This is a genomic window from Stenotrophomonas sp. TWI809, from assembly GCF_039673205.1.
In the GTDB taxonomy this organism is placed as follows: Bacteria; Pseudomonadota; Gammaproteobacteria; order Xanthomonadales; family Xanthomonadaceae; genus Stenotrophomonas.
Genome location: NZ_JBDJLE010000011.1, coordinates 1 through 56,754, shown reverse-complemented (window position 1 = coordinate 56,754; position 56,754 = coordinate 1). Strand labels below are relative to the sequence as shown.

Sequence of the window (56,754 nt, the reverse complement as noted above, 5' to 3'; positions counted from 1 at the left end):
GAAAGAATGGTGCGGATCTTGCCCCAGCGGCCGGGATCCTTGTCCAGCTGGCGCAGCGCGGTATGCCCCTGCGCGATGCTCATGGTGCCGTTGGCCACCGCATCGGTGATCTGGTCGGCGATGCTGAGTTTATGCAGGTCGTTCTCGCCCGGTGCCAGCCGGATCACGCGGGTGATGTCCGATGAACCGATCGCCTTGGTCGGGTCGCTGAAACTCAGGATCAGGCCGGTCGGGTTCGACCACGGCTCGCAATCCAGGTCCAGCCGCTGCGCCAGCGCGACCACGGCGGCTTCCAGCCGCTGCGCGGTAGTGCCATAGCTGTGCAGGCGCCCGGCCATTTCCGAAACGAAGGCCACGCGCTGTGCGTAGGTGGCCGGTGGTGCAACGATGGTGGGGGCGTCGGCAGACATGCGCCGTAGTATTACCCGAACACGCCCCGGCCTGAAGAATCCCGGTGGCATCGCATCGCGGCATGACGCCCCCGGTGTTGCCGAGCAACGCGTTCAGCCCGGTCCGGCGCATACGCGAGCCATGCACCCGGACAGGTTATGCTGCGCGCAGGACGCCTACATGACCTCAGACCAAGCCCCCCATCTCGAGCAGGATGCCCAAGACCCCGGTCTGATCCGGTTGTCTGGTCATTGGACTTTACGCACCGCGCTGGACGCGGCCGAGGTGCTGCGCGGCCTTCCTGAGAAGGTGACCGGTCTGGACGCCAGCGGGATCACCCTGCTCGACTCGGCCGGCGTGCTGCAGCTGCTGCGCGTGGCCCACCGCGCCGATCTCGGCGAGGACGCGGTGACGTTCCGCGAGGAGCATCGTGCGCTGGTCTCCACCATCGAGGAAGTCGCCGACGACCGGCCCAAGGCCAAGCGCGACTTCGGCGTGCTGGCCGCACTGGAACGGCTGGGTGTCAGCGTGCACGGCATGGGCCACAACATCGTGGCGCTGGCCAGCTTCCTCGGCGAGAACCTGGTCAAGGGCGCGCGCCTGATCAAGGAACCGCGCCGTTTCCGTCTCACCGCCACCGTCGCCCAGATGGAACAGGTCGGCCTGGATGCGGTGCCGCTGGTGGCACTGCTTTCGTATCTGGTGGGCGCGGTGATCGCCTTCCTCGGCTCCACGATCCTGCGCGACTTCGGCGCCGAGATCTACGTGGTCGAACTGGTCAGCATCGCCTTCCTGCGCGAGTTCGCCGTGCTGTTGACCGCGATCGTGCTGGCCGGCCGCACCGCCAGTGCGTTCACCGCGCAGATCGGTGCGATGAAGGCGCGCGAAGAAATCGACGCGATGAAGACGCTGGGCCTGGACCCGGTCGATCTGCTGGTGCTGCCGCGGCTGATCGCCCTGCTGATCACCCTGCCGCTGCTGACCTTCATCGCGATGGTCGCCGGCCTGGCCGGTGGCATCACCGTGGGTGCGTTCGATCTGGATATCCCGCCGCAGATGTACATCGCGCGGATGCACGACACCATGGAAGTGCGCAACATGCTGGTGGGCCTGTCCAAGGCGCCGGTGTTCGCGCTGGTGATCGGCCTGATCGGCTGCCTGGAAGGCCTGAAGGTGGAAGGCACCGCGCAGTCGGTCGGCGAGCGCACCACCTCCAGCGTGGTGCAGGCCATTTCGCTGGTGATCATCCTCGACGCGTTCGCCGCGCTGTGGTTCATGAAGATGGGCTGGTAACCGATGATCACCGACACCGCGCCGGCCCCTGACCGCGACGCTGCCGCCAGCGATGACGGCGAATTGCTGATCCGCGTGCGCGGGCTGACCAACCGTTTCGGTGCGCAGGTGGTACACGACGGGCTGGACCTGGATGTGCGTCGCGGCGAGATCCTCGGCGTGGTCGGCGGCTCGGGCACCGGCAAATCGGTGTTGATGCGCAGCATCCTCGGCCTGCGCACGCCTGACGATGGTCAGATCGAGGTGCTCGGCGTCGATGCCCGCTCCAGCGACCCGGCCAACCGCCTGCATATCGAACGCAATACCGGCGTGCTGTTCCAGGATGGTGCGCTGTTCTCCTCGCTGACCGTGGGCGAGAACGTGCAGGTGCCGTTGAAGGAACATCACGGCGAGCTGCCCGAGCGCTGGCATTACGAACTGGCCCTGCTCAAGGTGAAGCTGGCCGGCCTGCCCGCCGATGCGATCAACAAGCTGCCCTCGCAGCTGTCCGGCGGCATGCGCAAGCGCGCCGGCCTGGCCCGCGCGCTGGCGCTGGACCCGCCGCTGCTGTTCCTGGACGAGCCCACGGCCGGGCTGGACCCGATCGGCGCGGCCGCGTTCGACCGCCTGATCAAGACCCTGCAGGAAGCGCTGGGCCTGACTGTCTTCCTGATCACACATGATCTGGACACGCTGTATGCGATCTGTGACCGGGTGGCGGTGCTGGCCGACAAGAAGGTCATCGCCAATGCCCCGCTGCACGAGATCGAACAACTGGACCACCCGTGGATCCAGGAGTACTTCCACGGACCGCGCGCGCGTGCTGCGCGCGATGCAAAGCACGAGAGCGAGTAAGCCATGGAAACCAAAGCCAATTACGTCCTGATCGGCGCCTTCACCCTGGTGGTGGGACTGGCGCTGCTGGCCTTCGGCCTGTGGGCCGCCAAGTACTCCTCCGACCGCACCTGGACGGAATACCGCGTGGTGTTCCGCGAGGCCGTCACCGGCCTGTCGGTGGGCAGCCCGGTGCAGTACAACGGCATCGCGGTCGGCTCGATCACCGAGTTGAACCTGGTCCCGGACGATCCGCGCCAGGTGGTCGCGCGGATCCGGCTGAACTCCAATACGCCGGTCAAGACCGACACCCGCGCCAAACTGGCGATCACCAGCCTGACCGGTCCGTCGATCATCCAGCTCAGTGGCGGCACGCCGCAGTCCGCCGCGCTGACCGCGGTCAACAAGGACCCGGCCCCGATCATCCCGACCACGCCGTCGGCGCTGCAGAACATCACCGACGTGGCCAACCGCATCGTCGAGCGCATGGACCAGGTGCTGAGCGACCGCAACGTGGCCAGCATCAACGCGACCCTGGCCAACCTGGAAACCATCAGCGGCGGCCTGGCCGACCGTGACCAGGGCACCCAGGCGCTGCTGCTCAGCGCGCGCGATGCCGCACGCAGCCTGGACGTCACCCTCAAGAGCACCAACGGCACCATCCAGCGCCTGGACAAGAATCTGGTGCAGCAGCTGCCACCGATCCTGGACAAACTGGAAACCACGCTGAGCAAGCTGGATTCGGCCGCCGGAAACGCCGATTCGATCCTTGGCGAGAACCGTGCGGCGATCAACAGCTTCGCCAACGATGGCCTGGCCCAGCTTGGCCCGACCCTGACCGAGCTGCGCGGGCTGATCCGCGATCTGCGCCGGGTCAGCGACCGCCTGGACAACAACCCGGCACGTTATCTGCTCGGCCGCGACGCACCCAAGGAGTTCGAACCCAAATGAGCCGCCCGACCTTGTTCCGGCCTCTGCTGCCGATCGCCCTGATCGCCGCGCTTGGCGGCTGCTCGCTGCTGGGCAGCAACGAGCGCAGCGCGGTGACCATCTATTCGCCCGTGGTCCGCATCCAGGCCGACCCGAGCTGGCCGACCGTCGATTGGCAGCTGGTACTGGTCAAGCCCAGCGCCGCGCGCGTGGTCGACAGCCCGCGCATCAACGTGCGCCCGACCCCCTCCGAACTGGAGGTCTACAAGGGCGTGAGCTGGGCCCAGCCGGCCACCGACATGCTCGATGACGCGCTGGTGCGCGGTTTCGAGGATTCCGGTCGCATCAACGGGGTGGCCCGGGTCACCACCGGCATCCGGGCCGACTACAAACTGGCCATGGACGTGCGCCGCTTCGAAGCCGACTACCGCGGCCAGGCTACGCCGACCGCGCTGATCGAAGTCAACGCCAAGCTGATCCACGTGATCGACCAGCGCGTGGTCGCCGACCGCACCTTCCGCCAGGAAAACCCGGTCGGCAGCACCGACGTCGCCCAGGTCACCGCCGCGCTGGAACAGGGCCTGCAGACGCTGACCACGAACGTGGTGGGCTGGACGCTGGTGACCGGCGAGCAGGATCACGCCCGCAGCGCGGTCACCCCTGCCCGGGTGCGTTGATCCAGCGGAACGTGAGATTCAGGCGCTCGGCCAGCGGCCGGGCGCTCTTCGGCAGCGAATGCTGGTAATGGCGCTGGGTCTGCCCGCCCATCACCAGCAGATCGCCATGGTCCAGCAGGACCTCGGCCTTCTTCGCATGGTCGTCCCGGCGCCGCAGCAGGAACCGCCGCGCCGCGCCCAGACTCAATGACGCGATCACCGGTGCCGGCCCCAGTTCGGGCTCGTTGTCGCTGTGCCAGCCCATCCCATCATCGCCATCGCGGTAGCGGTTGAGCAGCACGCTGTTGAACGCATGGCCACAGCAGGCCGCCAGCTGATCGCGCAGCGGCAGCAGCGCCGGATGCCAGGGCTGCGGCACGAACTCGGTACCGGAATAGCGGTAGCGCGCGGCCGGGTCGCCCATCCAGCAGCTCAGGCGCGGGGAATCGACCTGGCGGCCGAACATCCGGATCGTGTGCACCTCCCATGGGACGTCGTCGCGGAGCGTGCGCTGGAGGGTGTCGGCGGTGTCGCGGGAGAGCCAGTGACGGTGCCAACTCACTTCAGCGTCGCGCAGATGCAGGTCCATGGCCTTCCTCAGGAGCCAGCGTGGTGCCCGTTGAACGGACACCACGGCAGCGATGGCAATCAGGCTTGGACGAAGGCCACGCCGGTCTTTTCCTTCAACTCATCCATACCCACGCCCGGAGCCGCCTCGACCAGCACCAGGCCCGTGTCAGTGACATCGAACACGGCAAGGTCGGTGATGATGCGGTCCACCACGCCGACACCGGTCAGCGGCAGATTGCACTCGGGCAGAATCTTGTGCTCGCCGCTTTTGGCGGTGTGCTCCATCAGCACCACCACGCGCTGCACGCCGGCGACCAGATCCATCGCCCCGCCCATGCCCTTGACCATCTTGCCCGGCACCATCCAGTTCGCGAGGTCGCCCTTGTCGGTGACCTGCATCGCGCCGAGGATGGCCAGGTTGATGTGGCCGCCGCGGATCATCGCGAAGCTGTCGTGGCTGCCGAAGTAGCTGGCGCCTGCGCGTGCGGTCACCGTCTGCTTGCCGGCATTGATCAGGTCGGCGTCGACCTCGGCCTCGGTCGGGAACGGGCCGATGCCGAGCAGGCCATTTTCGGACTGCAACCAGACATCCACACCGTCGGGAATGTGGTTGGCGACCAGGGTCGGCAGGCCAATACCCAGGTTCACGTAGGCGCCGTCGGTCAGTTCGCGCGCGGCGCGCTGTGCCATTTCATCGCGGGTCCAGGCCATCTCAGTTCGCCTCCTGGCGCACGGTACGCTGTTCGATACGCTTCTCGGGGTGCGGGTTGTGCACGATGCGGTGCACGTAGATGCCCGGCAGGTGCACCTGGTCCGGGTCGATGCTGCCCACCGGCACCACCTCTTCCACTTCCACGATGCACAGCTTGCCGGCCATCGCGCAGGCCGGGTTGAAGTTGCGCGCGGTCTTGCGGAACACCAGGTTGCCGGCCTCGTCGGCCTTCCACGCCTTGACCAGCGCGACGTCGGCGCGCAGCGCGGTCTCCATCACGTAGTGCTTGCCATCGAATTCGCGGGTTTCCTTGCCCTCGGCCACCACCGTGCCGTAGCCGGTTGCGGTGAAGAAGGCCGGGATGCCGGCACCGCCGGCACGCAGGCGCTCGGCCAGGGTGCCCTGCGGGTTGAACTCCAGCTCCAGCTCACCGGCCAGGTACTGGCGCTCGAATTCCTTGTTCTCGCCCACGTAGGACGAGATCATTTTCCGGATCTGGCGGGTCGCCAGCAGCTGGCCGAGGCCAAAGCCATCCACGCCCGCATTGTTGGAGATCACGGTCAGATCCTTGGCACCGGAATCGCGCAGCGCGGCGATCAGGGCCTCGGGAATACCGCACAGGCCGAACCCGCCGACCGCCAGGGTCTGGCCATCGGCGATGGCGCCTTGCAGCGCTTCAGCCGCACTGGCGTACTGCTTTCCACGTCGCCCGGCGTTGTCTGGGGACTTGCTCATCTACGCCCTCACCTCGTTGATGTAAGCGGCCATTGTAGCCATTGCCCGGGGCTTTCCCTGCCCCCGGGCTCCGGCATTGACCCGGCCCGCCCCGGTGAAAACGATTCCCATACACGGCAGCGGCTAAACTAGTGCGCTGACTGTCAGAAGGACTGAATAGATGACGCTCCCCGCATTCAAGGCGTACGACATCCGCGGCCGGGTTCCGGATGAACTGAACGAAGATCTGGCCCGTCGCATCGGCGTGGCCCTGGCGGCGCAGCTGTCGCCCGGCACGGTGGTGGTGGGCCACGATGTCCGCCTCACCAGCGGGGCCCTGCAGGATGCGCTGGCAGCCGGCCTGCGCGGCGCCGGCCGCGAGGTGCTCGACATCGGGCTGTGCGGAACCGAGGAAGTCTATTTCCAGGTGGACCACCTGAAGGCGGCCGGGGGGGTCATGGTCACCGCCAGCCATAATCCGATGGATTACAACGGCATGAAGCTGGTCAAGGAGCAGGCCCGCCCGATCAGCTCCGATACCGGCCTGTTCGCGATCTCCGATGCGGTCGAGGCCGACCAGGCCCCCGCCGCCGAGCCGAGCGCCGGCTTGCAGTCGCATCCGGACAAGAGCGCCTACATCGCGCACCTGCTGAGCTACATCGAGCCCAAGGCCCTCAAGCCCTTGAAGCTGGTCGTCAATGCCGGCAACGGCGGCGCCGGCACGATCGTGGATCTGCTCGCCCCGCACCTGCCGCTGGAGTTCATCCGCATCTGCCACGAGCCCGATGGCAGCTTCCCGAATGGCATCCCCAATCCGCTGCTGCCGGAAAACCGCGAGCTCACCGCGCAGGCCGTGCGCGAGCATGGCGCGGACTTCGGCATCGCCTGGGATGGCGACTTCGACCGCTGCTTCTTCTTCGACCATAACGGCCGCTTCATCGAAGGCTATTACCTGGTCGGTCTGCTTGCCCAGGCGATCCTCGCGCGCCAGCCCGGCGGCAAGATCGTGCACGACCCGCGCCTGACCTGGAACACGGTGGAAATGGTCGAGGAAGCCGGTGGCCAGCCGGTGCTGTGCAAGAGCGGCCACGCGTTCATCAAGGAAAAAATGCGCTCGGAAAATGCCGTCTACGGCGGCGAGATGAGTGCGCACCATTATTTCCGCGAGTTCGCCTACGCCGATTCCGGCATGATCCCGTGGCTGCTGATCGCCGCGCTGGTGTCCGAGTCCGGCCGTTCGCTGGCCGATCTGGTCGAAGCGCGCATGCAGAAGTTCCCGTGCAGCGGCGAGATCAATTTCAAGGTCGCCGATGCCAAGCGCTCCGTCGCCCGCGTGATGGAGCATTACGCCGCGCAGGCGCCGGCACTGGACCACACCGATGGCATCAGCGCCGATTTCGGCGAGTGGCGCTTCAACCTGCGCAGTTCCAACACCGAGCCGCTGCTGCGCCTGAATGTTGAAACCCGCGGCGACGCAGCGCTGCTGCGCGCACGCACCGATGAAATTTCCCAATTGCTCAAGGACGCCTGAGGCGAGTACCCCCACCATGCAGAACCTTCTTCCCGTCATCCTTTCCGGCGGCTCCGGCACCCGTCTGTGGCCACTGTCGCGCGAGTCCTACCCCAAGCAGTTCCTGGCATTGGCCGGCGAACAGACCATGCTGCAGGCCACCTGGCAGCGTGTGGCAGCGATCGCCGGCCGCGCGCCGCTGATCGTCGCCAACGAGGAGCACCGCTTCGTCGCCGCCGAGCAGCTGCAGCAGCTGGGCGTGCAGCCGCAGGCAATCCTGCTGGAGCCGATTGGCCGCAACACCGCCCCGGCGATCGCGGTGGCCGCGCTGGAAGCGACCCGCGACGGTGATGATGCGCTGCTGCTGGTGCTGCCGTCGGACCATGTAATCGCCGACGAACAGGCGTTCCGCGCTGCCGTACTGCGTGCGGTACCGGCAGCGGAGTCCGGCAAGCTGGTGACGTTCGGCATCGTGCCGACCGGCCCGGAAACGGGCTACGGCTATATCAAGGCCGCTTCCGGTGGTGATGTACGCGCCGTGGATCGGTTTGTCGAGAAGCCGGATGCGGAAACCGCCAGCGCGTACGTGCAGTCGGGCGAGTATTTCTGGAACAGCGGCATGTTCCTGTTCAAGGCCTCGCGCTTCCTGGCCGAGCTGGAGACGTTCAATCCCGCCATGCTGGCCGGCAGCCGCACCGCCTGGCAGCAGGCGCGCCGCGACAGCGATTTCACCCGCCTGGACAAAGACGCCTTCGCCGCCGTGCCGTCGGATTCCATCGACTACGCGGTGATGGAAAAGACCGCCGACGCCGTGGTCGTGCCGCTGGATGCCGGCTGGAACGATGTCGGTTCGTGGACCGCGCTGCGTGACGTGTCCGAACAGGATGGCAAGGGCAACGCGCACCACGGCGACGTGATCGCGATCGACTGCCGCAACACCTTCGCCTACGGCGAGCGCCTGATCGCGCTGGTCGGCCTGGATGACGTGATCGTGGTCGAGACCGATGATGCGGTCATGGTCGGCAAGAGCGACCGCATGCAGGAGATCAAGCAGGTGGTCGCGCGGATCAAGGCCGATGGCCGTCCCGAAGCGACCTGGCACCGCAAGGTATACCGCCCGTGGGGCGCCTACGACTCGATCGACAATGGCGCCCGCTTCCAGGTCAAGCGCATCACGGTCAAGCCGGGCGCGACGCTGAGCCTGCAGATGCACCACCACCGTGCCGAGCACTGGATCGTGGTCAGCGGTACGGCTGAGGTCACGCGGGGTGAGGAAGTGCTGCTGCTCACCGAGAACCAGAGCACCTACATCCCGCTGGGCGTGACCCATCGCCTGAAGAACCCGGGCAAGTTGCCGCTGGAGCTGATCGAAGTGCAGTCCGGCAGCTATCTGGGCGAGGACGATATCGTGCGGTTTGAGGATACGTACGGGCGTACCTGATCGACGCCAGACAGATAAACAGAAAACCCGGCCAAGGCCGGGTTTTTTTTATTGCGGGTAGAGCCACGCCATGCGTGGCTGCCCTGCCTGGAATCCTGACACCGCGTCAGCCACGCATGGCGTGGCTCTACGCCTGGGTCAACAGTCCGCGATGACCCGCTTCAGACCGTCCTGCCAGCGTGGCAGCACGACGCCGAAGTCCTGCTCCAGCTTCGCCACATCCAGGTGCGAATAGGCGGGGCGCTTGGCCGGCGTCGGGTACTCGGCCGTGGAGATCGCCTCGACGATCGGTGCCCGCGGCAGCACGCCTGTTGCTACCGCGTCCGCAAAGATCGCTTCGGCAAAGCCGTGCCAGCTGGTCTCGCCTTTGGCGGTCAGATGCCACGTGCCCGACAGTGCGCCGTCGTGCTGCAGCGCCTGCGCGGTCACATCGGCAATCAACGCTGCCGGCGTCGGCGTACCAACCTGATCCGCCACCACGCGCAGTACGTCGCGCTCCGCCCCCACCCGCAGCATCGTGCGCAGGAAGTTGGCGCTGTGGGAAGCGTATACCCACGCGGTGCGGAAGATCAGGTGGCGTCCACCGGCCGCACGGATGGCTTGCTCACCGGCCAGCTTGCTGGCGCCATACACGCCCAGCGGGGCGGTCGCATCGTCTTCCCGGTACGGGCGCGTGCCCTGCCCGTCGAACACGTAATCGGTGGAGTAATGCACCAACGGGACGCTGGCCTGCGCACACCAGTGCGCCAGTACACCGGGGGCTTCGGCGTTCGCACGGAAAGCCGCCTCCCGGTCGTCCTCGGCCCGGTCCACCGCGGTGTAGGCGGCGGCATTGACCACCAGCGCCGGCCGGACGCGGTCCAGCAGTGCGGTTAGCGAGGCGGGCTGGTCGAAGTCGGCCACTTCGCACGCGCTGCCATCGGGCAGCGCGCCACTGCGGGTGGTCGCCACGATCGTACCCAGCGGGGCCAGCGCGCGTTGCAGTTCCTGGCCAAGCTGGCCATTGGCCCCCAGCAGCAGGATCGTCACGGCTGGTAGACCGGCAGGCGGTCCTCGGCGATGTCCTTCAGGAACGGCGCAGACTCGTCCTTGGCCGACAGCGTGGGTGCGCTGATCGGCCAGTCGACGGCGATGTCGGCATCGTTCCAGCGGACGCCGGCGTCGAAGTCCTTCAGGTACACCTCGGTGCAGAGGTAGCTGAAAATCGCCCGTTCGGACAGCACGGCGAAACCATGCGCGAAGCCTTCCGGAATCCAGAACTGCTTCTTGTTCTCCGCGCTCAGCACCACGGCGGCCCACTGGCCGAAGGTCGGCGAGCCACGACGGATATCCACCGCCACGTCGTAGACTTCGCCTTCAAGCACGCTGACCAGCTTGCCCTGCGGCCGCGGCCACTGATAGTGCAGGCCGCGCAGCACGCCCTTGGACGAGCTGGAGACGTTGCTCTGTACGAATTTCGTCGGCAGTCCATGCTCACCGAAGCGGGCCGCGTTCCAGGTCTCGAAGAAGAAGCCGCGCTCGTCGCCGAACACGGCCGGCTCGATCACCACGCAACCCGGCAGCTTGGTGTCGACAATCTTCACGGCACCACTCCTCGCACAGCCAGCGTGTGCAGGTACTGGCCGTAGCCGTTCTTGATCAGCGGCGCTGCCAGCCTCTCCAGCTGCTCGGCGTTGATCCAGCCCTGGCCGAAGGCGATTTCTTCCGGGCAGCAGACCTGCAGGCCCTGGCGGGTCTGGATGGTCTCGATGAAGTTGGAGGCTTCCAGCAGCGACTGGTGGGTGCCGGTATCCAGCCACGCATAGCCACGACCCAGCGCTTCCAGATGCAGGTTGCCCTCGCGCAGGTAACGCTGGTTGAGATCGGTGATCTCCAGTTCGCCGCGCGGCGACGGCTTCAGCTCCGCGGCGTAATCGCTGGCGTTGCCGTCGTAGAAGTACAGGCCGGTGACGGCATAGTTCGAACGCGGCTTTTCGGGCTTCTCGACCAGATCGATGACCTTGCCGGCTTTGTCGAATTCGGCCACGCCGTAGCGCTCCGGATCATTGACCCAGTAACCGAACACCGTGGCACCGGTATCGCGCTGGTCGGCATTGCGCAGCACTTCACGCAGGCCATGACCGTGGAAGATGTTGTCGCCCAGCACCAGGCAGCTCGGCTTGCCGCCGATGAAGTCCTTGCCGATCAGGTAGGCCTGCGCCAGCCCGTCCGGACTCGGCTGCACGGCGTACTCGATGTTCATGCCCCACTGCGAGCCATCGCCGAGCAGGCTCTGGAACAGCGCCTGCTCGTGCGGCGTGTTGATGATCAGCACGTCGCGGATCCCGGCCAGCATCAGCACGCTGAGCGGGTAGTAGATCATCGGCTTGTCGTACACGGGCAGCAGCTGCTTGCTGACGCCCTTGGTGATCGGATACAGGCGCGTGCCCGAACCACCTGCGAGGATGATGCCCTTGCGTTGAGTCATGCGGTTGTCCTCTGTCTGGTGATCACCGCGCTCAGGCGGTGGTGCCGATGCGCTGCAGGCGGTAGCTGCCGTCGAGCACGCCGTTGACCCAGTCCTGGTTGTCCAGGTACCAGTCCACGGTGAAGCCGATGCCCTGCTCGAAGGTGTACTTCGGCTCCCAGCCCAGCTGGTCCTTGAGCTTGGAGGCATCGATCGCGTAGCGGCGGTCATGGCCGGGGCGGTCGGTCACGTAGGTGATCTGGCTGGCGCGCGGCTGGCCATCCTCACGCGGGCGGCGTGCATCGAGCAGTGCGCAGATCGCCTGCACCACTTCGATGTTCTGCTTCTCGGAGTTGCCGCCGACGTTGTAGGTCTCACCGATCTGGCCCTTGGCCAGCACGGTGCGGATCGCTTCGCAGTGGTCGCTGACGAACAGCCAGTCGCGCACCTGCTTGCCATCGCCGTAGACCGGCAGCGGTTCGCCGGCCAGGGCCTTGGCGATCACCAGCGGGATCAGCTTCTCGGGGAAGTGGTACGGGCCGTAGTTGTTGGAGCAGTTGGTGGTCAGCACCGGCAGCCCGTAGGTGTGGTGGAACGCGCGCACCAGATGGTCCGAGGCCGCCTTGGACGCCGAGTACGGCGAGTTGGGCGCATACGGGGTGGTCTCGCTGAACTTGCCGGTCTCGCCGAGGGTGCCGTAGACCTCATCGGTGGAGACGTGCAGGAAGCGGAACGCCTGGCCCTTGTCGTCCGGCAGCGCCTTCCAGTAATCGCGTACGGCTTCCAGCAGCGCCAGGGTGCCCACCACGTTGGTCTGGATGAACGCGCCCGGGCCGTCGATGGAACGGTCCACGTGGCTTTCGGCGGCGAAGTTCAGCACCGCGTCGGGCTGGTGCTCGGCCAGCAGGCGCGAGACCAGCGCCTGGTCGCCGATGTCGCCCTCGACAAACACGTGGTCCGGGTTGCCGTCCAGCGAGGCCAGCGTCTTGAGGTTGCCCGCGTAGGTCAGCGCATCGAGATTGATGACGCGCACGCCTTTGGCGACCGCTTCGAGGACAAAGTTACCGCCAATGAATCCGGCTCCGCCGGTGACAAGCCATGTGGGCACTACCCGTTCTCCTGTTCGATGTGCGTGCAGGGGGCCTGGTGGCGCCCCGACTCAGCGCCACAGGATACATGGCGGCCGTCTTCACGACTGCCCGTGCAGCGTGAACAGTCGGCGTTTTCCGTCGATTTCATGACGCGCTGCAGCATAACCATACGCATTCGCATGGTGCCCTTGCGCCAGTTAGAATCGCTGTCCCACCCCCGAACCGGTTGCTAGTCAAAGAACCGGACGTTCTCCCGTTATTGAAGGATCCAGCACCAGATGAAAATCCTCGTCGCGTACAAGCGCGTGGTGGACTACAACGTCCGCATTCAGGTCAAGCCGGACGGTTCCGGCGTGGTCACCGACGGCGTCAAGCTGTCCCCCAACCCGTTCGATGAAATCGCGCTGGAAGAAGCGCTGCGCCTGCGCGACAAGGGCATCGCCACCGAGGTCGTGGTCGCCACGATCGCACCGGCCGATGCCCAGGCGCACCTGCGCAACGGCCTGGCCATGGGCGCCAACCGCGCCATCCATGTCGTGACCGACCAGGCGATCCAGCCGCTGACCGCCGCCCGCACCCTGCTCAAGCTGGTCGAGAAGGAACAGCCGGACCTGGTGATCCTGGGCAAGCAGGCCATCGACGACGACGCCAACCAGACCGGCCAGATGCTGGCCACGCTGTGGGGCCGCCCGCAGGCGACCTTCGCCAGCAAGCTGGACATTGCCGACGGCAAGGCCACGGTCACCCGTGAAGTCGACGCCGGCCTGGAAACGCTGGAAGTCGACCTGCCGGCCGTGGTCACCACCGACCTGCGCCTGAACGAGCCGCGCTTCATCAAGCTGCCCGACATCATGAAGGCCAAGGCCAAGCCGCTGGAGACCCTGCAGCTGGCCGACCTCGGCGTTGAAGCCGCCGATACCTTCAAGACCACCCAGTACGCCGCGCCGGTCAAGCGCAGCAAGGGTGTGATGGTCAAGGATGCGGCCGAACTGGTCGCTGCACTCAAGCAGAAGGGGTTGCTGTAATGACCAAGATCCTCGTTGTCGCTGAACACCACGACGGCAAGCTCAACGCCGCCACCGCCAAGACCGTCAGTGCGGCCGCCGCGATCAGCGGCGCCAGCATCGACGTGCTGGTGCTGGCCGCGGATCCGGCCGCCGTGGCCGCCGAGGCCGCGCAGCTGGCGGGCGTGGCCAAGGTGCTGACCGTGGCCAACGCCGCCAACGCGCAGGCGCTGGCCCAGGTGCTGGCCCCGCAGATCGCGAAGCTGGCCACCGGCTACACCCACGTGTTCGGCCCCTCGACCACCTTCGGCAAGGACCTGATGCCGTGCGTGGCCGCCCTGCTGGGCGTCAACCAGGTCTCGGACCTGATGACCGTCGAAGGCAGCCACAGCTTCAAGCGCCCGATCTACGCCGGCAACGCGATCATCACCGTGGAGGTCCCGGCCGACCAGATCGTCGTGGCCACCGTGCGTGCCGCCTCGTGGCCGGAAGCAGCCAAGGGCGGCAGCGCCAGCGTGGAAGCGGCCAGCGTCGATGCGACCCTGCCGAGCCACACCCGCTTCATCGGCCTCGCCGCCGGTGCCACCGACCGCCCGGACCTGCAGAGCGCCAAGCGCGTGGTCTCCGGCGGCCGTGGCGTGGGTTCGGAAGAGAACTTCAAGGTGATCTTCCAGCTGGCCGACAAGCTCGGTGCCGCGGTCGGTGCCTCCCGCGCCGCCGTGGACGCCGGCTATGTGCCGAGCGACCTGCAGGTCGGCCAGACCGGCAAGATCATCTCGCCGGAGCTGTACGTGGCCGTCGGCATCAGCGGTGCCATCCAGCACCTGACCGGCATCAAGGACGCGGGCACCATCGTGGCGATCAACAAGGATCCGGATTCGCCGATCTTCGAGATCGCCGATATCGGCCTGGTGGGGGATCTGTTCACCCTGCTGCCGGAGCTGGAAGCGGCGCTGGGCTGAGCCCGACCCGCAGGGCGTGATGGCCTTGGCCCTCACGCCCTGCCTCTTTCCGCGGGCCGTCCAGGCCGCGTAAGGTAAGCCCCCCGGGTGGCCGCAGCGCTGCCACCGGCCGCCCAGCATGGACGTGATTCGATATGCCCGTACCTTTCCGCCACTGCCTACCGAACGGGGACCTGCGATGATCGTCGGTTCGGGACTGGTGGCGCGTGCATTCGCGCCCCTGTTCGCAGACGACGCCAGAACCGTCATTTTCGCCTCCGGGGTGTCCAACTCCAGCGAAACAGACCCGGCCGCCTTCGCACGCGAGCGTGCAATGCTGGCGCAGTACCTGGCCGGCGACATCACCCGGCTGGTCTATTTCGGCAGCTGCAATGTGGTCAACCCGCTGCAGGACTCGCCCTATTTCCGGCACAAACGTGCCATGGAAGCACTGGTCGCCGCGCATCCGGCCGGTATCGTGCTGCGGCTTCCACAGGTGGTCGGGCATACCCGCAATCCGAACACGCTCACCAACTTCCTGCGAGACCGCATCCTGGCTGGCGATCCGCTGACCGTCTGGACACGCGCCTGCCGCAATCTGATCGATATCGACGACGTCGTCCGCATCGCCGCGCAGCTGCTCTCCGGCGCTGGGCCGGTGCCCAAGGTGGCCTCGATCGCTTCCCCATGGTCGCTGCCGATGACGGAGATCGTCGGCCTGTTCGAATCCGTGCTTGGACGCCGCGCGCAGATCATCGCGGTGGACCGGGGCGAGGAGATGCTGATTGATACCGCGCTGGCCGAGCGCACGGCGCGCGACATCGGGCTGGATTTTGGTCCAGACTACCCTCTCCGCGTGATCCACAAGTACTACGGCCAGCCCCATGAATCCTGAAATCTCCGTCGTCATACCTGTCTATGGCAGCGCCGGCATCCTGCCCGCCCTAGCGGACCGGCTCCAGGCAGCGCTGTCGGCAACAACGCGCGCGGGTGGTTTCGAGGTGGTGCTGGTGCATGACCATGGCCCGGACGATGCCTGGCAGGTGATCCAGGAGCTGGCACGTACGCGCCCATGGCTGAAGGGCGTGAACCTTCGCCGCAACGCCGGCCAGCACAACGCAGTGATGGCAGGGTTCGCGCACGCCAAGGGTGAATTCGTGATCACGATGGACGATGACCTCCAGCATGATCCGGATGATATTCCACGCATCATCGAGACCCTGCGCAACGGCGCGGACCTGTGCTACGTGCAGTTCGAGTCGCGCCGACATGCGCTGTGGAAGCGTGCCGGCAGTGCGTTCAACGACATGGTCGCCAGCATCCTGTTGAACAAGCCCCGAGACCTTTACCTCTCCCCCTTCCGCGGAATGCGGCGGGAAATCTGCGAAGCCGCGCTGACTTACCAGGGGCCCTTCGTCTACGTTGATGGCCTGCTGCTGCAGAGTACCTCGAACTACACGATGATCACCGCGCGTCATCATGACCGCCAGGATGGTCAGTCCGGCTACAGCCTGCGCAAGTCCATCTCGCTGTGGCTGCAGATGGCCACCAGCTTCTCGATCGTTCCGCTTCGCCTGGTGTCGCTGGCGGGACTGATCGCCTCGGCCTTCGCCTTCCTGTTCGCGCTCGGCGTGATCATCCGGAAATTCGCCGTGCCGGACATGGCGGTGGGCTGGCCCTCATTGATCGTGGCGATCCTGTTCATGGGTGGCCTTCAGCTGCTGGCCCTCGGCGCCATTGGTGAATACGTCGGTCGGATCCTGCTCAACGTCAACAACCGCCCGCAGTATGTGGTCGGCGCCACCGTCAATTTGAAGGCCGACGCGCCCACGGACGGTTGACAGGTTTACATCCGGCGTCGCAGCCACATGTACGCCAGGCGCCGGGCGTAGGCCATCCATTTCGCACGGCGGTTGCCACGGCGCAACTCGGCTGCCGAGAGCAGGCCCGGATGCGCGGCGAAGAAATCTTCGTGGAACGCGATCGCCTGGCTGGACTGCTGCTGGGCCAGGCGCACACTCCACTGCGTGGCGCTGATGCGGAAGCTCGCCTGTACGGCGTCGATCGCAACCATCCCGCCCTGCATCATCACCCGGCTGTAACTGGCCTGATCGATCAGGTACGGGAAACGCTCATCCCACCCACCGACCTGCTCGAACACATCACGGCGCATCATCACGCAGCCGGGCTCACCAAAAATGTTGGTGCCCGACAGGATCGAAGCGCGCACCGCGTGCGGACCGGGTACATAGCCGCGCAGTCCGGCCAGGCCACGGGCCGCCATGAGCTGCTTGCCTGCGGCATCCACAAGGTTGCGCCGACACGCCACCAGCACTGCCTGCGGATGGGCATCGAACGCCGCCACCTGCAGCCGCAGGGCATCGGGTGTGATCAGATCGTCGCCACAGAGAAGCTTGAGAAACTCGCCACGCGCATTCTCTGACACCCGCGTCCAGTTCGCTTTGGCACCACCGCCTACCGGCGTCGGGGTCAGGATCCGGACACGCGGATCCTGCGAGAACCGGGCGATGACGTCAGCGGTACCGTCGGTGGAGGAATGGTCGGCGATGACAACCTCGAAATCGTCGTAGTCCTGCCGGAGCACCGAGTGCAGCGTAGCCTCGATGTCACGCGCATTGTTGTAGGCAGGTATGACAACGGAAACGCGTGGCGAGGCCGGAAGAGGCGTGCTCATCACTCTTTTTTCCTTCGAAACGAAAAGTACTTGTGGCCGAAGTAGTTGAAGACAACCACCGCGAACGTGATCGCGATCTGCGTCGGGATCGCGGGGAAACCAGCAACCTCCACCAGCAGCGTCAGCGCCCCCGCGTTGAGCAGGAAAGAGAGCAGGTTGACGCCGGTGAAGCGGGCGAAGTCCCTGAGTGCGTGTCCCGTCACCCTGAAGACCAGATGGCGGTAAACGTTGAACACGAGGACCAACGAAACCAGCCATGCGATGGACAGGCTGACCGCCGAGGGCACCGAGGGGCCCAGCTTCCAGCTCAGCAACGCGAACAGCGCGGTACTGAATGCGGTATTGGCGCCACCCACGAGCAGGAAAAGAACGCGCTGATCACGGATCAGTCGCTGGAGTGGACCCGGTTTTCCTTCAAAAAGAGGCGTCCCGCCCTGCATTTCGCTGCCCATCCTCAATGCGCTCCGCAACTGACCGAGAAGCCGGTAACCAGCACGCCGAGCTCACGGCTGTCGGTCGCACCCGGCAGGTCCCTGCTGGGCACCGTGATCGGATCGGCGGTCAGCTTCACCCTGCCCTGGCCAAGAAGCGCGCGCACCGACTCTCCCGGGCTCACCGACAGCTGCTGCATCACCCCATCAGTGCCGCCTACCGTGACCTGTCGTGGGGCCATGCCTGCGGGCAGATACAGGTCAGCGCTGTAATCACACCCACACGGCGGCAACTCCAGTACAGCATCGTCCGTCGACCAACGTACTGCGCCTTCTGCCTGGTTCCAACCAGGACCATAGGCTATCGCCGTCGTGGAACACGCATCCGCCGGGGAGGCGTTGAACACCGCCAGGCTGCGCGTCCGCATTACCTCCGAGCCTTGCCTGGCGTGGATCAGTGGGGACTGCAGCATCGCCGCGGCCGAGTCATCCGGCACCGCCCGCAGCGTGACACGGTTCATCTCGGCGAACAGCAGGGCGCGATAGGGACTGATCATCCATTCGTGTCGATAGGTCTGCGCATGGGTGGCCATGACGCCCAGCACCAGCAACCAGACGGCCAACGCCGCGATCGACACCGGTGCCCGCAGACGAACCTCACGCGCGGCAAGCCAAAGCACCCCGATCAAGCCAAGCACGATATCCATGTAATAGCGCGACGCCATCACCGCCAGCGGACCATCGGCACCACGCGCCAGCGTCACCGAGACGGCGACCAGCGCGCCGTACAGCACAAGGTAGAGAGGAACGCGGGAGCCTGGTGCGCCTCGACGCAACCAGCTTGCCGTGGCCGCAAGGCCCACAAGCAGCATCACCAGCCCGGCCCCGGCGATGAGGAGCAACGGGAAGCGACCGACAAGCACGGCCTCTGGATATCCGACGGTCGAGCCCAGCGCATACAGCGCCAACAGCGGCGCGTCCGCATCGATGTTGAGACCTCCGCCCTTCACCGCACCATCGGTGAGGCTGCCCGCGTTGACATAGACGATCATCGAGACGACGAGCAGCAGGGAGGGAAGAACACCGCGGCGCACGCCGCTCGCTCGCCAGGGCGGCAGGAACGCGAGCGCCTGCATGGCCAGCACAGCGGCGACGAACGCGTAGTTCCAGCCCATGCCCACCAGCAGCACGATCACCGGCCCAGCCAGCGACAACCCGATGATCAAGGCCAGCGGGTGCCGTGAACGACCTCCCAGGAGACCGGCATGGGCACAGATGTAGAGCACGAAGCTGAGGTTCTTCGTCCACAGGGGCAGCCCAAGGTCCAGCGTCAAAAGCTCGAAACCTGCCCAGCTGAAGCACAGGACCGCGAAGGCGATGGAGACCGTCAGCTGCAGCAGGACGTTGGTCCTGCCTTCCTGCCGGGCTGCGTCCCGGCACCACGCGACCACCAGGACCGCTGCCACGAGCCCGATGACGATGCCGGTCAGCCTGTTGGCAAGCAGAACATCCAGATCGAACAGAGTGACATTGGCCAGAAGGAACAGCTGGTTGACGAAACCGCGATGCGATGACCCCTGACCCCAGAAGTCGAGGGTGGACATGTGTCCCGCCTGCCACTGGTCCAGCTGGAACAGCAGTCGCAGCGAGTCCATGTACAACGCGTCAGGGTGGGCGCGCGTGACGAATACCTGATGCACCACGCCGAGCAGCAGAACGGCGCAGAGGCCCAGCGAAACCTGGACCGGCAGGCGCTGCAACTGCAGTGAGACACGTTGGCGAAGAGAAGGCTGCAAGCAATGAACTCCAAAGGTGACGGAACGCAGCAAGGCCACCGGTCCGTAATGGGTGGCCCGCCGTTTCAAACGCCGGCGCGTGCCCACCGGAACGCACACCCGGCAGCACGAACGCCGCAATGGCATGCCCAACCCGTGGCCCATGCGCACCCGCTACACGCGACGATGCTCAGGATGAGAGCGGGCGCGTGCCGATGGCTGCGGAAAGTACACCCCACAACGCATCGTGCGAATAGTACCGCCGGATGAATGCCCTCTCGGCGGAAGACACCTGCGACCAATGAGCGTCGTCGCGCAGCAACGCCAGGATCCGTGCTGCCATCGGCTCCGGCGCATCGGCCACCTGCATGAACGAGGACGCGTCGGCAAGTCCCTGCATTCCGACGGAAGTGGTCACGCACGGCAGGCCATACTGCAGGCTTTCCAGCACCTTCCCCTTCACACCGCCACCGAATCGCAGGGGTGCCACGGCGACCCGCGCGCGTCGGTACCGTTCCTCCAGGGCCGCATCGTTGACGTAGCCGGTGACCTCGATGTCCTCCGACGCCAATGCCAGCACTTCCGGACGTGGATTGGAACCGACCAGACTCAGCCGCACGCCCGGCGCTTCACTGCGAACGAGCGGAAACACCTCGCGGACGAACCAGAGGGCAGCATCGACATTCGGAGCATGCGCGAAACCTGCCACGAAAATGATGTCCTGCCGCTGCTCAGGCCCGAGCATGGCGGCGTCGGGGACGGGTTCGTAGGCATACAGCGGGATGGTCTCCGCGCGGATGTCGACGCCACGCACGTGCGTGTCCAGCCAATGGCGTACATGAGCGGTTTCATCCGCCGAGGGATAGAGGATCACGTCGGCCTGCTTCCACAGCGAATGCTCGAAATCCTGATAGCGCTGGGTTTCCTTCTCGAGCTCATCGTCCGGGTGCAGCGCGAGCTGCTGCTGCATGCGCAGGTGGTGGATGTCATGTCCGTAATAGACCAGCGTGGCACGGCTGTGCCGGCGTACGCTGCCCACCAGGTCGGCCGAGATATGCGGCCGGTTCAGCACCACCGCATCAAGGTAGTTGCCGTGTTCGGTCAGCCATGCGTCGAAGCGACCGACGTACTCCGAGCCGCACAGCACCTCAACGCCGAGCTGTTGCAGCGGCGGGGTATAGATCGGGTCCTGGTACGCATTGGCGGGCCAGAACGACACCTGGCACCCCTGGCGGACGAGGGTCTCGATCACCTGCCAGGTCGCCCGTGATCCCGCATCGCGGTCCGGCTGCGGTACGTAATGGTCCACGACCAGCACGTGTCGGCGGTTGCGGGAGCGGTCGCGCGCCAGGAACACATCCTGGGCGTTCGGGAACTGTTCGTCGCGCAGCGTGTTTTCCCAGCGTGCCAGGAACTTCTCGCGGTTGATCGCCTGGAACGCCTTCACGCCGGTCGTTTCATCGGTGCCGCTGGACAGACCTTCGTAATGGACGACAACCGATGCAGGCTGGAGATAGACCTTCAACCCCTGTTCGCGGATCCGGAAGGCAAGATCGGTATCTTCATAGTAGGCCGGTACATAGCGCTCATCGAAGCCACCCAGCGTCCGGAACAAGGTCGCCGGCAGCATGATCGACGCACCCGAGACGTAGTCGACTTCCTTCAGATAGCAATAAGCCGATCTGCCGGGAACATCCAGACGGCCAAAATTCCAGGCACTGCCGTCGGCCCAGACAATGCCACCGGCCTCCTGCAGCCGCCCGTCCGGATAGACGAGTTTGGAGCCGACCATGCCGGCGTCCGGATGGGTCCGGAAGACCTGCACCAGTGCGTCCAGCCAGCCAGGCGTCACTTCGGTGTCGTTGTTGAGAAGGTAAATGAACTCGCCCTTGGCCAGGGTCAAGGACTGATTGCATGACAGCAGGAAGCCGAGGTTCGTCGGGTTATCGTGGAACCGCAGGCCCGGAATCCGGGCGAGCTTCTTGATGTCCTGATCGCCGGAAGCATCCTCCAGGACCAGCACCTCGAAGGAAACATCCGCACCGGCACGGGCGATCGATGCGATGCAGGCCAGGCTCTGTTCGTAGTTGCCGTAGGTGGGGATGACGATGCTGACCACCGGCGCCTCGACTGACTCGAAGCGGAGGTCCTGCAGCGCCTGGTCGGGATTCTGGAGAATCTGATCCAGCTTGAGCCCCTCCACCGGAACCACGACAGCGTCCCGGCGACGCATCAAGAACCGCTTGATCGTCGGCACCAAGGGCGCGAGCAGGCGATGCCGTGCCAGGCCAGTGGCACGCAGCGAATTCAACACGGCATCGCTGTCACCCCGCACGACACGGGACAGGAACCGCAGCGGCCGTGTGACTTTCCACGATTTCGACTGCAACAACGTGCTGGTGAATGCCTGCAGCGACGACAACTCACCACGATAGCGCTGCACGACGTCGGCCAGTTCCTGTTCGCGCCGACGATCGGCCGCCAGGTCCGCGGCGGGTGATTCACTGGACACTCCCCCCGCCGAGGCCATCAACAGCCCGATATCAAGGTGATGCTTGTGGAGGTCATCCCGTGCGCTGCCCAAGAGATTGGACAGATCGACTTCCAGCTGGATTTTCGCTTCCCACAACGCCGCGATGGCGCCTTCGAGCCGGCGGGCATGATCGCGCTCGACGCTCAGCACATTCTGCGCGTGCGCCAGGTTACGCTCGAGGACTTCGGCATGATGCTGCTTTTGCTGAAGCTCAATCCCCCGTGAGTTCATCAATTGACGCTGATGTTCGAGCTCGCCTGCGAGGCTCTCGACAGTCTGTCGCTGCTGCTCGAATTCTCCTGCGAGCTTCTCCAACGCGTTCTGCTGCTGTGACAGGTGCCCGTGCAACGACCCGACCTCGGCCTGCTCGCGCTGCACGTGACCGCGCAACGACGCGATCTCCGCATCCTGCGCCTTCGCCCACCGGGCCACTTCATGATGATGGTTGTAAAGATCTTCGCCTTCGGCATACAGCACCGAGGCAGGCAGCACCGGGATCAGCCCACGGTCTGCCGCGGCGATGGCCACGAAGTAGACCGCCGCCGGCATGTGCGCCACGCGCTGCTCCACGCGTTCGCCGGTATCGGCCAACGCCTGGAACACCTGCTGTTCCGGCGCGCCATCCAGGGGCGTGATGGTCGAGCAGACCGCCATGCGGTGACCGGACAGTTCCACCGCCGGGAAGTACTTCTCCAGCAGGGCCTGGAACTCATTGAGATAGAGTTCCTTGACGTGATAATCGTTGTGGTAACCGGCCTGGTCGGAGTAGACCTCCTTGTTCGGCGAGGACATGACCAGAATGCCGTCCGGGCGCAGCACGCGCCGGATCTCGGCCATCATTTCATCCTGCTCCAGCAGGTGCTCGATGGTCTCGAAGGACACCACGACATCCACGCTGTCATCGGCAAGCGGAATGGCCGCTGCCGAACCCTGCAGATACTGCAGGTTGCCAAGCGCGGCATACCGTTCGGCGGCATGATTCACTGCATCGTGGGAAATATCCACGCCGCGCACCGAGCGCGCTTTGGAGGCCAGCATGGCGCTGCCATAGCCTTCGCCACTGGCGACATCGAGCACGTCCTTGCCTTCCACCAGCGGCAGGCACCACGCATAGCGATGCAGGTGCTCCTGCCTGATCACGCCGTGCTCAGTGGGCACAAAGCGCTCGCCGGTAAACTCGATCATCGCGACTCCTTGGAAACTTCAATGGACAGCATCGGCAACCCGATCAGGCCGAACCGCATGGTTTCATCCAGCGCGCGGAACTCCAGCGCGTCGTGGATCCAATGCTGCTGTGTATGGTCGTGCTGGTCGCCGGAGGCCACGGCAACATCGACCATGTAGGAACCGGACGGCATGATCGGCATCCGGAAGACGAATGCCCCTACCACGGTCTCGCCTGCCTCGCCGGACACGGGCGCGTCCTTGCAGGCGAAGTAACTGTTGTCACCGAACAGGCGCTGGCCCAGTCGGTCCTTCACGTAGAAGCCGACGATCAGGTTGTCCAGGGTTTCGCGCAGGGCGACCCGCACCTCCAGGCGCACCAGCTCGCCTCCTTCCAGGATCGACAGCGGCGTGCCTTCGGCATCTGTCATGCGCACATCGACAATGCGCGCACCGTCCGCGCCGAACTCCTGCCCGACATTGTCCGGATCGAACTCGAACAACGCGATGCGATTCTGCACGCCCGCTTCATTGAAGGCGTCCTGGCGGAAATCGGCATGATCGGTCGACAACCGGCGGGGCTTCTTCTTCGCCGCCACGACGATGTCTTCGGACCCTGCCTCGCGCCGGCCGACGACGTGCTGTTCGGTCATGTAGGCCTCGACCACCTCCTGCGAGGTCCCGGCCAGGCGCATCTTGCCGTTCTCCAGCCATACCGCGTTCTCGCAGAGGTTGGTGACGGCCGCGGCATCGTGGCTCACGAACAGCAGGGTGCCGTGTTTCTGGAACTCGCGCAGGAAGCGCATGCACTTCTGCGAGAAGAACGCATCACCGACCGCAAGCGCCTCATCGATGATCAGGATGTCCGCATCCACGTGGGCGATCACCGCGAACGCCAGGCGCACGGACATGCCACTGGAGTAACTGCGCACCGGCTGATCGATGAACTCGCCGATGTCGGCGAACGCCAGGATGCTCTGCATCCGCTGCTCGATCTGATCGCGTCGCAGCCCAAGGATGGTCGCGTTGAGCAGCACGTTCTCACGCCCGGTGAATTCCGGGTTGAAGCCGCTGCCCAGTTCCAGCAGGGCGGCGACCCGTCCCTTCACCGAAATATGGCCTTCGGTGGGGTTCAAGGTGCCGGCGATCATCTGCAGCAGGGTCGACTTGCCCGACCCGTTGCGGCCAACGATACCCACGGTCTGGCCGCGGCGGATCGAGAAGCTGACGCCGCGCAGCGCCCAGAAGTCCTTGTAGAACGACTTGCGCTTGCCGGCCAGCGCCTGCCACAGGCGATGCGAGGGCCGCTCGTACATGTGGTACGCCTTGCCGACGCCCTGGACCTCGATGACGGTTTCTGCCGCAGTGACTTCAGAGGACATCGGCAAACCCCACGCGCAGCTTGGTGAAAATGCGATGTCCGATGAATGCGACCACGCACGCGATCACCGTGTAGATCGCCAGTCCTGTCCAATCCGGCAGGCGGCCCCAGATCACCACTTCACGCACCTGGTTGATGATGAAGGTCAGTGGATTCAGTTCAAACACGATGCGATAACTCTCCGGCACCGATTCCACCGGAATGATCGCCGAGGAAAGGAACAACATGGCGGTTGCGACGACGCCGGCAATCTGCCCGATGTCGCGCAGGTACACGCCCAGCGCTGATACCGCCCAGCCGACGCCAACGGTCAGGATCACCAAGGGCGCCAGCACCAGCGGCAACAGCAGCGCAGTGGCGTGGATATTGCCTTTCAGGCACAGATACAGAATCAGCAATACCACCATGTTCATGGCGAGGTGGAACAGCGCGGAGAACGTCATGCTCCACACCAGGATATCCAGCGGGAACACCACGCGTTTCACATAACCGGTATTGCCGACGATCAACTGCGGCGCGCGGATGAAGCACTCGGCAAAAAACCCATGGACGGTCAAGCCGGCAAACAGGATCAGCGCGAAATCAGTCGTCGAACCACTCGAGCCTGGCCAGCGCCCCTTCATCACGAAGCCGAACGCCAGCGTGTAGACCAGCAACATCAGGAACGGACTGATCAACGACCACAACAGGCCGAAGCTCGCGCCACGATACCGGCCCAGCACTTCACGCTGGGTCAGTTCGTAGGCAAGCGAGCGGTTTTTTCCGAATACCGACAGGATGCCCATCTCAAGCGGCCTCGGTACCCAGCGCCCGCTCCAGATCCACCTGTAGATCCCCCAACTCCTCCACCCCCACGCTCAGCCGCACCAGCGCATCGCTGATGCCCAGCTTCTCGCGGCGCTCGACCGGGATCGAGGCATGCGTCATCACCGCAGGATGGTTGACCAGGCTTTCCACGCCCCCCAGCGACTCGGCCAGGGTGAACAGTTCGGTCTTCTCGCAGAAACGCTTGGCCGCCTCGAAACCGCCCTTGAGCACGATCGAAACAATGCCGCCGTAGCCATTCATCTGGCGGGTCGCCAGTTCATGCTGCGGGTGCGAGGTCAGGCCGGGGTAGATGACCTTCTCCACGGCCGGGTGCTTTTCCAGCCACTGGGCCAGGGCCAGCGCGTTGGCGCAGTGTGCCTTCATGCGCAGCGGCAGGGTCTTCAGGCCGCGCAGGGCCAGGAAGCTGTCGAACGGCCCCTGCACGGCGCCGATGGAGTTCTGCAGGAAGGCCATCTGCTCGGCCAGTTCGGCGTTGTCACCGACCACCACCATGCCGCCGACCATGTCCGAGTGCCCGTTGAGGTACTTGGTGGCCGAGTGCAGGACCAGGTCCGCGCCCTGCTCCAGCGGGCGCTGCAGCATCGGCGAGGCGAAGGTGTTGTCGACCACCACCAGCAGGTTGTGGCGCTTGGCGATCGCAGCGACTGCGGCGATGTCCACGATCTTCAGCATCGGGTTGGTCGGGGTCTCGATCCAGACCATCTTCGTCTGCGGGGTGATCGAGGCCTCGAACGCGGCCAGGTCGGTCAGGTCGACGAAGCTGAACTGCAGGCCGGCGGTGCGCTTACGCACGCGCTCGAACAGGCGGAAGGTGCCGCCATAGATATCGTCCATCGCCACCACGTGGCTGCCGGCATCCAGCAGCTCCATCACCGTGGAGCTGGCGGCCATGCCCGAGGCGAACGCGTAACCGCGGCTACCGCCTTCCAGGGAGGCCACGCAACGTTCGTAGGCGAAGCGGGTGGGATTGTGGGTACGCGAGTACTCGAAGCCCTGGTGCTCGCCGGGGCTGGACTGGGCGTAGGTGGAGGTCGCATAGATCGGCGGCATCACCGCGCCGGTGCTCGGATCCGGCGATTGGCCGCCGTGGATGGCCAGGGTAGCCAGGGCGAGCGAGCGGTCGCCGTGCCCGGAAGAAGCGTGATCGGACATGTTGTTTCCCAGCAAGAGGAGCCCCCATGGGGGGCCCCGCAAAAGGAGCGGAAGTCTATCAGCGGTGGCTTAATCGGCCGTTGACGCGGATAAACATGGGTTCATTGCGACACAGACGCTTACTGTACGCGCCGGCGCAGGTAGTTCAGCAGGTCGATGCGGGTGATCAGGCCGAGGAAGTTGGCGCCATCCATGACGATGGCGACCTGGCCACGGTCGAACACCGGCAGCAGGGCCTCGATCGGGGATTTCACGTCCAGGCGGTCCAGCTTGCTGACCATCGCGGTGGCGACCGGGTCGCGGAAGCGGGCTTCGTCGCCGTACACATGCAGCAGGACGTCGCTTTCATCCACGATGCCGACCAGCTGGTCGCCGTCCATCACCGGCAGCTGCGACACGTCGTACAGCTTCATGCGCTGGTAGGCGGTGGTGAGCAGGTCGTTCGGGCCGATCACGACAGTATCGCGCTGGCCGTACGGGCGCAGGATCAGGTCGCGCAGGTCGCCGCTCTGCGGGCGCTCCAGGAAGCCGTTGTCCAGCATCCAGTAGTCGTTGTACATCTTGGACAGGTACTTGTTGCCGGTGTCGCAGACCAGCACCAGCACCTTCTTCGGGGTGGTCTGCTCTTTGCAGTACTTCAGCGCCGCGGCCAGCAGGGTACCGGTGGACGAGCCGCCGAGGATGCCTTCCTTGCCCAGCAGCTCGCGCGCGGTATGGAAGCTCTCGGCATCGCTGATCGCGTAGGCCTTGGTGACGCGGCTGAAATCGGCGATAGAGGGCAGGAAGTCCTCGCCGATGCCTTCCACCAGCCAGCTGCCCGACTTGTCGTTGAGCACGCCGTCATTGATGTACTCGGCGAGGATCGAGCCGACCGGGTCGGCCAGGACCAGTTCGGTCTTCGGCGAGAGGGTGGAGAAGGCGCGCGACAGGCCGGTCATGGTGCCGGAGCTGCCACAGCCGAACACGATCGCGTCCAGGTCGCCGTCCATCTGCGCCAGGATTTCCGGGCCGGTGCCGAACTCATGCGCGGCCGGGTTGTCCGGATTGCCGAACTGGTTGATGAAGTACGCGCCGGGGGTTTCCTCGGCCACGCGCTTGGCCATGTCCTGGTAGTACTCGGGGTGCCCCTTGGCCACATCCGAACGGGTCAGGCGCACTTCGGCGCCCATCGCCTTGAGGTTGAAGATCTTCTCGCGGCTCATCTTGTCCGGCACGACCAGGATCAGCTTGTAGCCCTTCTGCTGGGCGACCAGCGCCAGGCCCAGGCCGGTGTTGCCGGCGGTGCCCTCGACCAGGGTCGCGCCCGGCTTGAGGTCGCCACGCTGCTCGGCGGCTTCGATCATCGACAGGCCGATGCGGTCCTTGATCGATCCTCCGGGATTGGCACTCTCGAGCTTCAGGTAAAGCTCGCAGACACCGGTATCCAGGCGCTGGGCCTTGACGATCGGGGTCTGGCCAATGAGTTCGAGTACGGAGGAGTGGATTGCCATCGGATCACATCGATTCGCGCCGCAATGCGGCCGGACCGGTGATTATCCGACGGTTGGCGGCGAAAGTCAGGTTGCCGCGTTCATCAAGCGGCGCGGACGGCACCGGTCGACGAGGAGACCGGAACCGCCCGCGACGTAGGGCAGCAAGGGGGGTCAGTGCACGGGGGAGGCGTACATCCGTTCCAGTTTCTGCTTGGCCAGCAGCTTTTCACGCTTCATCTGTCCCAGGGTGAGGCTGTCTATCGGAAGCACACCCAGCTCGGCATCCATGCACTTCTTGTTCAACTTCTGGTGCCGTTCGTAGAGCGCCTTGAACTCAGGATCCTGCTTGCGCCGTGCGTCGATATCGCTCTGGGGCTGACCTTCAAACATGATGAACCTCCTATCGCTTCTGCAGAAACAAGAACGCCCCGGCCTGACGGCACGGGGCGCTGCTTGGGGCGGAGTGCCGGACAACCCTGACCTGCGAACCCGCAGCGGCGGCCAGTAGGGACTGGACCTCGGACTGCTGTGATTCGTGGCGCTGGTGCATTGCCGGCCCTCCTATCGTCCGGGCCGCGGAAGGCGACCCGGACAACTGACCCTACGCTTGCTTCGGGGCCGGTTCAACCCTTTCAAACGATATCGTCGACCCCGCCTAAGCGGGGTTCAGGCTGAACGCGCAGAACAACGAAAATTAAACAAAAACAACCAGTTGCGTCATGACCCCTGCGCATGACGCAGCACCGGTCCGGCATCAGGGCGCGATGATGACCTCGGCCGAGCGGGCCTTGGTCGCGGCGGCCTTCTTGCCGCTGACCTGCAACCGGCTGGCACTGACACCAGCCGCCACGAGCGCATCGCGCAGGGCCTCGGCGCGCTGCTGGCCGACACCGGCCGCGGCGTCGTACGCCTCGATCCGGACCCGGCCCTTCTTGCCGATGTTCAGGTACTCGGCCAAGGCCTTGGCCTGGCCCTTGGCACCGCCGGACAAGCTGCCCTTGCCGGCCGCGAAAGCATCGCCGTTGAAGGTGAACACTTCGCCGCGGCTGTCGAACTTGGAGCCCGGCAGCTTGCTGCCCGCCACCAGCTCGGCTTCCTCACGGGCCAGCTTGGCCGCGTTCTGCTGGGCGGCGCTCAGTCGCGCGGTCTGCTTGCCAGCCACGCTGGTCAGCGCGGTTTCGGCATCCTGGCGGGCCAGCGCTTCCTGCTCGGCCGCCTGGCGCAGGCGCTCGCTTTCCTCGGCCTGGATCTGGGCCTGCACGCGCAGGCGCTCGGCTTCCTGGCGGGCACGCTGGGCATCGCGGCGGCTGGCTTCGATCAGCAGCTCGCTGCGGGTGCGTTCAAGCTGATCCACCTCACGCTGGGCCAGCGCGGCACGGACACTGGTCTCGGCGATCTCGACCCGGCGCTCGGCCAGGTAACGGGCCTGGTCCTGGTCGCGGCGCTTGGCCTTGGCCAGATCGGCCACGGCCTGCTGGGCCTGCAAGCGCTCGAAGGCGGCCAGCTGGGCCGCATCCGGGTTGGACTGGATCGCCATCAGACGCTGGGTCAGCTGGGCCACGGCCGGGTCATCGGCGGCCTGGACCATCAGCGGCAGGCTGAGGCTGGCGGCCAGCAGCAGGCAGGGCATGCGCATCTTGGTGGACATCATCAGCGGTCTTCCCCGGTGGCCAACTGGCGCTGCAGCTGGCTGACTTCATTGCGGCGCAGCTGCAGCTGCGCGGTGGCGGTGGCTTCTTCGCTGCGGGCGCGGGCCAGGTCGGCATCGACCGTGGCGCGAACGGCCAGTATCGGCGCGTTCTTGCGCTCGCGGCGGTCGCCAGCGGCACGCTGGGCCTGCTCCAGGCCCTGGCGGGCCACGGCGATCAGGTCCGGGGCGTACTGGTCGGCATCGGCCTGGGTGGCCTTGTCGACCGCCTGCTGGGCCTGCATCAGCTCCAGGGCGCCATCCTGCGCTTGTGCGGCACCAGAGAGCGCGAATGCGCACACCGTCACATACAGGGCCCGTCGTATTTGTGCGAAGCTAGGTTTCATTGGGGGTGCCGTCGCCAGAAGTTGTGTGCACGGCCATTGTCGGAAGCCTGCGGTGCGCTTGCAATGGCAAGCCGCTGATTGTTGGGGAAACATTTCGCATGGATATCGGCTATTTCCTGAAGCTGATGACCGAAAAGAACGCGTCGGACATGTTCTTGACGACCGGAGCACCGGTATACATCAAGATCGAGGGGAAACTCTATCCGCTGGGCAATACCGGGTTGCCGCCCGGGATGGTCAAGAAGATTGCCTACTCGTTGATGGATGAAGGCCAGGCCCCGCAGTTCGAGCGCGAGCTCGAGCTCAACATGGCCATTGCCCTGCCCGATGCCGGGCGCTTCCGCGTCAACGTGTTCAAGCAGCGCGGTGAGGTCGGCATGGTGATCCGTGCGATCCGCAGCAAGATCCCCAGCATCGAAGAGCTCAACCTGCCGCAGGTGCTCAAGGACGTCATCATGACGCCACGCGGGCTGGTGCTGGTGGTCGGCTCGACCGGCTCGGGCAAGTCCACCTCGCTGGCCTCGATGATCGACCACCGCAACAGCACCACGACCGGGCACATCCTCACCATCGAGGACCCGATCGAGTACCTGCACAAGCACAAGATGTCGATCGTGAACCAGCGCGAGGTCGGGCTGGACACGCACACCTTCCACGACGCGTTGAAGAACGCGATGCGCGAAGCGCCCGATGTCATCCTGATCGGCGAAATCCTGGATGCGGAAACGATGGAAGCGGCCATCGCCTTCGCCGAAACCGGGCACCTGTGCCTGGCCACCCTGCACTCCAACAACGCCGACCAGACCATCGAGCGCATCCTCAACTTCTTCCCTGAGAGCGCACATCGCAACGTGCTGATGAACCTCTCGCTGAACCTGCGCGCGGTGGTCTCCCAGCGCCTGGTCAAGGGCAAGGACGGACGCCGCCTGCCGGCCACCGAAGTGCTGATCAACACGCCGATGATCCGCGACCTGCTGCGCCGCGGCCAGGTGCACGAGATCAAGGCGGCGATGGAAGCCTCGCTGGAAGAAGGCATGGAGAGCTTCGACCAGTGCCTGTTCCGGATGGCCAAGAACGGCATCATCGAGCAGGAGGAAGCGCTGCGCGCGGCCGATTCGCGCGATGGCCTGGCGTTGAAGTTCCGGCTGTCCGAAGGCGGCAGCGGCGAGCACGATCCGTACGCGGATTTCTCGGCCAACAGCGCACCGGCGTCGATCACCCACGGGTTCTGACAGCTAAGCCCCCACCGTTGGGCGGGGGCAATGGGCCAGGCGCATCGACCAACGGTCGATGCCTACCCGTCACCCTGCGTCGATCTGATGCTCGGGCCGGGCCGCGTCGAAGGCCGGCAGCGCCAGGCACGCCGCCTCGATCCGCTGCAGGGTCGGGTACGGCGCCAGCGCCAGGCCGAACCGGTGCGCGTTGTACAGCTGCGGCACCAGGCAGGCATCGGCCAGCCCGGGCTGGTCGCCATAGCAGAACGTACCCGTCGCCAGATGATCGGCCAGCAGCGTTTCCATCGCCGCCAAGCCCTCCGCCATCCAGTGCAGCGTCCACGCCGTGCGCGCCTCGGCGCTTGCCTGCAGCGTGCGCTCCAGATACTGCATCACCCGCAGGTTGTTGAGCGGGTGGAGGTCGCAGGCCACCAGTTGGGCCAGCGCACGCACGCGCGCCCTGCCCTCGGCGTCGCTGGGCAGCAACGGCGTGGCCGGGAACACCTCGTCGAGGTACTCCAGGATCGCCATCGACTGCTGCAGGACCCGATCGCCATGGCGCAGGGTCGGCACCAGTTCCTGCGGGTTGAGCGCGGCATAGGCCGCGCTGTGCTGCTCACCGCCCTCGCGGACCAGGTGCACCGGGGTGATCCGGTGCGGAAGGCCCTTGAGGTTCAGCCCGATACGCACGCGGTAGGCCGCGCTGGACCGCCAGTAACTGAAGAGTTCGATCGGTTCCATAACAGTCTCCGCCGCGGCGCTCAGGGCTTGGCCGCCTGCTCGATGCGCTGCTCGATCGCACCGAAGATGCTGTCGCCGGCCGCATCGAACATCTCGATCCGCACCACGTCGCCGAAGGACATGAAGGGCGTGCTCGGCTTGCCGTCGCGCAGGGTTTCCACGGTGCGCTGTTCGGCGAAGCAGGAGGCGCCCTTGCTGGTGTCTTCGTTGGCGATGGTGCCCGAGCCGACGATCGCACCGGCGCCCAGCGGGCGGGTCTTGGCCGCGTGCGCGACCAGCTGGGCGAAGTTGAACTGCATGTCCACACCCGCTTCCGGCGCGCCAAACCAGGTGCCATTGATGTGGGTGACCAGCGGCAGGTGGACCTTGCTGTCCTGCCACGCCTCGCCGAGTTCATCGGGGGTGACGAACACCGGCGACAACGCCGAGCGCGGCTTGGACTGCAGGAAGCCGAAGCCCTTGGCCAGCTCGCCCGGGATCAGGTTGCGCAGCGAGACATCGTTGACCAGGCCGATCAGCTGGATATGGCCGGCGGCCTGCTCGGGCGTCACCGCCATCGGCACGTCGTCGGTGATCACCACCAGCTCGGCTTCCAGGTCGATCCCGTATTCCTCGCTGACCACCTTGACCGCATCGCGCGGGCCATAAAAGCCGGCACTGGTGGCCTGGTACATCAGTGGATCGGTGTAGAAGCTTTCCGGCACCTCGGCGCCACGGGCGCGGCGCACGCGGGCCACGTGCGGCAGGTAGGCGCTGCCGTCGACGAACTCGTAGGAACGCGGCAGCGGGGCGGCCAGCGCCTGCAGGTCGATATCGAACACGCCGTCGGCGTCGCCGTCGTTCAGCGATTCGTACAGGGCGTTCAGTCGCGGCGCCAGGTGGCTCCAGTCTTCCAGGGCCTGCTGCAGGGTCGCGGCGATGCCGGTGGCGCGCACGCCCTGGCGCAGATCGCGCGAGACCACGATCAGGGTGCCGTCGCGGCCGCCTTCCTTCAAAGAACCAAGCTTCATGGGTGGGTATCCGGGATCGCGAAAATACGTTTCAAGTGTAATCAAATGGTTGACGGGCCTACCAGCTGCACCGCCGCATCGCCTTACCGTAATGCATTGCCTACGCGCAGGAGCAGCCACGCATGGCGTGGCTCTACCGTTCCGCCCCCCTCCTCCCAAGCTGAACAGGGGGGTTTGGTATGGGTCTCAAACATCCGTTAGACTATCCGGGTCTGCAGCGGCCGTCCGTTTCCCTTCGGGATCGCCGGCGATATGGATCAAACGATCCGTCGCCCGCCCCCACTCCGACGCCATTCGTCATGCATTCCAGTCTGCGCACCGCGTCGACTGCACCCAATTCTCGCAGCGCGGTTTACGGGAACGCTCCGAGTCAGCCGATCACATTGATCTGCCTCGCGTCCGGCCATTCGGCCTGGCGTTACTTTGTCTTTGGAGCTTCCACCCGATGTCTTTTGAATCCTTGGGCCTTGCCCCGTTCCTGCTGCGCGCGTTGGCCGAGCAGGGCTACGAAACCCCCACCCCGATCCAGGAGCAGGCCATCCCGCTCGCCCTGGAAGGCCGCGACCTGCTGGCCGGCGCACAGACCGGTACCGGCAAGACCGCCGCGTTCGGCCTGCCGCTGCTGCAGCACCTGGGCACCAACCCGCAGGCCGTCGATGGCCCGCGCCGTCCGCGCGCGCTGGTGTTGACCCCGACCCGCGAGCTGGCCACCCAGGTGCATGACAGCCTGCGCGGCTACAGCAAGTACCTGCGCATCCCGAGCGCCTGCATCTACGGCGGCGTCGGCATGGGCAACCAGTTCGACGTGCTGCGCCGTGGCGTGGACCTGCTGGTCGCCTGCCCGGGCCGCCTGATCGATCACATCGAGCGCCGCAGCGTCGACCTTTCCGGCATCGAAATCCTGGTGCTGGACGAAGCCGACCGCATGCTCGACATGGGCTTCCTGCCGTCGATCAAGAAGATCCTCGCCAAGCTGCCGCGCCAGAACCGCCAGACCCTGCTGTTCTCGGCGACCTTCGAAGAGAGCATCAAGCAGCTGGCGCTGGAGTTCATGCGCAACCCGGAGCAGATCCAGGTCACGCCGAAGAACACCGTTGCCGAGAACATCAGCCACCGCGTGCACCCGGTCGATGGCCCGCGCAAGCGCGAGCTGCTGCTGCACCTGCTGGCCCAGGACAGCCGTGAGCAGACCCTGGTGTTCGGCCGAACCAAGCACGGCTGCGACAAGCTGGCCATGTTCCTGGACAAGTCCGGCATCAAGACCGCGGCGATCCACGGCAACAAGAGCCAGGGCCAGCGCCTGCGTGCGCTGGGTGATTTCAAGGCCGGCCGCGTGACCGTGCTGGTGGCCACCGATATCGCCGCGCGCGGCATCGACATCAACGAGCTGCCGAAGGTCATCAACTATGACCTGCCGATGGTGGCCGAGGATTACGTGCACCGCATCGGCCGTACCGGTCGTAACGGCTCGACCGGCCAGGCGATCTCGCTGGTGGCGCAGGACGAAGCCAAGCTGCTGCGCCAGATCGTGCGCCTGCTCGACAAGGACATGGACATCCGCGACGTGCCGGGCTTCGAGCCGCAGACCCCGATCCGCTGGGGCAACAGCGCGCCGGGCAAGGCCGAACTGCCGGGTGGCGATCGCTCGCCGCGCAAGCATGCACGTCGCCCGCACGCCGAGGCCCCGCGCCACGCCCATGCCGGCCCGAAGAAGGCCGGTGGCGGTCAGCGTGATGGCGCCGGCCGCGGTGCACCGCGCGGTGGCCAGCCGCAGGGCCAGCGCCGTGGCGGTGGCAATGCCGGCGGTGGCCGCAGCCAGGGTGGCGGTGGCGGTCGCGCCAGCTGATTCCTTCGGGCATCGCTGAAACGTAGAAAGGGCGACGCATCTGCGTCGCCCTTTTTTTGTTTGTCTGGCGCCGGCCAGCGGCCGGCACTACCGGCCCGGCCGTTGGCGCCTGTACGGCTGTGGCTCGGCGCCCCGACTCAGAAGCTGTAGGCCACCGTGATCCGTGCATTGCGGCCCGGCTCGCTGTAGCGGCCGATGCCCTCATCGTTGACGTAGCCGTACAGCGTGTTGCTGCCCTTGTTGATGTTGCGCACGCGCTGCCAGAGGTAGTACGTCTCGTTGGTCAGGTTGTAGAGGCCAGCGCTGAGCTTCCACTGCGGGGTGACGTTCCAGGTGCCGTACAGATCCAGCACGGTGTAGCCATCGGCCTTGTCGACGAAGGCCGGCGTGGTGACCTTGCCGGTGGCGTCGGTGGTGTAGGCGTCCTTGGTCTTCTTGGCCACGGCATGGGTCACGCTGGCGGTGAGGTTCCACACCGGCGAGGGGGCATAGCGCACGCCGAGCACGGCGCTGGCCGGCACGATGCTCTCCAGCGGATCGCCATTGCGCTTCTCGCCTTTGCTGTAGGACGCGGCCAGTCGCGAGGACCACGCATCACTGATCTGCAAGCGGCCCTCGAGCTCCACGCCCTTGACCGTCACTTCGCCCGCGTTGGTCGGCATCGTGTAGTTGCGCGAGTACAGCACCGGACCGGTCGCCGTCGTGCGGAAACCACCTGGTACCGACTGGACCAGGTTGGTGTACTCGATGAAGTTCTCGTAGCGGTCGCGGAACACCGACAGGCCCAGCTGCGCGCGGTCCGTGCTCCAGCGGTAGCCGAACTCGAGGTTCAGGCTCTTTTCCGCCTCCAGGTCCGGATTGGACACGGTGTCGTTGAGCAGCAGCGGCTGGCCGTTCTGCGCGTTGATCACCTGGGTGGCGCTGGTCGGCGAGTACATGTCCGCCACAGTGGGCGCACGGAAGCCACGACCCACCTGGGCCCACAGCGCGTGATCGGGCAGGAAGCGGTATTCCGCGCCCAGCTGCCAGCTCGGCGAGGCGAAGCTCACATCACGCACGGTGCCGGTGCGGTCCACGAAGGTGGCATCCACCTGCGGCGCGTAATCGTAACGGTCGTAGCGCGCTCCCGCGCTGAGGGTCAGGCGTTCGTCGAGCAGCTGCACGCTGTCGCGCAGGTACAGGTTCCAGGCGGTGACGTCGGTCTTGGGCACCTGGCGCGGATCGATCTCCACCGAGGCCACGGCACCAGCGGCATTCCAGCGCGTGTCGACGGCAGTGAAATCAATGTCGCGCTGCTGCCAGGCCAGGCCGTAGACCACGTCGTGGCGTGCGCCTGCGGTGGCAAACACCTTGCTGAAGTCGGCCGCGGCACGGTCCAGGGTCTGCTTGGTGGAGCGGTTCTCGCTGCGCAGGCACGGCGTGGCGCCGCCCGGGCAGCCGCTGCCGGCCACAATGGTGGTGATGCCACGGCTGTCGGTGACCTGCCGGTCCACCTGCGCATCCAGGGTATCGAACAGCGCGTTGTCGGCCCGCCACTGGTAGTTCACCCCGTAGCGGTCACGGTCGTTGGTGTCATGGCCTTTGCGCGACAGGTAGCCCGGTGCATAGACACGCGACAGGTTGTCCACGTCGTTGGTGGCGCGGCCACGCTCGTACAGAAAGCCCAGCGTATTGGCCTCGTCGAGCTGCAGGTCGAGCTTGCCGAGCAGGTTGTCGCGGGTGCTGTCGACCGGATCGGGGGTACGGCGACCGACCCCGATGCGATCGTTGGTGGTGTCGTACCACGACTCGGATTCATGGCCTTCGCGACGGGTGTAGACCAGCATCGACTCAACGATGCCGGTGCGGTTGGCGACGGTCAGCGTGCCCATGGTTTCGTCATTGGCGCCAGAGTACCCCGCCTTGAATCCAAGGTGGGTATCGTTGCCGCTCGCCTTGAGATAGTCGGCCGGGTCCTTGGTGGTGAACACCACCGCGCCGCCCAGTGCGCCGCTGCCGGCGCTGATCGAATCGGCGCCCTTGATCACGGCCAGGCTCTTGAGCGTATCGATGTCCACATCGCCGCGGCCACCGCGGAAGAACTCATAGGAACGTGCGGTTTCCACCGATTCGCCCAGGCTCAGGCCATCGACGGTGATCGCCACGCGGTCGCTTTCCAGACCACGGATGTTGAAGCCGTTATCGCCGAAACGGCCCATGTCCACGATGCTGACACCGGGGATGTAGCGGATCGCCTCTTCCATCGTATTGGCCATCTCGCTGTCGAGATCGGCCGAAGTGAGCACGGTGACGTTCTGGTTGGCCGAGCGCGTTTTCTTGGCGCGCTCAGCCTGCACACGCACGGTATCGAGCGTGCTGGCATCGTTGACGGTTTCAGCGTGCACGGTGACGGACAGGCCGGCGGCAACCGCCATGGCCAGCAGGGTGAGGGACGACTTCATGATCAAGCTCCGCAGGAGAGGTAGGGAATGGCGTGAACGCCGCGGTTGGCGGCGGGCCGTTCCTGGCTGCGGCGATCAGTGGATCGAGCGGGGCTGGGAGGCACAAGGACGCGCGGGGAATCGCGCGCCGGAATCATCGTTGGCTGATACGTGGGACGTGCACGGCACGTCCGGGCCGCTAGCGGTTGCCGTTGGCCGAGTGCGCGCCGGCGACCGGCTCCGGATCGCGCGCATCGACGACGCCATCACCGTTGCTGTCGGCACGGTCGAACATGCGCTTGCCCGAGAGCTGGTACTCGGCGAACGTCATGTGGCCATCGGCGTCCTTGTCCAGCGAGGCGAAGCGCACGCGGGCCTGGCGCTCGGCATCGGCACGGACACGCTGGCGCTGGTGGTCCAGGCGGCCGTCAAACTCGGCGGTGTACTCGGCCAGCGACAGCGTGCCGTCGCCGTCGGTATCGGTGGCGGCGAAGCTCGCTGCACGCACTGCATCAAACTCTGCGCGATCGACCGCGCCGTCCTTGTTGCGGTCGTACAGTTCCAGCATGCCGTTGGCGGTATGCGAGGTCGGCATCTTCAACGGATCGCGCGAAGACGCCGCGGCCGTCTCCTGCGTGGCGTTCTGGGATGTTTCATAGCTGGCCCAGGTACGTTCGCCGGCGGCATCGTACTCGGCAGGGCTGATCGCACCGTTGTTGTCGCGGTCCAACGCTTTGAAGCGGGTGTCGGTCTGGCGCAGGTGGCCGGCGCGTGCGTCGGCCAGACGCACGTCGAAGCGCTGCAGGTACTCGTCGACGTATTCCTGTTCGTCGACATGACCGTCGTGGTTGCGGTCGGTCTGGGCGTAACGCTGTTTGCGGAAGGCCTCGAACTGGGCCCAGCTGACGCTGTCGGTGCCGTTGGTGGCGAACTGTGCGAGGAAGGCGGCGGCGGTCGGCGAGGCGGTGGCGGTCTTGCTGGCCGGCTGCGCGAGGACGGCCGGGGCCAGCACCAGGGCCATCAGGGCAGCGGTGAGCGGGACGATCTTCATGGTGGTTCCCTGGAGAAAGGACGGTGACGGTTCCAGGACGCGGATGCGCAACCCGGGAGGGGTTGGCGTGGATCGGCGCGACGGTACCGGTGACGCTCATGTCCAGCGTGAGCGGGCGCCATCCTATTCGTATTGCGAATGATTCGCAATACGGGATTTTCACAGGGGCTGTGATGGGGCGGAATGAACACAGCCGACGGGGAGTCGGCTGTGTGCGTGGGGGGGGGGGGCGGGAGCCGGCCGGCGGCCGGCACTACCCGTGGGCGTGTCAGCCGCGCGGCTTGGTCGGGTTGAGCTGGTTGCCGAAGAAGATCGCGTTCAACAGCAGGCGCTCGGTGCCATGCCAGTACTTGCGGTGCGCCGGATCATCGGCGAACAGCACCACATTGCCCTGCCCCTGCGGCGAGACCACCAGCCACGCGGCACCGGCGACGCGGCTGCGGTTTCGCTCGGAAAGGTACCCGTTGACCTTCGGCGCCTCGTCGATGCGCACCACGGTAGAGAACGGGTTGCGGCTGGGCTGGAAGCTCAGGCCGTTTTCCTTGTTCACCGCCAGCTGCCGACGCGGTACGCCGAAGCCCAGCGGATGGGTGTTGTCCACGTCCGCGCTGAGGATGTTGCCGCTCACCCGCTCGATCGCCGCGATGTCGCGCTGGTCACCGAACGCGCGCCGCGCTGCGTCCGGCGCCTTCTCCTCCGGCCCCAGCACTTCGTCGCTGAGCTTCTGCTCGATCGCCCAGCGCGCGGCCGTGCCGTAGGTGATCAGCGAGCCACCGGCATTGATCCAGCGCTTGAGCGCCGCCACGGCGGTGGCGTCCACGCCGGCATAGGTACCGCCGGCCAGGACAATGGTGGTGTAGCGGTCCAGGGTGATCTTGCCCAACTGGGCCGGGTCGATCTTGCTGGCCGGCAACTGCAGGTGCTGATCCAGCAGGAACCACGCCGAGCCGATCTCGGTGGCGCTGACGCCCTCGCCCATCACCAGCGCCACCGCCGGCTTGCGCAGTGCCTTGACGCTGTCACTGCCCAGATCGATGCCACCGCGGCTCTGCCCGCTGGACAGCGCCTGGATGTGCACGCCACTGCTGCGTGCGACCGCATCGACCGCGGCAAGCAGCTCGGCACCGGCCAGCGGCTGGCCCGCGACCGGCACCACCACGCTGCCATAGCCGAATGACTGCTCGCCCTGCACGGTGGCCGCGGTGAACGGCTGGAAGGCTGCGCGGGTCACCACGCCCTTGGCCTGCAGCGCATACAGCGCGCGGCTGGCGTTGTAATCGCGCCAATCGAATACGTAGGCGTAGCCCGCCTGGCCGCCAACCACGCCACCGTTGGCGGCCGGTACGCTGGCCACGCGCTCGCCACCGGCAATCCGGCTGCGGCTTGCGGCGAAGGCGATACCGTAGGCCGGCGCGATCGCATAGGAGGTGCTGCCGTAGAACACATCGCCCTTGATCGGCGGGGTGTCGGCGAAGATCGAATGCACGAGGCGGAACTGCGGCTGCGCGGCCTGGACGACGTACGCGCTGCCCGGCTCGAAGCGCAGCCCATCGACGGTGATCGGGGCGCTCAACGCCTGCACCGTGATCTGGTGTTGCAGCAGCAGATCCAGCAGCCGCTGGGTCAGGCCCGGGTCGGCTGGGTCGCCGAACACGAAGGACTTCACCGGCTGCTGGTTGGCCTGCTTCAGCGCGGACTGGAAGAAGTCCTTCTGCAGCTTCAGCAGCCCGTCGCGTTCGGTCACTGCGCCGCGCACCGTGCCCAGTCCGGTCGCCACCTGGTTGCGGATGGTGAAGCCGAAGGTCAGCAGGCCGTTGACCGATTCCTGCACGCGGCCGCGCGAGCTGGCCTGCTCCACGGTCACGCCGACCGCACCGTGGAAGTCCGGGTAGGTCGAGCCATACACCGGCGAGAAGTTGTCGAAGTTCTCCCCGGTGTAATACAGCGAGCCCAGTGCATCCAGCGATTGGGCGTGGTACTTGGCCAGGGTCTTGTTGAAGTCATACGACGCCGCCGGAATCAGCGGGCTGTGCATGCTCGCCGGCGACGGTTCGAAGTAATAGGTGCTGTCCTTGCCCATCTCGTGGAAATCGATCTGGACGTTGGGATACCACTGGTGGAAATAGGCGATCTTCGGCCGCGTGTCCTGCTGGGTCAGCGCCAGCCAGTCGCGGTTGAGATCGGTGAAGTAGTGATTGGTGCGGCCCTGCGGGAACGGTTCGACATGTTCCTTGTCGGCCGGATCGGCCGAGGCAGGCGAGGAGGCATAGGCGTTGTGCCAGCTTGCCGCGCGGTCGCGCCCATCCGGGTTCTGCGCCGGGTCGAACAGCACCACCGCCTGCTGCAGCCACTGCGCCGTCTCCGCGCTGCGGTTGGCGACCAGGTAGTAGGCGGTCAGCATCGCCGCTTCACCGCTGGAGGTTTCATTGCCGTGCACGCTGTAACCCAGCCACACCACCACCGGGCTGTTGCCGGCGGCCGAGAGCGGCTGCGCCGGATCGGCCAGGGTGACGTGCTGGCGGCGCAGCGTATCCAGGTTCTGCAGGTTCTGCGCCGAGGTCACCGTGGCGATCAGCAGCGGGCGGCCCTCGTAGCTGCGGCCGATCTCTTCCACCTTGATCTTGTCCGAGTGCCTGGCCAGTTCGTTGAAGTAGGCCACCAGCTGATCGTGCCGCGTGTAACGGCTGCCGATCTCATAGCCGAGAAACTGCTGGGGCGTGGGCACGGCCGGATCAAAATCACCACTGCCCGGGAAGAAGTACGCGCTCTGCGCGGACGCAGGCGCAGCGAACACAGACAGCACCAGCGCCAACCAGGCGATGGGAGACAGCAGACGACGTTGCAAAGACACAGCGATTCCCCGAAAGACGGGCCGGTTCCTTCCGGCCCTGTGGATACGCACGCTCCGGTGCGCTGGATGAGGTCAGAAGCGGTAGTCGAAGCCGACCGTGAAGTAGCGACCGCGCAGGTCGTACTGACTGAAGTCGTACGGCGCGCGGATGCCCGGGAAGGAGGCGTCGTACGGCGGCTCCTCATCGGCCAGGTTCTGGATCTTCGCGTACAGGGTCAGCTTGTCGATACCGGTGTAGCCCAGGTACAGATCGAACTGGTTGTACGCATCCACCCGATCCTGCACGGCAGTGGCCGCGGCGCTGGCCTTCTGGTCATAGCCACTGGTGTAGTACCAGGTCAGCGCGGTGCGGAAGTCGCCGTAGCTCCAATCGAAGGTGGTGGTGGCCTTGTTCTTGGGCAGGGTGGCGCCGAGGTTGCTGCCGGCGTAATCCACCAGCGGACCACCGACCACGGTGGGGCGGCTGTAGTCGCGCACGTGGGTGAAGGCGGTGCTCAGGCCGAAGTCGCCGGCACGCGCGGTCGGGAAGCGCTGACGCAGCTCGACGTCGAAACCGGAGGTCTTCAGCTCGCTCAGGTTCTGGTAGCGGTTGAACACCGCCAGCAGCTTGCCGCGCTCATCGCGGCTGACCGCACCCGGCACGTTGTCGGTGACCAGGGTCTGGGTGTTGTTGGTGCCCACCAGGTTTTCCAGCTCGATGCGGTAGTAATCCACGCTCAGGCTGGTGTTGGACCACGGCGAGAGCACGATGCCGGCATTGAAGCTCTTGGTACGCTCCGGCTTGAGATCGTTGTTGCCGACGGTGAAGAAGGTCGGGTTCTGGCGCGAGCCCGGCACGTCCGGGTCGCGCGGATCGATCACGCTGCCGTAGGCGATGCTGGTGCTGTTGGAGTTCTCCGACAGCGACGGCGCGCGGAAGCCCTTGGAGGCGGCGGCGCGTACCAGCAGGATGTCCCACGGCTGCCAGCGCAGGCTCAGCTTGGGCGAGAACGCATCGCCGAAATCGCTGTAGTGATCGGCGCGCGCAGCCGCCTGCAGTTCCAGACGCTCGGCCAGCGGCACGTTGACTTCGGCATAGGCCGCGGTGACCTTGCGCTCACCATGCACCTCGGCAATCGCCGGGCGGATCTGCAGGCCCGCATCGATCTGCCACGGGTTGTTGGAGTCGAGCTTCTCGCGGCGCCATTCGGCACCGGCGGCGAACCCGATCTCACCGGCCCAGGTGTGGCCGATCGCCCCGGAGATCTTGGCATCCACGCCCTGCAGCACCGACTCGGCCGGGCGCAGCGTGCTGATGTTGATCGCGTTGAGTACGTCCTGCGAGGTCGCCGATGGATTGAGCAGGTTGTAGCTGCCGGAGGCCAGCGCATCGGCCAGTGCATAACGGTTGGCGAAGCCGCCGGAGACGGTCTCGCGCTCGCTGCTGCGTGCGCCGAACGCGCCCACTTCCCAATCCCAGTTCTGCAGGCTGCCGCGCAGCCCGACCAGGCCGCGGTAAGCCTGAGAGCGGTTGGCCTTGATGGTCGCGCCGAGGTTGAAGAAGGTGTACTCGATCGGCACCGCGCGACCATACGGGTTGTACGGGCTGCTGGCGGGCAGATTGGACGACACCGGTTCGGCCAGGCCGGTATCGGCGTTGAGCGCGAAGCGGCCGCTTTCCAGGGTGAAGAACGGGCTGCTGCCGAACCAGGAGACACCCTTGATGTCGCTGTAGAGCACTTCGCCGAATGCTTCGACGTTGTCGTTCACCCGGAAGGTGCCGTTGACGTAGGCCTGGTAGCGCTTGGTCGAGGGGATCAGCGTGGTGTACGGCGCCTGGTTGAAGCCGCAGGTGTTGCCGGCCAGGCCGTCGATCGGTGCGCTGGCGACCAGCGTGGTGCCGTCCGGGCAGTTGCCGCTGGCATCGAGCATCGGCACCGAGGTGCCATTGACCAGATAGCGCGCGCCCTTGGCCGACCAGCCGTTCCAGCGGCCGCCGGGCTTGTCGGTGTAGATGCCGGACTTGGTCAGGTCGCGCTGGTCCTGGTCCAGGCGCTCGCGGTTGTAGCCTTCCAGGCTGACCAGGATGTTGTAGCCGTCCGTGTCCAGATCACCGATGCCGCCGATGAACTTCAGGTTCTGCTCGTCCAGCCCGCCCTGGTCGGCGGTGCCGAGGCTGCCACCGAGTTCGGCACCTTCGAAATTCTGCCGGGTGATGATGTTGACCACACCGGCCACGGCATCCGAACCGTACACGGCCGAGGCGCCGTCCTTGAGCACTTCGATGCGCTCCACCGCAACCAGCGGCAGCGCGTTGAGATTGACGAAGGTGTCCGACAGGCCGCCGGCCGGGAAGCCATAGTTGGCCAGGCGCCGGCCGTTGAGCAGCACCAGCGTGTTCTTCTGCGACAGGCCGCGCAGGCCGATGCCCGCCGAACCGGAGGCCCAGCCGTTGTTGGTGGTTTCGTTGGCGGCGTTGCCGGTGTTGGCCGAGATCGAGCGCAGCAGGTCGGCGACGGTGGCCTTGCCGGTTTCCTCCAGCTGCTGGCGCTCGATCACCTGCACCGGGTTGGCCGACTCGGTATCGGTGCGCTTGATGTTGGACCCGGTGACCCGCACGGCGGCAAGGGTCTTGCTGTCGCCGGCGGCGGCGGCATCGGGGGCGGCGTCGGCAAACGCGGTCAAAGGCGTTGCCAGAGCGACGGACAGCGCCGCTACAAGAAGAGTGTGCTTGGGCATGAACTTCAGTGGGGTGGTGGACGACAAGTTCCGCAGTAGTCCATGCCTGGCTGAACCGCGGCCAATAACATCTCTTCATACGGATATAAGAGAAACTAACATCTCTTCATCCGGATGGAAATGTTTTCGTTAGCAACAATTAACGCCCGACCCCTACTGGAACCCCAGCCCACCGCTACAATGCGGCCATGGAAATCTTCAAAGTCTTTACCCTCGAGGCCGCTCACCACCTCCCCAACGTGCCGCCGGGCCACAAGTGCGCGCGCCTGCACGGCCACTCCTTCCGGGTGGAACTCAAAGTGGAAGGCGAGCCCGGCGAGCAGACCGGCTGGATCATGGATTTCGGCGACGTCAAAGCCGCTTTCCAGCCGATCTACGACCGTCTGGACCACCACTACCTCAACGACATCCCCGGCCTGGAGAACCCGACCAGCGAGCGCCTGGCGATGTGGATCTGGGGCGAACTCAAGCCGGCCCTGCCCGAGCTGAGCGAAGTCACCGTGCACGAAACCTGCACCTCCGGCTGCCGCTACCGCGGCTGACCCGGCAGCGCGCGGTAGAGCCGACCGTTGGTCGGCTCCCACCCCATCATCATCGCCCGCAAGCCTGCGCAACCCATTGATTGGAAACCGGTTCAACTAAAACCGGGCCACCACTGGCGATGGAATGTTGCAATGCAATATTTTCGGCGTATGCTGCATTGCATCAACGTTCTCGAGCCGTCCTGACCATGGCGTCCGCGTTCACCGATTCCTTCAGCGACTACACCCGCCAGCTGGCCGCCACGGCCACGCGTGCCAACCGGCTCGCGCTGGAAAATGCCGAAAGCATGTTCGGGGTGCAGTTGAAGACGCTGGAGAAGAACATCACCGCCACCAGCGGGTTCTTCGGTGAAATCGTGCAGTCACAGGATGCGGGCACGCTGCAGTCGCTGCTGCCCAAAGGCGCGCAACTGGCACGTGACAACCTCGCCCGTTGGACCAGCGCCAGCCAGGAAGTGGCCGGCCTGGGGCTGAAGGCCTCCGAAGCCTTCGGCGAACTCGCCCGGCAGCCGTTCGCGGCCGCCACGCCCAGCGCAGGCAAGACGCGCGGCTGAGCCGGACAACATCGAATTTGCGTGGGTCCCTCCCCCCACGCAATCCCAGACCCGACAGAACCCTCCCTCTGTCGGGTCTTTTTTTTGTCCGGCGTTACCGCGTGGCCGGCAGCGAGAACACGAACAGCGCCCCGTCGCGACTCTCCAGCAGGCGGATCTCGCGCCCATGCAGCTGCAGGATGCGATGCACGATCAACAGGCCCAGCCCGCCGCTGTCCGGTCGTTGGCTGCCCAGTGCCGGCATCGCGGTGAACAGGGTGTCGCGCCGTTCGGGGGCGATGCCGGGGCCCGTGTCGGCCACGCTGATCTGCACCTCGCCCTCGGCCGCGCGCAGGGTCACGGTGATACGGCCACCTTCCGGCGTATGGCGGATGGCGTTGTCCAGCAGGTTGGTCAGCACCCGCTCGATCAACGCCAGATCCGCGACCACCGGCGGCACGCCGGGCGGGATGTCGGCCCCGAGCGTCTGCCGGCGTGACTCGGCTGCCAGCTCGAACTTCTGGAACACATCCTGGATCAGATCCGGCAGCGAGAAGGCCTGGCGGTCGAGCACCACCCCGCCGTGCTCCAGCCGGGCCAGCTCGAACAGCGCCTGGGCCAGGCGCCCGACCTTGTGACTCTGCGACAGGGCAATGGACAGGTAACGCTGGCGTTCGTCGGCACTGAGCGTGGCGTCTTTGAGTGCCAGCGTTTCCAGATACCCGTGCAGCGACGACAACGGTGTGCGCAGGTCGTGGGAGATGTTGGCGACCAGCTCGCGCCGCTGCAGATCCTGCTGGCGCAGCTGTTGCCACTGCTCGCCCAGGCGCTGGGCCATGTGGCCGAAGCTGTGCTGCAGGATGGTCAGCTCGTCGCGCTCGCCGGGGCGCAGCGGCGCCGGGGGCGGTGCGGCATCCGGGGTGGCACTATCCACATCGAAGGACTGGATGCGCCGGGTCAGCTGGCGCAGCGGGCGGGTCACCCAGCGGAACGCGACCAGGCCAGCCAGCAAGCCGACGACCGCCACGATCGCCAGCGACCACAACGTGGTGCGCAGCGTACTGTTGGCCGCGATATTCGCGGCGAGTGCTTCGCGCTGCTCGCCGACCAGCACCACGTAGATGTACCCGGCCTGCCTGCCCTGCACCCACAGCGGCGCTGCGTTGAACACCTTGTGGCCGGTCGCACTGCGTGGGTCATCGCCGAGGATCGGCAACGGCTCGTCGCGCAGCAGCGCCTGCACAGGCGCCAGATCGACACGGCTGCGTTTGAGGTGACCGTCCGGTGCGTCATGGCCAAGGATGCGGCCCTGGTCATCGAGCAGATACACCTCCACGCTCGGGTTGACCGCCATCAGCTTGCCGAACAGGGCGCGCACTTCACCATTGCGCATGCCGCGGCCATCCATCAGCTCACCACTGCGCGCGATGTGCTCGGCCAGCCCGCGCGACAGGCGCTGCACGGTTTCCTGCTCATGCACGGCAGTGCTGCGCATCTGGATCCACAACAGCGCGCCTCCGCAGAGCAACAGCAGCGCGAAGAACACGGCGGACAAGCGTTGCGACAGCGTGAGCCGGATCATGCGCCTGCGCCCTCGTTGGCATCGACCAGTTTGTAACCGCGCCCCCACACCGTCTGGATGCGTTGCGGGTTGGCCGCGTCGCGCTCGATCTTGTTGCGCAGCCGGTTGATGTGGGTGTTGACGGTGTGCTCGTAGCCGTCGTGCTGGTAGCCCCACACCTGGTTGAGCAGGTCCATGCGCGAATACACCTGGCCGGGATGACGGGCGAAGAAGTACAGCAGGTCGAACTCGCGCGGAGTCAATTCCAGCGGTCGTCCCTCCACCAGCGCCGTGCGGGCGACCGGGTCGATGCGCAGCCCGGCCACCACGATCTCACCGGCATCGATGCGTGCGTTCTGGGCCATCGCTTCCACCCGGCGCAGCAGCGCTTTCACGCGTGCCACCAGTTCCAGCATCGAGAAGGGCTTGGCCAGGTAATCGTCTGCGCCCAGCTCCAGGCCGAGAATGCGGTGCACTTCACTGGCGCGCGCACTGGTGATGATGATCGGCGTGTAGCGCGTCATCGCACGGGCGCGCTTGCAGATCTCCAGGCCGTCCACACCGGGCAGCATCAGGTCCAGCACCAGCGCGCTCCACGGCTGCGCCTCCAGCAGGGCCAGGCCCTCGTCGCCGGTGGCGGCATGGGTGACCTCATAGCCTTCATCGCGCAGGTGCATGCGCAGCAGGTTGGCGATGTGGACATCGTCTTCGACGATCAGGACGCGCTTGGCACTGCTCATCGGCTCAGGGGGCGGCAGGAGGGCATGGCGGCATTGTCGACGGATCGCGACCTGAATGTGTCACGGAAAATTTAACCCTGCGTGAGGATTCGTTGACCGGGCCGGGCGCAGCATGGCCGCATCGTCCCCGTGCCCGGAGATCGGCCATGCGTTACACACGTCGCAATGTGCTTGGAATGGGTGGCATGGCTGCCGCGGCCGGCCTGTTCGGACTGACCGCCTGCAGCGGGCCCGCCCCGGCAGCCCCCGCCGCGCCTGCGCGCCAGTTCGAGGTCATGCGCAGCGATGCGCAGTGGCGCGAACAGCTCACGCCTGCCCAGTACAGCGTGTTGCGGCGGCAGAGCACCGAGCGGCCGTTCAGCAGCCCACTCAACAAGGAGCATCGGCGAGGCACCTTCAGCTGTGCCGGCTGCGCGCTGCCATTGTTCTCCTCCTCCACCAAGTTCGACAGCGGCACCGGCTGGCCCAGCTTCTGGGCGCCGCTGCACGATGCCGTCGGCGAAGACCGCGACACCACTCTGGGCATGGTCCGTGTCGAGGCGCATTGCCGGCGCTGCGGCGGTCATCTCGGCCACGTCTTCGATGACGGCCCGCGCCCCACCGGGCTGCGCTACTGCATGAACGGCGTGGCCATGACTTTCGTCGCGGCCTGAGCGCCGCACTCCCCTGCGTCATAGAAGGACCTCTCCATGCTTCTGCTCGTGCTGGCCTACCTCGGTGGCGTGCTCACCATCCTCAGCCCCTGCATCCTGCCGGTGCTGCCGTTCGTGTTCGCGCGTTCGGACCGCCCGTTCCTGCGCAGTGGCCTGCCGCTGCTGATCGGCATGGCGTTGATGTTCGCCGTGGTCGCCAGCCTGGCGGCGGTGAGCAGCCAATGGGTAGCGCAGGCCAACCAGATCGGGCGCTGGATCGCACTGGTGGTGATGGCGGTGTTCGCGCTGGCGCTGCTGTGGCCGGCGCTGGCCGACCGCCTGCTGTCGCCGTTCCAGCGGCTGGGGGCGCGGCTGAGCGCCTCGGCCGATGCGGCCAGTGACGCGGGCCGGGGGGGCGTGGGTACCTCGCTGCTGATCGGCATCGCCACCGGCCTGCTGTGGGCACCGTGCGCGGGGCCGATCCTCGGCCTGATCCTCACCGGCGCGGCGTTGCAGGGCGCCAGTGTCGGCACCAGCGGGCTGTTGCTCGCCTATGCACTGGGCGCGGCCACCTCGCTGGCGCTGGCGATCTGGATCGGCGGGCGCGTGTTCGCCGCGCTCAAGCGCCGTCTTGGCGTGGGCGAGTGGGTGCGCCGCGGGCTCGGCATCGCGGCGCTGCTGGCGGTGGTCGCCATCGCGATGGGGTGGGATACCGGCGTGCTGACCCGGCTGTCCACGGTCAGCACCGCCAAGCTGGAACAGGGCCTGCTCGATGTGCTGCCAGCACAGCAACCCGCCGCCGGTGCGGCGATGATGAGCACCGCCGGTGCCCCCGGGCAGCCGCTGCCGGTGGAAGGCACCCTGCCCTCGCTGGCCGGTGCGACCGGCTGGCTCAACAGCCCGCCGCTGGATGCGCAGGCGTTGCGCGGCAAGGTGGTACTGGTCGACTTCTGGACCTACTCCTGCATCAACTGCCTGCGCGCGATGCCCTGCGTGCGTGAGTGGGCCGAGCGCTATCGCGATCACGGCCTGGTGGTGATCGGTGTGCATGCGCCGGAGTTCGCCTTCGAGCGCAATCTGGCCAATGTGCAGCGGGCGGTGAAGGACCTGAAGGTCACCTACCCGGTCGCGATCGACAACGACTTCGCCATCTGGCGCGGCTTCAACAACAGGTATTGGCCGGCGCACTACTTCATCGATGCGCAGGGCCGGATCCGCGCGCATCACTTCGGCGAGGGCAACTATGCGCAGTCCGAGCAGATCATCCGCCAGCTGCTGCGCGAGGCGGGCAACACCCTGCCCGGTGACGATGCTCCGGTAGCGATGACGCTGGACGGCGTGGCGCGCCAGGCCGACATGGACAACCTCAAATCGCCGGAGACCTACCTCGGCCATGCGCGTGCCGAGAACTTCGCCTCGCCCGGTGGTCAGCGCCAGGACCAGCCTGCCGACTACACGGTGCCTGCCACGCTTCAACACAACCAGTGGGCCTTGGCTGGACGCTGGACCGTGGGCAACGAAGACGCCCGGCTGGAGACGCGCGGCGGTCGTGTCGCGTTCCGCTTCCATGCACGTGACCTGCACCTGGTGCTGGCGCCGGGCGAGGACGGCAAGCCGGTCCGGTTCCGCGTGCGCATCGACGGTCAGGCGCCGGGCGCAGCAGCCGGTGGAGACATCTCCGCCGACGGCGACGGCCGCGTGGATGAAAACCGTCTGTATCAGCTGATCCGCCAGTCCGGCGCCGTGCAGGAGCGCACCTTCGAGATCGAGTTCCTCGATCCGGGCGTGCGCGCCTACGCCTTTACGTTTGGGTGAGGAGCCATCGCATGAAGATCGCAGTCGACAAACTCGTTGCAGGCGGCATCGCTGTCGCCATCGCGGCACTCACCGCCAGCGTGGTGCTGGGTCTGGATCGACCGGCGCTCGCCGCCGCAGCCACCACAGCCGTGGCGATGCCACCACCCACCGGCAAGGCGGACCTGCGCCAACCCGGTGTGAAGCGGGCACAGGTGGTCTTCGCCGGTGGCTGCTTCTGGGGCGTGCAGGGCGTGTTCCAGCACATCAAGGGCGTGGACAATGCGCTCTCCGGCTACATCGGCGGCAGTGCGGCGAACGCCACCTACCCGCGCGTCGGCGGCGGTGGTACCGGCCATGCCGAGGCGGTACAGGTCACCTACGATCCGGCCCAGGTCAGCTATGGCCAGCTGATGCAGGTGTTCTTCTCGGTGGCGCATGATCCGACCCAGCTCAACCGGCAGGGCCCGGACCGCGGCACCCAGTACCGCTCGGCGGTCTATGCCGACGACGCCGCGCAGCGCGATGCCACCCGCGCCTACATCGCCCAGCTGCAGCAGGCCAGGACCTACGCCGCGCCGGTGGTGACCCAGGTCGAGGGTGGCAAGCCGTTCTTCGCCGCCGAGGGCTATCACCAGAACTACCTCACGCTGCATCCGGAATCGCTGTATATCCGGATCAACGACCTGCCCAAGGTGGCCGCGCTGAAGCAGCAGTATCCGGCGCTGTACCGCGAGCAGCCGCGCCTGGTGAGCACCTCCATTTCGGCGCGCTGATCACGCGGCGAACCAGAAGAAAAGACGCACGGCACACACCGCTCTGCCGTGCGCGAGGGAAGTCGTCACGCCCATGGTAGGCTGCGTCCCGAGGCGGATACAGATGCAGATGACTGGCATCCGCACGGTTACAGATACCCGTGGATGCAGATGCCGATGGCGACCAACCTCTACCAGTCCCTGGCCGATGAAATGGCCGACGCGATCCGCAGTGGGCGCTTGCCGGTCGGCACCCGGCTGCCGTCGCTGCGCGGCCTGGCGACACAGCGCAGCCTCAGCCTCAACACGGTGATCGCCGCGTATCGGCAGCTGGAGGATGCCGGGCTGGTGCTGCCGCGGCCCAAGGCCGGCTTCGTGGTCAGCCCGCGTCTGCCCGAACCGACGCAGTCGCTGCGGCAGGCGCCGTCTCCGCCCACCGCACCGGCACAGCAGGCGATGATGGCGCGCGTGCTGGCCGCACAGCAGCAACCGGGCATCGTCGACCTGGCCTTCGCCGGGCCGCGCGGCAAGCGCTTCTATCCCGGTGCGCAGCTCGCCCGCATCACCGCGCAGGTACTGCGCCGGGCTGCCACCACGGTGGAGACCTACGCACGTCCCAACGGTGCGGCACGGCTGTTGACGCAGATCGTGCAGCGAGGGCCACGGCTGGGGCTGCACACCACCACCGACCGGCTGGTGCTCACCCATGGCGCGATGGAAGCCCTGCAGCTGGCGCTGCGCGTGGTGACCCAACCCGGCGATGCAGTCGCGATCGAAGCGCCCTCGTATTTCAACATCTACCCGCTGCTGCGCAGCCTGGGCCTGCGCGCGATCGAGCTGCCCACCCATCCGAGGGACGGCCTCGATCTGGAGGCACTGGAAGCGCTGCTCGCCGCCGGCGGCATCGCCGCGATCATGGCCATGCCGACCGTGCACAATCCACTCGGCGGCAGCATGCCCGTGCCGAACAAGCAGCGCCTGGCCGAGCTGGTGAACCATTACCAGGTGCCGTTGATCGAAGACGCGGTCTACGCCGAACTGCAGTTCAAGGAGCCCCTGGAGCCGTTGGCCAAGAGCTTTGACCGCGATGGCTGGATCATGGTCTGCAGCGGCTTCTCCAAAACGCTCGCACCGGACTACCGCATCGGCTGGCTCGACGGTGGCCGCTTCGCTGCCGATATCCAGCTGCTGAAGTTTCATTCTTCCGGCGCCGAATCACGCCTGCTCGGGGACGCGGTTGCCGCGTTCCTGGAGGCCGGCAACTACGAGCATCATCTGCGGGGGTTGCGTCGGCTCTACAGCGACCAGGTCAGCCACGTGCGTGGCCTGATCGCGCAGCACTTCCCGCCCGGCACGTCGGCCACCCAGCCGACCGGTGGGTTCCTTCTGTGGGTGGAGCTGCCCCCCGCGATCGATGCCGGGGAGCTGTTCGAGCAGGCCTTGGCCGAGGGCGTGGTGTTCATGCCCGGCCAGGTGTACTCGCGCGGTGCCCGCTACCGGCATTGCCTGCGCCTGTCGTGCTGCCAGGAACTGGACGAGCGCTTCGCCGGCGCGATTGCCACGGTCGGCCGGCTCGCCAGCGCGCTGCAGGTGCGCGCAGGCAGCTGACGCTCAGAACACCAGCCGGTCCGCCAGGCGGGCCGGGTCCGCACCCGGCGCATACGGCAGGCGCCCCCAGCACGGCATCGGCAGCCGCGCGGTGAGCAGTGCGACGTTCTCGTCGCGGCGCGCCATGCCCGGGTCCACCTCATTGGCGATCCAGCCGATGCAGCGCGCGCCACGGGCGGCGATCGCCTCGGCGGTCAGCCGCGCATGGTTGAGGCAGCCCAGCCGCAGCCCGACCACCATCACCACCGGCAGCGCCAGCGCGTCCACCAGATCACTCTGGTCCAGCGTGGCCGACAGCGGCGCCAGCCAGCCACCGACGCCCTCGACCACCACCGTGTCCGCGCTGGCGCGCAGGCGCGCGAAGGCGGCCTCGATCGGCGCCAGCGACAGTTGCACGCCAGCCTCTGCCGCGGCGATCTCCGGGGCCAGTGGCTGCTCGAGCGCGAACGGGTTGAGGTCGTCATACGCGGGCATCGGCCTGCTGGCGGCCCGCAGGGCCGTGGCATCCTCGTTGCGCAGGCCCTCGGGCGTGCGCTCGCAGCCACTGGCGACCGGCTTCATGCCCACTGCGGTGCCGCCGTGGCGGCGCAGGGCATGCAGCAGTACACAGCTGCTGAAGGTCTTGCCGATGCCGGTGTCGGTACCGGTGACGAACAGGGCGGCAGGGCGCGGCGCAGGCAGGGACATGGAGACGACCGGGAGCGGAAACGCGCCATTATCCGCCGTCCCGGCAGCGCTGCGGCGCGGTCCGCTGCGTTCCGCCGGCCCCGGGGGCAACCAACCGCCGCGCTTGGTAGACTGCGGCCATGTTCGATACCTCCACGCTCACCGGCAGCAAGCCGGAACAGTACGGCCAGCTGCTGGCCCAGGCCCGCGCCCTGGTGCACGGCGAGCGCGACCGCATCGCCAATGCGGCCAACCTGTCGGCGCTGGTCTACCACGCCCTGCCGCACCTGAACTGGGTCGGCTTCTACTTCTTCGATGGCAAGGAGCTGGTCGTCGGCCCGTTCCAGGGCCTGCCCGCCTGCGTGCGCATTCCACTCGACAAGGGTGTGTGTGGCGCCGCGGCTTCGCAGCGCGTGACCCAGCGCATCGAAGACGTCGATGCGTTCCCGGGTCACATCGCGTGCGACTCGGCCTCGCGCTCGGAACTGGTCGTGCCGCTGGTCCACAACGGTGACCTGGTCGGCGTGTTCGATCTGGACAGCCCCTCGCTGGCGCGCTTCGATGCCGAGGACCAGGCCGGGCTGGAAGCCATCGCCGCGGTGTTCGTCGAGGCACTGGGATGAGTGCCGCCAAGCTGCGCAACATCGGCCCGAAGAGCGCAGCATGGCTGCGCCAGGTCGGTCTGCGTACGCCGGAAGACCTGGTGGCGGTCGGTGCGGTCGGTGCCTTCGTCAAGGTGCGCCGCGCCGGCTTCAAACCCAGCTTGAACCTGCTCTACTCGCTGGAAGGTGCCCTGCAGGACTGCCATTGGCAGGAACTGCCGGAAGCGCGCCGCACCGTGCTGGTGGCCGAGTACGAAGCGATCATCGCCGACCAGCCGCTGAAGAAGGCGCCGCCTGCCTCCGGTCCGGTCTACGACCGCACCGTGGAGCATCGCGATGATGAGGGCGATGAAGCGCCGCCGTTCGAGATCGACGACGACAACCGCTGATCCACGGCTACCCACGCACCGTCGGTAGCCGCGCGCCTCATACCTGCTGCAGCTCCAGCAGTTCGCCCCACAGCCGGTCGTCCTCGCGCTCCACGCGCAGGCGCAGTCGCGTGCCGTGATCGATGCGCAGCGCCCAGCACATCGCCATCGGCAGGCCGCACACCTGCGACAGCACCATCCGCAGCGGTCCGCCATGGCTGACGATCAGGGTCGGGACCGGCTCGGGCTCATCCAGCAACCGATGCAGGCCGCGCGCGATGCGGCGTTCGAAGTGGCCCCAGCTTTCGCCATGCGGCGGTGGATTGGCATGCGGGTCCAGATGGAAGGCTGACAGCGCATCCATCGGCAGCGCCTCCAGCGCGAGCCCATCCCAGTCGCCGAAATCCAGTTCTTCCCATTCCTCATCGACCTCCACGTCCACCGCGTGGGGCAAGGCCAATGCCACGGCGCTCAACAGCGCCCGCTGCCGTGGCGAGGACAGCACACGCTGCCAGGGCAGCCCGGCGTAGCGCGCGCACAGGGCGTCGGTCGCGCCCTCGTGGAGTGCTGGATCAGTGCGGCCATCAAGATGATCGTCGCGGCCGGTACTGGCGTGGCGGATCAGATCGAGGATCATGCCCGGCCCCGTCTGCTGCCCGCTGCGGCCGGCCAGTGCGGGTCACGGGCGTCGGTGCCGGGGTGCTGCAACCACGTTGGGGTCATGGAGATCACATCGAAAAAGCGAGGCGCATTCTAACCGGTGCGCTCCATGGGCCCGGCCGATGGCTTAGACTGCGCCCACTTTCAGGTGACCCGGGGCTGCAATGCCGCCAGGTTGAAACGGGAAGCCGGTGACGCGTCAGGCCCTGTGCCACGCCGCCACTCCGGCGCTGCCCCCGCAACGGTAAGCGTGGAAACACCAGGCAACACGCCACTGTGCTCCGGCATGGGAAGGCGCCTGGCACGATGGCACCCCATCGGCCCGCGAGCCCGGAGACCGGCCTGGAAGACGACTGGTTGCGATGCGGCGGGCATGGCGGCGGCAAGCAGGCGCCTGCGCGCGCCCGCCCACCGTCGAACCTCCCTGCAGCGCGATCATCCCCACCCCTTGCCGCGCGGGCGTGCGCGGTGCATGGAGTCATCGATGAAGCTGCAAACCCGCGTTCTTTCCCTGGCCGTGCTGTCGGCCCTGCCCCTGGTGGCCTCCGCACAGGACGAGGCCACCGCGCTGGACCAGGTGCTGGTCACCGCCACGCGTACCCCGATCGCCCTGCAGGACAGCATCTCCCCGGCGCAGGTGATCGACCGCGCCGAGATCGAGCGCAGCCAGGCGCCGTCGCTGCAGGACCTGCTGCGCGGCCGTGCCGGCATCAACCTCAACAACAGCGGCGGCCTGGGCAAGCAGAGCTCGCTGTTCCTGCGCGGCACCAACTCGGCCCACACCCTGGTGCTGGTCGATGGCGTGCGCATCAACACCGGCGACCTCGGCCTGGCCATGATCCAGGACCTGCCGCTGGCGCAGATCGAGCGCATCGAGATCGTGCGTGGCCCGCAGTCCAGCCTGTACGGCGCCGATGCGATCGGTGGCGTGATCCAGATCTTCACCCGCCGCAACGCCGGCCAGTTCGCGCCGCACCTGCAGCTCGGCGGTGGCAGCAACGGCCTGCGCGAGGCCAGCGGTGGCTTCGGCGGCAGCGGTGAGCGTGGCTGGTTCGGCACCGACATCGCCTACCAGCACACCGATGGCATCAACGCCTGCCGTGGCTCGGTGTCGCCCTTCGCTGGCTGCGGCGCCGACGAGCCCGACCGCGATGGCTACCGCAACCTGTCCATGAGCCTGCGCGGCGGCTATGCGTTGACGGACACGTTGAGCCTGGAAGGCACCGCACTGCGCGCCGAAGGCGAGAACCATTACGACGGCTACTACAACTACTCCGAAACGCTGCAGCAGGTACTCGGCGGCAAGCTGCGCTACACGCCGGGCGAGCGCTTCAACCTGACGGTCAACGTCGGCCGCGCCGACAACGAATCGGACAACTTCAACGGTGATACCTGGCTGGGCAATGCACAGACCCACCGCGACAGTGCCTCGGTGCAGGCCGACATCGGCATCGCTGACGGCCAGCTGCTGAGCGCCGGTGTGGACTGGAGCCAGGACAACCTGGACGGCAGCAGCGCCGGCTACCTGGTCGACAGCCGCGACAACACCGGCGTGTTCGTGCAGTACCAGGGCCGTTTCGGCGCGCACCACCTGCAGGCCAGCGTGCGCAACGACGACAACGAACAGTTTGGCAACCACACCACCGGCAGCCTCGGCTGGGGCCTGGAGCTGGGCCGCGGGTTCCGCCTCAACGCCAGCTACGGCACCGCGTTCAAGGCCCCGACCTTCAGCGACCTTTACGACCCGTGGAGCGGCGTGCCGACCCTGGATCCGGAGAAATCCAAGAGCGCCAACATCGGCATCGCCCAGCAGGGTGATGGCTGGCGCTGGGGCCTGGACGTATACGAAACGCGCATCGATGACCTGATCACTTATGACGCGACCACCTTCATGATGTCGCAGGTCGAGAAAGCCCGCATCCGCGGCGCCGAGTTGACCGGTGCGATCACCGTCGCCGGGTTCGACCTCAACGCACAGCTCAGCCACACCGACCCGCGCAACCGCACCGACGGGAGCGCACAGTTCGACAACTGGCTGGCCCGCCGCGCACAGAACACCGCACGCCTGGACGTCGATCGCCGCGTGGGTGATGTCCGCGCCGGCCTCACCGTCAACGGCGCCGGCAAGCGTTACGACGATGCAGCGAACACGGTGCGTCTGGGGGGCTACGGCACCGTGGACCTGCGCCTGGAATACGCCCTGACCCGCGATTGGTCCGTACTGGGCCGGGTCAGCAACGTCTTCGACCGCGAGTACGAAACCGTCGCCTGGTACAACCAGCCTGGCCGCGAGTATCGACTGAGCGTGCGTTACCAGCCGAAATAAGCGCGCGGGGCGGCGGCACCGCCGCCGTCCCGGCCTCGGCACGTGCCGACCGTTGGTCGGCACACCGATTGCCCCGGTAGGGGCCGACCCTTGGGCGGCACACGCCCCAAGGCCGTTCAACCCCCACCAAGACCGCCGAT

General features: G+C 66.4%; 50 protein-coding genes and 1 riboswitch (1 of these 51 only partly in view). Of the genes, 21 read left to right on the top strand and 29 right to left on the bottom strand.

Going from position 1 to position 56,754, the window contains the following annotated elements:
• Positions 1-410, bottom strand: partial view of a threonine/serine exporter family protein gene (locus ABE472_RS10455; RefSeq protein ID WP_088432072.1) — the 5' end (the start) only. It extends 850 nt beyond the left edge of the window; the window shows 410 of its 1,260 coding nt (coding positions 1-410); its start codon is at positions 408-410; the stop codon falls past the left edge of the window.
• A gap of 160 nt (positions 411-570) precedes the next feature.
• On the opposite strand from ABE472_RS10455, the gene ABE472_RS10450 reads away from it, so the two are divergent.
• Genes ABE472_RS10450 through ABE472_RS10435 form a run of 4 tightly spaced genes read left to right on the top strand, consistent with a single transcriptional unit; the run spans position 571 to position 4,103 of the window.
• Positions 571-1,683 (top strand): ABC transporter permease, encoded by a 1,113-nt coding sequence (locus ABE472_RS10450; RefSeq protein ID WP_070426576.1) that lies wholly within the window; start codon positions 571-573, stop codon positions 1,681-1,683.
• A 3-nt stretch (positions 1,684-1,686) separates the two neighbouring features.
• A complete protein-coding gene (locus ABE472_RS10445) occupies positions 1,687-2,517 on the top strand; it encodes an ABC transporter ATP-binding protein (protein WP_346462893.1) in 831 nt (276 codons plus the stop codon).
• Positions 2,518-2,520: 3 nt separating this feature from the next.
• Entirely contained in the window at positions 2,521-3,447 is a 927-nt protein-coding gene (locus ABE472_RS10440; RefSeq protein WP_121042588.1) for an MlaD family protein, read from the top strand.
• Positions 3,444-4,103, top strand: a complete 660-nt coding sequence (locus ABE472_RS10435; protein ID WP_284128394.1) for an ABC-type transport auxiliary lipoprotein family protein — start codon at positions 3,444-3,446, stop codon at positions 4,101-4,103. Before ABE472_RS10440 ends, ABE472_RS10435 begins: the two co-directional genes overlap by 4 nt.
• Here the strand turns inward: ABE472_RS10435 and ABE472_RS10430 are convergent.
• The 3 genes from ABE472_RS10430 to ABE472_RS10420 are packed head-to-tail and all read right to left on the bottom strand — an operon-like array spanning position 4,081 to position 6,099.
• The gene (locus ABE472_RS10430) at positions 4,081-4,671 is read right to left on the bottom strand and encodes an alpha-ketoglutarate-dependent dioxygenase AlkB (protein WP_346466146.1); all 591 of its coding nucleotides are present in this window, start codon (positions 4,669-4,671) and stop codon (positions 4,081-4,083) included. The genes ABE472_RS10435 and ABE472_RS10430 overlap by 23 nt on opposite strands.
• Positions 4,672-4,730: 59 nt before the next feature.
• Entirely contained in the window at positions 4,731-5,363 is a 633-nt protein-coding gene (locus ABE472_RS10425; protein WP_346462895.1) for a CoA transferase subunit B, read from the bottom strand.
• 1 nt (position 5,364) lies between these two features.
• Positions 5,365-6,099, bottom strand: a complete 735-nt coding sequence (locus ABE472_RS10420; RefSeq protein WP_284128398.1) for a CoA transferase subunit A — start codon at positions 6,097-6,099, stop codon at positions 5,365-5,367.
• 160 nt (positions 6,100-6,259) lie between these two features.
• On the opposite strand from ABE472_RS10420, the gene ABE472_RS10415 reads away from it, so the two are divergent.
• Entirely contained in the window at positions 6,260-7,609 is a 1,350-nt protein-coding gene (locus ABE472_RS10415) for a phosphomannomutase (protein ID WP_284128399.1), read from the top strand.
• 16 nt (positions 7,610-7,625) lie between these two features.
• The gene (locus ABE472_RS10410; protein WP_346466145.1) at positions 7,626-9,029 is read left to right on the top strand and encodes a mannose-1-phosphate guanylyltransferase/mannose-6-phosphate isomerase; all 1,404 of its coding nucleotides are present in this window, start codon (positions 7,626-7,628) and stop codon (positions 9,027-9,029) included.
• A gap of 138 nt (positions 9,030-9,167) precedes the next feature.
• Here ABE472_RS10410 and rfbD read toward each other — a convergent pair whose 3' ends face one another.
• From rfbD to rfbB, 4 genes are read right to left on the bottom strand one after another with little or no spacing between them, the layout of a single operon-like run.
• Complete coding sequence (gene rfbD, locus ABE472_RS10405; protein WP_346466144.1) at positions 9,168-10,058, bottom strand: dTDP-4-dehydrorhamnose reductase; 891 nt, start codon at positions 10,056-10,058, stop codon at positions 9,168-9,170.
• Positions 10,055-10,612 (bottom strand): dTDP-4-dehydrorhamnose 3,5-epimerase, encoded by a 558-nt coding sequence (gene rfbC / locus ABE472_RS10400; protein ID WP_346466143.1) that lies wholly within the window; start codon positions 10,610-10,612, stop codon positions 10,055-10,057. The genes rfbD and rfbC overlap by 4 nt, the downstream gene beginning before the upstream one ends.
• Positions 10,609-11,496 (bottom strand): glucose-1-phosphate thymidylyltransferase RfbA, encoded by an 888-nt coding sequence (gene rfbA / locus ABE472_RS10395; protein ID WP_346462898.1) that lies wholly within the window; start codon positions 11,494-11,496, stop codon positions 10,609-10,611. Before rfbA ends, rfbC begins: the two co-directional genes overlap by 4 nt.
• A 31-nt stretch (positions 11,497-11,527) precedes the next feature.
• Positions 11,528-12,583, bottom strand: coding sequence for a dTDP-glucose 4,6-dehydratase (gene rfbB, locus ABE472_RS10390; RefSeq protein ID WP_346462899.1), 1,056 nt, complete (start codon positions 12,581-12,583; stop codon positions 11,528-11,530).
• Positions 12,584-12,844: 261 nt separating this feature from the next.
• Here rfbB and ABE472_RS10385 point away from each other — a divergent pair, with 261 nt between their 5' ends.
• From ABE472_RS10385 to ABE472_RS10370, 4 genes are all read left to right on the top strand, one after another.
• Positions 12,845-13,591: an electron transfer flavoprotein subunit beta/FixA family protein gene (locus tag ABE472_RS10385; RefSeq protein ID WP_128096508.1), complete on the top strand. Its 747-nt coding sequence runs from the start codon at positions 12,845-12,847 to the stop codon at positions 13,589-13,591.
• The gene (locus tag ABE472_RS10380; RefSeq protein WP_346466142.1) at positions 13,591-14,532 is read left to right on the top strand and encodes an electron transfer flavoprotein subunit alpha/FixB family protein; all 942 of its coding nucleotides are present in this window, start codon (positions 13,591-13,593) and stop codon (positions 14,530-14,532) included. Before ABE472_RS10385 ends, ABE472_RS10380 begins: the two co-directional genes overlap by 1 nt.
• Positions 14,533-14,710: 178 nt before the next feature.
• Positions 14,711-15,406, top strand: a complete 696-nt coding sequence (locus ABE472_RS10375) for an NAD-dependent epimerase/dehydratase family protein (protein ID WP_346466141.1) — start codon at positions 14,711-14,713, stop codon at positions 15,404-15,406.
• Positions 15,396-16,352: a glycosyltransferase gene (locus tag ABE472_RS10370; protein WP_346462902.1), complete on the top strand. Its 957-nt coding sequence runs from the start codon at positions 15,396-15,398 to the stop codon at positions 16,350-16,352. Before ABE472_RS10375 ends, ABE472_RS10370 begins: the two co-directional genes overlap by 11 nt.
• A 5-nt stretch (positions 16,353-16,357) precedes the next feature.
• On the opposite strand, the gene ABE472_RS10365 is transcribed toward ABE472_RS10370, so the two are convergent.
• The 11 genes from ABE472_RS10365 to ABE472_RS10315 all read right to left on the bottom strand — a co-directional run bounded on the left by ABE472_RS10365 (position 16,358) and on the right by ABE472_RS10315 (position 29,976).
• Positions 16,358-17,206 carry a glycosyltransferase family A protein gene (locus ABE472_RS10365; RefSeq protein WP_346466140.1) on the bottom strand — a complete coding sequence of 283 codons (849 nt, stop codon included), beginning with the start codon at positions 17,204-17,206 and terminating at the stop codon, positions 16,358-16,360.
• A complete protein-coding gene (locus tag ABE472_RS10360; RefSeq protein WP_319206740.1) occupies positions 17,206-17,658 on the bottom strand; it encodes a GtrA family protein in 453 nt (150 codons plus the stop codon). The genes ABE472_RS10365 and ABE472_RS10360 overlap by 1 nt, the downstream gene beginning before the upstream one ends.
• Before the next feature lie 2 nt (positions 17,659-17,660).
• Positions 17,661-19,466 (bottom strand): hypothetical protein, encoded by a 1,806-nt coding sequence (locus ABE472_RS10355; RefSeq protein ID WP_346466139.1) that lies wholly within the window; start codon positions 19,464-19,466, stop codon positions 17,661-17,663.
• Positions 19,467-19,602: 136 nt separating this feature from the next.
• Positions 19,603-23,130 carry a glycosyltransferase gene (locus tag ABE472_RS10350; RefSeq protein WP_346466138.1) on the bottom strand — a complete coding sequence of 1,176 codons (3,528 nt, stop codon included), beginning with the start codon at positions 23,128-23,130 and terminating at the stop codon, positions 19,603-19,605.
• A complete protein-coding gene (locus tag ABE472_RS10345) occupies positions 23,127-24,491 on the bottom strand; it encodes an ABC transporter ATP-binding protein (protein WP_346466137.1) in 1,365 nt (454 codons plus the stop codon). Before ABE472_RS10345 ends, ABE472_RS10350 begins: the two co-directional genes overlap by 4 nt.
• Positions 24,481-25,275, bottom strand: coding sequence for an ABC transporter permease (locus ABE472_RS10340; protein ID WP_319206731.1), 795 nt, complete (start codon positions 25,273-25,275; stop codon positions 24,481-24,483). The genes ABE472_RS10345 and ABE472_RS10340 overlap by 11 nt, the downstream gene beginning before the upstream one ends.
• Before the next feature lies 1 nt (position 25,276).
• The gene (locus ABE472_RS10335) at positions 25,277-26,470 is read right to left on the bottom strand and encodes a cystathionine gamma-synthase (RefSeq protein WP_346462907.1); all 1,194 of its coding nucleotides are present in this window, start codon (positions 26,468-26,470) and stop codon (positions 25,277-25,279) included.
• Positions 26,471-26,589: 119 nt separating this feature from the next.
• On the bottom strand, positions 26,590-27,960 hold the full coding sequence (locus ABE472_RS10330) for a pyridoxal-phosphate dependent enzyme (RefSeq protein WP_102788976.1): 1,371 nt from the start codon (positions 27,958-27,960) through the stop codon (positions 26,590-26,592).
• Between the two features lie 153 nt (positions 27,961-28,113).
• Complete coding sequence (locus tag ABE472_RS10325) at positions 28,114-28,332, bottom strand: YdcH family protein (protein WP_019182593.1); 219 nt, start codon at positions 28,330-28,332, stop codon at positions 28,114-28,116.
• A 364-nt stretch (positions 28,333-28,696) separates the two neighbouring features.
• Positions 28,697-29,578, bottom strand: coding sequence for a hypothetical protein (locus ABE472_RS10320; protein ID WP_167390370.1), 882 nt, complete (start codon positions 29,576-29,578; stop codon positions 28,697-28,699).
• 14 nt (positions 29,579-29,592) lie between these two features.
• Positions 29,593-29,976, bottom strand: a complete 384-nt coding sequence (locus ABE472_RS10315) for a DUF4398 domain-containing protein (protein WP_167390367.1) — start codon at positions 29,974-29,976, stop codon at positions 29,593-29,595.
• Positions 29,977-30,074: 98 nt separating this feature from the next.
• Between ABE472_RS10315 and ABE472_RS10310 the strand changes: the two genes are divergently transcribed.
• Positions 30,075-31,208: a PilT/PilU family type 4a pilus ATPase gene (locus ABE472_RS10310; protein WP_313212083.1), complete on the top strand. Its 1,134-nt coding sequence runs from the start codon at positions 30,075-30,077 to the stop codon at positions 31,206-31,208.
• A 69-nt stretch (positions 31,209-31,277) separates the two neighbouring features.
• On the opposite strand, the gene maiA is transcribed toward ABE472_RS10310, so the two are convergent.
• The gene (gene maiA / locus ABE472_RS10305) at positions 31,278-31,931 is read right to left on the bottom strand and encodes a maleylacetoacetate isomerase (protein WP_346466136.1); all 654 of its coding nucleotides are present in this window, start codon (positions 31,929-31,931) and stop codon (positions 31,278-31,280) included.
• Between the two features lie 20 nt (positions 31,932-31,951).
• On the bottom strand, positions 31,952-32,941 hold the full coding sequence (locus ABE472_RS10300; RefSeq protein WP_313212085.1) for a fumarylacetoacetate hydrolase family protein: 990 nt from the start codon (positions 32,939-32,941) through the stop codon (positions 31,952-31,954).
• 445 nt (positions 32,942-33,386) lie between these two features.
• Here ABE472_RS10300 and ABE472_RS10295 point away from each other — a divergent pair, with 445 nt between their 5' ends.
• On the top strand, positions 33,387-34,787 hold the full coding sequence (locus ABE472_RS10295) for a DEAD/DEAH box helicase (RefSeq protein ID WP_121042519.1): 1,401 nt from the start codon (positions 33,387-33,389) through the stop codon (positions 34,785-34,787).
• Positions 34,788-34,924: 137 nt separating this feature from the next.
• On the opposite strand, the gene ABE472_RS10290 is transcribed toward ABE472_RS10295, so the two are convergent.
• The 4 genes from ABE472_RS10290 to ABE472_RS10275 form a co-directional block, all read right to left on the bottom strand.
• Complete coding sequence (locus ABE472_RS10290; protein WP_346466135.1) at positions 34,925-37,228, bottom strand: TonB-dependent hemoglobin/transferrin/lactoferrin family receptor; 2,304 nt, start codon at positions 37,226-37,228, stop codon at positions 34,925-34,927.
• 178 nt (positions 37,229-37,406) lie between these two features.
• A complete protein-coding gene (locus ABE472_RS10285) occupies positions 37,407-38,258 on the bottom strand; it encodes an EF-hand domain-containing protein (RefSeq protein WP_346466134.1) in 852 nt (283 codons plus the stop codon).
• A 268-nt stretch (positions 38,259-38,526) separates the two neighbouring features.
• The gene (locus ABE472_RS10280) at positions 38,527-41,091 is read right to left on the bottom strand and encodes a M14 family zinc carboxypeptidase (protein WP_346466163.1); all 2,565 of its coding nucleotides are present in this window, start codon (positions 41,089-41,091) and stop codon (positions 38,527-38,529) included.
• A gap of 90 nt (positions 41,092-41,181) precedes the next feature.
• Positions 41,182-43,827 (bottom strand): TonB-dependent receptor, encoded by a 2,646-nt coding sequence (locus ABE472_RS10275; RefSeq protein ID WP_346466162.1) that lies wholly within the window; start codon positions 43,825-43,827, stop codon positions 41,182-41,184.
• 188 nt (positions 43,828-44,015) lie between these two features.
• Here ABE472_RS10275 and queD point away from each other — a divergent pair, with 188 nt between their 5' ends.
• Entirely contained in the window at positions 44,016-44,369 is a 354-nt protein-coding gene (gene queD, locus ABE472_RS10270) for a 6-carboxytetrahydropterin synthase QueD (RefSeq protein ID WP_346462911.1), read from the top strand.
• 188 nt (positions 44,370-44,557) lie between these two features.
• Entirely contained in the window at positions 44,558-44,923 is a 366-nt protein-coding gene (locus ABE472_RS10265; protein ID WP_088432036.1) for a phasin family protein, read from the top strand.
• Between the two features lie 94 nt (positions 44,924-45,017).
• Here the strand turns inward: ABE472_RS10265 and ABE472_RS10260 are convergent, their stop codons facing one another.
• Together ABE472_RS10260 and ABE472_RS10255 are read right to left on the bottom strand one after the other, a co-directional pair.
• Entirely contained in the window at positions 45,018-46,484 is a 1,467-nt protein-coding gene (locus ABE472_RS10260; RefSeq protein ID WP_346466133.1) for a HAMP domain-containing sensor histidine kinase, read from the bottom strand.
• Positions 46,481-47,203, bottom strand: a complete 723-nt coding sequence (locus tag ABE472_RS10255) for a response regulator transcription factor (RefSeq protein WP_346466132.1) — start codon at positions 47,201-47,203, stop codon at positions 46,481-46,483. Before ABE472_RS10255 ends, ABE472_RS10260 begins: the two co-directional genes overlap by 4 nt.
• Positions 47,204-47,349: 146 nt before the next feature.
• Between ABE472_RS10255 and msrB the strand changes: the two genes are divergently transcribed.
• The 4 genes from msrB to ABE472_RS10235 all read left to right on the top strand — a co-directional run bounded on the left by msrB (position 47,350) and on the right by ABE472_RS10235 (position 51,992).
• Entirely contained in the window at positions 47,350-47,856 is a 507-nt protein-coding gene (gene msrB, locus ABE472_RS10250) for a peptide-methionine (R)-S-oxide reductase MsrB (RefSeq protein ID WP_346466131.1), read from the top strand.
• Between the two features lie 36 nt (positions 47,857-47,892).
• Entirely contained in the window at positions 47,893-49,650 is a 1,758-nt protein-coding gene (locus ABE472_RS10245; protein ID WP_346466130.1) for a cytochrome c biogenesis protein DipZ, read from the top strand.
• 11 nt (positions 49,651-49,661) lie between these two features.
• Complete coding sequence (msrA, locus tag ABE472_RS10240; RefSeq protein ID WP_070471649.1) at positions 49,662-50,405, top strand: peptide-methionine (S)-S-oxide reductase MsrA; 744 nt, start codon at positions 49,662-49,664, stop codon at positions 50,403-50,405.
• Positions 50,406-50,561: 156 nt separating this feature from the next.
• Positions 50,562-51,992, top strand: a complete 1,431-nt coding sequence (locus tag ABE472_RS10235) for a PLP-dependent aminotransferase family protein (RefSeq protein ID WP_313212097.1) — start codon at positions 50,562-50,564, stop codon at positions 51,990-51,992.
• Between the two features lie 3 nt (positions 51,993-51,995).
• Here the strand turns inward: ABE472_RS10235 and bioD are convergent, their stop codons facing one another.
• Positions 51,996-52,679 carry a dethiobiotin synthase gene (gene bioD / locus ABE472_RS10230; RefSeq protein WP_313220053.1) on the bottom strand — a complete coding sequence of 228 codons (684 nt, stop codon included), beginning with the start codon at positions 52,677-52,679 and terminating at the stop codon, positions 51,996-51,998.
• A 119-nt stretch (positions 52,680-52,798) separates the two neighbouring features.
• Between bioD and ABE472_RS10225 the strand changes: the two genes are divergently transcribed.
• The gene (locus ABE472_RS10225) at positions 52,799-53,281 is read left to right on the top strand and encodes a GAF domain-containing protein (protein ID WP_088432024.1); all 483 of its coding nucleotides are present in this window, start codon (positions 52,799-52,801) and stop codon (positions 53,279-53,281) included.
• Positions 53,278-53,649 carry a TfoX/Sxy family protein gene (locus tag ABE472_RS10220; protein WP_346466129.1) on the top strand — a complete coding sequence of 124 codons (372 nt, stop codon included), beginning with the start codon at positions 53,278-53,280 and terminating at the stop codon, positions 53,647-53,649. Before ABE472_RS10225 ends, ABE472_RS10220 begins: the two co-directional genes overlap by 4 nt.
• Before the next feature lie 37 nt (positions 53,650-53,686).
• On the opposite strand, the gene ABE472_RS10215 is transcribed toward ABE472_RS10220, so the two are convergent.
• Positions 53,687-54,265, bottom strand: coding sequence for a histidine phosphatase family protein (locus ABE472_RS10215; protein ID WP_346466128.1), 579 nt, complete (start codon positions 54,263-54,265; stop codon positions 53,687-53,689).
• Positions 54,266-54,417: 152 nt separating this feature from the next.
• Positions 54,418-54,649: riboswitch (cobalamin riboswitch) on the top strand.
• Between the two features lie 123 nt (positions 54,650-54,772).
• On the opposite strand from ABE472_RS10215, the gene btuB reads away from it, so the two are divergent.
• Entirely contained in the window at positions 54,773-56,614 is a 1,842-nt protein-coding gene (gene btuB / locus ABE472_RS10210; RefSeq protein ID WP_346466127.1) for a TonB-dependent vitamin B12 receptor, read from the top strand.
• Positions 56,615-56,754: the final 140 nt, after the last annotated feature.

Excerpts from the sequence above, each read along its gene's own strand:
- ABE472_RS10450 (WP_070426576.1), top strand. The coding sequence starts at position 571 with ATGACCTCAGACCAAGCCCCCCATCTCGAGCAGGATGCCCAAGACCCC.
- ABE472_RS10445 (WP_346462893.1), top strand. The coding sequence starts at position 1,687 with ATGATCACCGACACCGCGCCGGCCCCTGACCGCGACGCTGCCGCCAGC.
- ABE472_RS10440 (WP_121042588.1), top strand. The coding sequence starts at position 2,521 with ATGGAAACCAAAGCCAATTACGTCCTGATCGGCGCCTTCACCCTGGTG.
- ABE472_RS10435 (WP_284128394.1), top strand. The coding sequence starts at position 3,444 with ATGAGCCGCCCGACCTTGTTCCGGCCTCTGCTGCCGATCGCCCTGATC.
- ABE472_RS10430 (WP_346466146.1), bottom strand. The coding sequence starts at position 4,671 with ATGGACCTGCATCTGCGCGACGCTGAAGTGAGTTGGCACCGTCACTGG.
- ABE472_RS10425 (WP_346462895.1), bottom strand. The coding sequence starts at position 5,363 with ATGGCCTGGACCCGCGATGAAATGGCACAGCGCGCCGCGCGCGAACTG.
- ABE472_RS10420 (WP_284128398.1), bottom strand. The coding sequence starts at position 6,099 with ATGAGCAAGTCCCCAGACAACGCCGGGCGACGTGGAAAGCAGTACGCC.
- ABE472_RS10415 (WP_284128399.1), top strand. The coding sequence starts at position 6,260 with ATGACGCTCCCCGCATTCAAGGCGTACGACATCCGCGGCCGGGTTCCG.
- ABE472_RS10410 (WP_346466145.1), top strand. The coding sequence starts at position 7,626 with ATGCAGAACCTTCTTCCCGTCATCCTTTCCGGCGGCTCCGGCACCCGT.
- rfbA (WP_346462898.1), bottom strand. The coding sequence starts at position 11,496 with ATGACTCAACGCAAGGGCATCATCCTCGCAGGTGGTTCGGGCACGCGC.
- ABE472_RS10385 (WP_128096508.1), top strand. The coding sequence starts at position 12,845 with ATGAAAATCCTCGTCGCGTACAAGCGCGTGGTGGACTACAACGTCCGC.
- ABE472_RS10380 (WP_346466142.1), top strand. The coding sequence starts at position 13,591 with ATGACCAAGATCCTCGTTGTCGCTGAACACCACGACGGCAAGCTCAAC.
- ABE472_RS10375 (WP_346466141.1), top strand. The coding sequence starts at position 14,711 with ATGATCGTCGGTTCGGGACTGGTGGCGCGTGCATTCGCGCCCCTGTTC.
- ABE472_RS10370 (WP_346462902.1), top strand. The coding sequence starts at position 15,396 with ATGAATCCTGAAATCTCCGTCGTCATACCTGTCTATGGCAGCGCCGGC.
- ABE472_RS10365 (WP_346466140.1), bottom strand. The coding sequence starts at position 17,206 with ATGAGCACGCCTCTTCCGGCCTCGCCACGCGTTTCCGTTGTCATACCT.
- ABE472_RS10360 (WP_319206740.1), bottom strand. The coding sequence starts at position 17,658 with ATGGGCAGCGAAATGCAGGGCGGGACGCCTCTTTTTGAAGGAAAACCG.
- ABE472_RS10350 (WP_346466138.1), bottom strand. The coding sequence starts at position 23,130 with ATGATCGAGTTTACCGGCGAGCGCTTTGTGCCCACTGAGCACGGCGTG.
- ABE472_RS10345 (WP_346466137.1), bottom strand. The coding sequence starts at position 24,491 with ATGTCCTCTGAAGTCACTGCGGCAGAAACCGTCATCGAGGTCCAGGGC.
- ABE472_RS10340 (WP_319206731.1), bottom strand. The coding sequence starts at position 25,275 with ATGGGCATCCTGTCGGTATTCGGAAAAAACCGCTCGCTTGCCTACGAA.
- ABE472_RS10335 (WP_346462907.1), bottom strand. The coding sequence starts at position 26,470 with ATGTCCGATCACGCTTCTTCCGGGCACGGCGACCGCTCGCTCGCCCTG.
- ABE472_RS10330 (WP_102788976.1), bottom strand. The coding sequence starts at position 27,960 with ATGGCAATCCACTCCTCCGTACTCGAACTCATTGGCCAGACCCCGATC.
- ABE472_RS10325 (WP_019182593.1), bottom strand. The coding sequence starts at position 28,332 with ATGTTTGAAGGTCAGCCCCAGAGCGATATCGACGCACGGCGCAAGCAG.
- ABE472_RS10320 (WP_167390370.1), bottom strand. The coding sequence starts at position 29,578 with ATGCGCATGCCCTGCCTGCTGCTGGCCGCCAGCCTCAGCCTGCCGCTG.
- ABE472_RS10315 (WP_167390367.1), bottom strand. The coding sequence starts at position 29,976 with ATGAAACCTAGCTTCGCACAAATACGACGGGCCCTGTATGTGACGGTG.
- ABE472_RS10310 (WP_313212083.1), top strand. The coding sequence starts at position 30,075 with ATGGATATCGGCTATTTCCTGAAGCTGATGACCGAAAAGAACGCGTCG.
- maiA (WP_346466136.1), bottom strand. The coding sequence starts at position 31,931 with ATGGAACCGATCGAACTCTTCAGTTACTGGCGGTCCAGCGCGGCCTAC.
- ABE472_RS10300 (WP_313212085.1), bottom strand. The coding sequence starts at position 32,941 with ATGAAGCTTGGTTCTTTGAAGGAAGGCGGCCGCGACGGCACCCTGATC.
- ABE472_RS10295 (WP_121042519.1), top strand. The coding sequence starts at position 33,387 with ATGTCTTTTGAATCCTTGGGCCTTGCCCCGTTCCTGCTGCGCGCGTTG.
- ABE472_RS10290 (WP_346466135.1), bottom strand. The coding sequence starts at position 37,228 with ATGAAGTCGTCCCTCACCCTGCTGGCCATGGCGGTTGCCGCCGGCCTG.
- ABE472_RS10285 (WP_346466134.1), bottom strand. The coding sequence starts at position 38,258 with ATGAAGATCGTCCCGCTCACCGCTGCCCTGATGGCCCTGGTGCTGGCC.
- ABE472_RS10275 (WP_346466162.1), bottom strand. The coding sequence starts at position 43,827 with ATGCCCAAGCACACTCTTCTTGTAGCGGCGCTGTCCGTCGCTCTGGCA.
- queD (WP_346462911.1), top strand. The coding sequence starts at position 44,016 with ATGGAAATCTTCAAAGTCTTTACCCTCGAGGCCGCTCACCACCTCCCC.
- ABE472_RS10265 (WP_088432036.1), top strand. The coding sequence starts at position 44,558 with ATGGCGTCCGCGTTCACCGATTCCTTCAGCGACTACACCCGCCAGCTG.
- ABE472_RS10260 (WP_346466133.1), bottom strand. The coding sequence starts at position 46,484 with ATGATCCGGCTCACGCTGTCGCAACGCTTGTCCGCCGTGTTCTTCGCG.
- ABE472_RS10255 (WP_346466132.1), bottom strand. The coding sequence starts at position 47,203 with ATGAGCAGTGCCAAGCGCGTCCTGATCGTCGAAGACGATGTCCACATC.
- msrB (WP_346466131.1), top strand. The coding sequence starts at position 47,350 with ATGCGTTACACACGTCGCAATGTGCTTGGAATGGGTGGCATGGCTGCC.
- ABE472_RS10245 (WP_346466130.1), top strand. The coding sequence starts at position 47,893 with ATGCTTCTGCTCGTGCTGGCCTACCTCGGTGGCGTGCTCACCATCCTC.
- msrA (WP_070471649.1), top strand. The coding sequence starts at position 49,662 with ATGAAGATCGCAGTCGACAAACTCGTTGCAGGCGGCATCGCTGTCGCC.
- ABE472_RS10235 (WP_313212097.1), top strand. The coding sequence starts at position 50,562 with ATGGCGACCAACCTCTACCAGTCCCTGGCCGATGAAATGGCCGACGCG.
- bioD (WP_313220053.1), bottom strand. The coding sequence starts at position 52,679 with ATGTCCCTGCCTGCGCCGCGCCCTGCCGCCCTGTTCGTCACCGGTACC.
- ABE472_RS10225 (WP_088432024.1), top strand. The coding sequence starts at position 52,799 with ATGTTCGATACCTCCACGCTCACCGGCAGCAAGCCGGAACAGTACGGC.
- ABE472_RS10220 (WP_346466129.1), top strand. The coding sequence starts at position 53,278 with ATGAGTGCCGCCAAGCTGCGCAACATCGGCCCGAAGAGCGCAGCATGG.
- ABE472_RS10215 (WP_346466128.1), bottom strand. The coding sequence starts at position 54,265 with ATGATCCTCGATCTGATCCGCCACGCCAGTACCGGCCGCGACGATCAT.
- btuB (WP_346466127.1), top strand. The coding sequence starts at position 54,773 with ATGAAGCTGCAAACCCGCGTTCTTTCCCTGGCCGTGCTGTCGGCCCTG.